The sequence below is a fragment of the Streptomyces sp. NPDC001222 genome (genome assembly GCF_042896945.1).
GTDB lineage: Bacteria > Actinomycetota > Actinomycetes > Streptomycetales > Streptomycetaceae > Streptomyces > Streptomyces gibsoniae.
The window spans coordinates 500106-554785 of sequence record NZ_JBIAXT010000001.1 but is presented as its reverse complement, the minus strand read 5'-3'; the positions used below and the strand labels follow the sequence as shown (position 1 = coordinate 554785).

Annotated in this window: 57 protein-coding genes and 1 pseudogene (2 of these 58 cut by a window edge); 20 read left to right on the top strand and 38 right to left on the bottom strand. The window is 69.3% G+C overall.

Annotated elements, in window-relative coordinates:
- Window positions 1–1293, top strand: partial view of an endonuclease/exonuclease/phosphatase family protein gene (locus ACFY2Z_RS02540; protein ID WP_390742312.1) — the 3' portion only. The gene continues 534 nt to the left of window position 1, outside the view; only the last 1293 of its 1827 coding nucleotides appear in the window; its start codon lies beyond the left edge, outside the window; its stop codon occupies window positions 1291–1293.
- A 25-nt stretch (window positions 1294–1318) separates the two neighbouring features.
- Here ACFY2Z_RS02540 and ACFY2Z_RS02535 read toward each other — a convergent pair whose 3' ends face one another.
- The 4 genes from ACFY2Z_RS02535 to ACFY2Z_RS02520 form a co-directional block, all read right to left on the bottom strand.
- Window positions 1319–2053 carry an SRPBCC domain-containing protein gene (locus tag ACFY2Z_RS02535; RefSeq protein WP_390742311.1) on the bottom strand — a complete coding sequence of 245 codons (735 nt, stop codon included), beginning with the start codon at window positions 2051–2053 and terminating at the stop codon, window positions 1319–1321.
- A gap of 26 nt (window positions 2054–2079) precedes the next feature.
- Window positions 2080–2733: an ArsR/SmtB family transcription factor gene (locus tag ACFY2Z_RS02530; protein ID WP_390742310.1), complete on the bottom strand. Its 654-nt coding sequence runs from the start codon at window positions 2731–2733 to the stop codon at window positions 2080–2082.
- Between the two features lie 127 nt (window positions 2734–2860).
- A complete protein-coding gene (locus ACFY2Z_RS02525; protein ID WP_390742309.1) occupies window positions 2861–3286 on the bottom strand; it encodes a MarR family winged helix-turn-helix transcriptional regulator in 426 nt (141 codons plus the stop codon).
- Between the two features lie 175 nt (window positions 3287–3461).
- Window positions 3462–4343, bottom strand: a complete 882-nt coding sequence (locus tag ACFY2Z_RS02520; protein WP_390742308.1) for an NmrA/HSCARG family protein — start codon at window positions 4341–4343, stop codon at window positions 3462–3464.
- 99 nt (window positions 4344–4442) lie between these two features.
- On the opposite strand from ACFY2Z_RS02520, the gene ACFY2Z_RS02515 reads away from it, so the two are divergent.
- Window positions 4443–4922: a MarR family winged helix-turn-helix transcriptional regulator gene (locus tag ACFY2Z_RS02515; RefSeq protein ID WP_390742307.1), complete on the top strand. Its 480-nt coding sequence runs from the start codon at window positions 4443–4445 to the stop codon at window positions 4920–4922.
- Between the two features lie 47 nt (window positions 4923–4969).
- On the opposite strand, the gene ACFY2Z_RS02510 is transcribed toward ACFY2Z_RS02515, so the two are convergent.
- The gene (locus ACFY2Z_RS02510; RefSeq protein WP_390742306.1) at window positions 4970–5629 is read right to left on the bottom strand and encodes a hypothetical protein; all 660 of its coding nucleotides are present in this window, start codon (window positions 5627–5629) and stop codon (window positions 4970–4972) included.
- Entirely contained in the window at window positions 5626–5775 is a 150-nt protein-coding gene (locus tag ACFY2Z_RS02505; protein ID WP_390742305.1) for a hypothetical protein, read from the bottom strand. Before ACFY2Z_RS02505 ends, ACFY2Z_RS02510 begins: the two co-directional genes overlap by 4 nt.
- Before the next feature lie 207 nt (window positions 5776–5982).
- Between ACFY2Z_RS02505 and dapA the strand changes: the two genes are divergently transcribed.
- Window positions 5983–6885, top strand: a complete 903-nt coding sequence (gene dapA / locus ACFY2Z_RS02500) for a 4-hydroxy-tetrahydrodipicolinate synthase (protein WP_390742304.1) — start codon at window positions 5983–5985, stop codon at window positions 6883–6885.
- 63 nt (window positions 6886–6948) lie between these two features.
- Window positions 6949–7452 carry a hypothetical protein gene (locus tag ACFY2Z_RS02495; RefSeq protein ID WP_390742303.1) on the top strand — a complete coding sequence of 168 codons (504 nt, stop codon included), beginning with the start codon at window positions 6949–6951 and terminating at the stop codon, window positions 7450–7452.
- Window positions 7453–7559: 107 nt separating this feature from the next.
- Here the strand turns inward: ACFY2Z_RS02495 and ACFY2Z_RS02490 are convergent, their stop codons facing one another.
- The 12 genes from ACFY2Z_RS02490 to ACFY2Z_RS02435 form a co-directional block, all read right to left on the bottom strand.
- The gene (locus ACFY2Z_RS02490; RefSeq protein ID WP_390742302.1) at window positions 7560–8801 is read right to left on the bottom strand and encodes a tyrosine-type recombinase/integrase; all 1242 of its coding nucleotides are present in this window, start codon (window positions 8799–8801) and stop codon (window positions 7560–7562) included.
- Window positions 8801–9001: a helix-turn-helix transcriptional regulator gene (locus ACFY2Z_RS02485; RefSeq protein WP_390742301.1), complete on the bottom strand. Its 201-nt coding sequence runs from the start codon at window positions 8999–9001 to the stop codon at window positions 8801–8803. The genes ACFY2Z_RS02490 and ACFY2Z_RS02485 overlap by 1 nt, the downstream gene beginning before the upstream one ends.
- 2 nt (window positions 9002–9003) lie before the next feature.
- Window positions 9004–10377 carry a replication initiator protein RepSA gene (gene repSA / locus ACFY2Z_RS02480; RefSeq protein ID WP_390742300.1) on the bottom strand — a complete coding sequence of 458 codons (1374 nt, stop codon included), beginning with the start codon at window positions 10375–10377 and terminating at the stop codon, window positions 9004–9006.
- Complete coding sequence (locus ACFY2Z_RS02475) at window positions 10370–10555, bottom strand: hypothetical protein (RefSeq protein ID WP_388973052.1); 186 nt, start codon at window positions 10553–10555, stop codon at window positions 10370–10372. The genes repSA and ACFY2Z_RS02475 overlap by 8 nt, the downstream gene beginning before the upstream one ends.
- Before the next feature lie 89 nt (window positions 10556–10644).
- On the bottom strand, window positions 10645–10956 hold the full coding sequence (locus ACFY2Z_RS02470) for a SpdD-like protein (RefSeq protein WP_390742299.1): 312 nt from the start codon (window positions 10954–10956) through the stop codon (window positions 10645–10647).
- A gap of 23 nt (window positions 10957–10979) precedes the next feature.
- Window positions 10980–11135, bottom strand: coding sequence for a hypothetical protein (locus ACFY2Z_RS02465; RefSeq protein WP_311698311.1), 156 nt, complete (start codon window positions 11133–11135; stop codon window positions 10980–10982).
- Window positions 11136–11148: 13 nt separating this feature from the next.
- The gene (locus tag ACFY2Z_RS02460) at window positions 11149–11340 is read right to left on the bottom strand and encodes a mobile element transfer protein (protein ID WP_355903453.1); all 192 of its coding nucleotides are present in this window, start codon (window positions 11338–11340) and stop codon (window positions 11149–11151) included.
- 1 nt (window position 11341) lies between these two features.
- Window positions 11342–11536 carry a hypothetical protein gene (locus ACFY2Z_RS02455; RefSeq protein WP_390742298.1) on the bottom strand — a complete coding sequence of 65 codons (195 nt, stop codon included), beginning with the start codon at window positions 11534–11536 and terminating at the stop codon, window positions 11342–11344.
- A 20-nt stretch (window positions 11537–11556) separates the two neighbouring features.
- Window positions 11557–12234 carry a DUF2637 domain-containing protein gene (locus ACFY2Z_RS02450; protein ID WP_390742430.1) on the bottom strand — a complete coding sequence of 226 codons (678 nt, stop codon included), beginning with the start codon at window positions 12232–12234 and terminating at the stop codon, window positions 11557–11559.
- Window positions 12231–12437, bottom strand: coding sequence for a hypothetical protein (locus ACFY2Z_RS02445; protein WP_390742297.1), 207 nt, complete (start codon window positions 12435–12437; stop codon window positions 12231–12233). The genes ACFY2Z_RS02450 and ACFY2Z_RS02445 overlap by 4 nt, the downstream gene beginning before the upstream one ends.
- An 81-nt stretch (window positions 12438–12518) precedes the next feature.
- Entirely contained in the window at window positions 12519–13874 is a 1356-nt protein-coding gene (locus tag ACFY2Z_RS02440) for an FtsK/SpoIIIE domain-containing protein (RefSeq protein ID WP_390742296.1), read from the bottom strand.
- A gap of 2 nt (window positions 13875–13876) precedes the next feature.
- On the bottom strand, window positions 13877–14233 hold the full coding sequence (locus ACFY2Z_RS02435; RefSeq protein ID WP_390742295.1) for a hypothetical protein: 357 nt from the start codon (window positions 14231–14233) through the stop codon (window positions 13877–13879).
- Window positions 14234–14568: 335 nt separating this feature from the next.
- Between ACFY2Z_RS02435 and ACFY2Z_RS02430 the strand changes: the two genes are divergently transcribed.
- Window positions 14569–15702 carry an XRE family transcriptional regulator gene (locus ACFY2Z_RS02430; protein ID WP_390742294.1) on the top strand — a complete coding sequence of 378 codons (1134 nt, stop codon included), beginning with the start codon at window positions 14569–14571 and terminating at the stop codon, window positions 15700–15702.
- Here ACFY2Z_RS02430 and ACFY2Z_RS02425 read toward each other — a convergent pair.
- Together ACFY2Z_RS02425 and ACFY2Z_RS02420 are read right to left on the bottom strand one after the other, a co-directional pair.
- A complete protein-coding gene (locus ACFY2Z_RS02425; RefSeq protein ID WP_390742293.1) occupies window positions 15686–16480 on the bottom strand; it encodes an NUDIX domain-containing protein in 795 nt (264 codons plus the stop codon). The two genes, ACFY2Z_RS02430 and ACFY2Z_RS02425, sit on opposite strands and share 17 nt — an antisense overlap.
- Window positions 16481–17105: 625 nt before the next feature.
- Window positions 17106–17264: pseudogene (locus tag ACFY2Z_RS02420) on the bottom strand (site-specific integrase); the annotation flags it as partial.
- 142 nt (window positions 17265–17406) lie between these two features.
- Here ACFY2Z_RS02420 and ACFY2Z_RS02415 point away from each other — a divergent pair.
- Window positions 17407–18366: a helix-turn-helix domain-containing protein gene (locus ACFY2Z_RS02415; protein ID WP_390742292.1), complete on the top strand. Its 960-nt coding sequence runs from the start codon at window positions 17407–17409 to the stop codon at window positions 18364–18366.
- A gap of 181 nt (window positions 18367–18547) precedes the next feature.
- On the opposite strand, the gene ACFY2Z_RS02410 is transcribed toward ACFY2Z_RS02415, so the two are convergent.
- From ACFY2Z_RS02410 to ACFY2Z_RS02400, 3 genes are all read right to left on the bottom strand, one after another.
- The gene (locus ACFY2Z_RS02410; protein WP_390742429.1) at window positions 18548–18688 is read right to left on the bottom strand and encodes a transposase domain-containing protein; all 141 of its coding nucleotides are present in this window, start codon (window positions 18686–18688) and stop codon (window positions 18548–18550) included.
- Between the two features lie 356 nt (window positions 18689–19044).
- On the bottom strand, window positions 19045–23232 hold the full coding sequence (locus ACFY2Z_RS02405; protein ID WP_390742291.1) for a S8 family serine peptidase: 4188 nt from the start codon (window positions 23230–23232) through the stop codon (window positions 19045–19047).
- A 1214-nt stretch (window positions 23233–24446) separates the two neighbouring features.
- Window positions 24447–25325 (bottom strand): LysR family transcriptional regulator, encoded by an 879-nt coding sequence (locus ACFY2Z_RS02400; protein WP_390742290.1) that lies wholly within the window; start codon window positions 25323–25325, stop codon window positions 24447–24449.
- Between the two features lie 161 nt (window positions 25326–25486).
- Here ACFY2Z_RS02400 and ACFY2Z_RS02395 point away from each other — a divergent pair, with 161 nt between their 5' ends.
- The 5 genes from ACFY2Z_RS02395 to ACFY2Z_RS02375 all read left to right on the top strand — a co-directional run bounded on the left by ACFY2Z_RS02395 (window position 25487) and on the right by ACFY2Z_RS02375 (window position 30797).
- Complete coding sequence (locus ACFY2Z_RS02395; protein WP_390742289.1) at window positions 25487–26149, top strand: hydrolase; 663 nt, start codon at window positions 25487–25489, stop codon at window positions 26147–26149.
- A gap of 107 nt (window positions 26150–26256) precedes the next feature.
- The gene (locus tag ACFY2Z_RS02390) at window positions 26257–26952 is read left to right on the top strand and encodes a YoaK family protein (RefSeq protein WP_390742288.1); all 696 of its coding nucleotides are present in this window, start codon (window positions 26257–26259) and stop codon (window positions 26950–26952) included.
- 162 nt (window positions 26953–27114) lie between these two features.
- Complete coding sequence (locus ACFY2Z_RS02385) at window positions 27115–28998, top strand: amidohydrolase (protein ID WP_390742428.1); 1884 nt, start codon at window positions 27115–27117, stop codon at window positions 28996–28998.
- 52 nt (window positions 28999–29050) lie between these two features.
- Window positions 29051–29542, top strand: a complete 492-nt coding sequence (locus ACFY2Z_RS02380; RefSeq protein WP_390742287.1) for a DoxX family protein — start codon at window positions 29051–29053, stop codon at window positions 29540–29542.
- 424 nt (window positions 29543–29966) lie between these two features.
- The gene (locus ACFY2Z_RS02375) at window positions 29967–30797 is read left to right on the top strand and encodes an oxidoreductase (RefSeq protein WP_390742286.1); all 831 of its coding nucleotides are present in this window, start codon (window positions 29967–29969) and stop codon (window positions 30795–30797) included.
- Window positions 30798–31467: 670 nt separating this feature from the next.
- Here the strand turns inward: ACFY2Z_RS02375 and ACFY2Z_RS02370 are convergent.
- A complete protein-coding gene (locus ACFY2Z_RS02370; protein WP_390742285.1) occupies window positions 31468–31752 on the bottom strand; it encodes a hypothetical protein in 285 nt (94 codons plus the stop codon).
- A 274-nt stretch (window positions 31753–32026) separates the two neighbouring features.
- Here ACFY2Z_RS02370 and ACFY2Z_RS02365 point away from each other — a divergent pair, with 274 nt between their 5' ends.
- A complete protein-coding gene (locus tag ACFY2Z_RS02365; protein ID WP_390742284.1) occupies window positions 32027–33613 on the top strand; it encodes an IS1182 family transposase in 1587 nt (528 codons plus the stop codon).
- A 651-nt stretch (window positions 33614–34264) separates the two neighbouring features.
- Here the strand turns inward: ACFY2Z_RS02365 and dapD are convergent.
- The 3 genes from dapD to ACFY2Z_RS02350 form a co-directional block, all read right to left on the bottom strand.
- Window positions 34265–35254: a 2,3,4,5-tetrahydropyridine-2,6-dicarboxylate N-succinyltransferase gene (dapD, locus tag ACFY2Z_RS02360; RefSeq protein WP_311699450.1), complete on the bottom strand. Its 990-nt coding sequence runs from the start codon at window positions 35252–35254 to the stop codon at window positions 34265–34267.
- 97 nt (window positions 35255–35351) lie between these two features.
- Window positions 35352–35891 carry a TetR/AcrR family transcriptional regulator gene (locus ACFY2Z_RS02355; RefSeq protein WP_390742283.1) on the bottom strand — a complete coding sequence of 180 codons (540 nt, stop codon included), beginning with the start codon at window positions 35889–35891 and terminating at the stop codon, window positions 35352–35354.
- The gene (locus ACFY2Z_RS02350) at window positions 35891–36211 is read right to left on the bottom strand and encodes a DMT family transporter (protein ID WP_390742282.1); all 321 of its coding nucleotides are present in this window, start codon (window positions 36209–36211) and stop codon (window positions 35891–35893) included. Before ACFY2Z_RS02350 ends, ACFY2Z_RS02355 begins: the two co-directional genes overlap by 1 nt.
- A 426-nt stretch (window positions 36212–36637) precedes the next feature.
- On the opposite strand from ACFY2Z_RS02350, the gene ACFY2Z_RS02345 reads away from it, so the two are divergent.
- Window positions 36638–37501 carry an AbfB domain-containing protein gene (locus tag ACFY2Z_RS02345; RefSeq protein WP_390742281.1) on the top strand — a complete coding sequence of 288 codons (864 nt, stop codon included), beginning with the start codon at window positions 36638–36640 and terminating at the stop codon, window positions 37499–37501.
- 105 nt (window positions 37502–37606) lie between these two features.
- Here the strand turns inward: ACFY2Z_RS02345 and ACFY2Z_RS02340 are convergent, their stop codons facing one another.
- The 8 genes from ACFY2Z_RS02340 to ACFY2Z_RS02305 all read right to left on the bottom strand — a co-directional run bounded on the left by ACFY2Z_RS02340 (window position 37607) and on the right by ACFY2Z_RS02305 (window position 44291).
- Window positions 37607–37942 carry a metal-sulfur cluster assembly factor gene (locus ACFY2Z_RS02340; protein ID WP_355903490.1) on the bottom strand — a complete coding sequence of 112 codons (336 nt, stop codon included), beginning with the start codon at window positions 37940–37942 and terminating at the stop codon, window positions 37607–37609.
- Window positions 37939–38406 carry a Fe-S cluster assembly sulfur transfer protein SufU gene (gene sufU / locus ACFY2Z_RS02335; RefSeq protein WP_390742280.1) on the bottom strand — a complete coding sequence of 156 codons (468 nt, stop codon included), beginning with the start codon at window positions 38404–38406 and terminating at the stop codon, window positions 37939–37941. Before sufU ends, ACFY2Z_RS02340 begins: the two co-directional genes overlap by 4 nt.
- A gap of 99 nt (window positions 38407–38505) precedes the next feature.
- Window positions 38506–39762, bottom strand: a complete 1257-nt coding sequence (locus tag ACFY2Z_RS02330; RefSeq protein ID WP_390742279.1) for a cysteine desulfurase — start codon at window positions 39760–39762, stop codon at window positions 38506–38508.
- Window positions 39759–40523, bottom strand: a complete 765-nt coding sequence (gene sufC / locus ACFY2Z_RS02325) for a Fe-S cluster assembly ATPase SufC (RefSeq protein WP_390742278.1) — start codon at window positions 40521–40523, stop codon at window positions 39759–39761. The genes ACFY2Z_RS02330 and sufC overlap by 4 nt, the downstream gene beginning before the upstream one ends.
- Window positions 40524–40530: 7 nt before the next feature.
- Window positions 40531–40860 carry a non-heme iron oxygenase ferredoxin subunit gene (locus tag ACFY2Z_RS02320; RefSeq protein ID WP_390742277.1) on the bottom strand — a complete coding sequence of 110 codons (330 nt, stop codon included), beginning with the start codon at window positions 40858–40860 and terminating at the stop codon, window positions 40531–40533.
- The gene (gene sufD / locus ACFY2Z_RS02315) at window positions 40857–42041 is read right to left on the bottom strand and encodes a Fe-S cluster assembly protein SufD (RefSeq protein WP_390742276.1); all 1185 of its coding nucleotides are present in this window, start codon (window positions 42039–42041) and stop codon (window positions 40857–40859) included. The genes ACFY2Z_RS02320 and sufD overlap by 4 nt, the downstream gene beginning before the upstream one ends.
- Window positions 42042–42102: 61 nt before the next feature.
- The gene (gene sufB, locus ACFY2Z_RS02310; protein ID WP_311699440.1) at window positions 42103–43524 is read right to left on the bottom strand and encodes a Fe-S cluster assembly protein SufB; all 1422 of its coding nucleotides are present in this window, start codon (window positions 43522–43524) and stop codon (window positions 42103–42105) included.
- Complete coding sequence (locus ACFY2Z_RS02305; RefSeq protein ID WP_390742275.1) at window positions 43521–44291, bottom strand: helix-turn-helix transcriptional regulator; 771 nt, start codon at window positions 44289–44291, stop codon at window positions 43521–43523. Before ACFY2Z_RS02305 ends, sufB begins: the two co-directional genes overlap by 4 nt.
- Before the next feature lie 161 nt (window positions 44292–44452).
- Here ACFY2Z_RS02305 and ACFY2Z_RS02300 point away from each other — a divergent pair, with 161 nt between their 5' ends.
- From ACFY2Z_RS02300 to ACFY2Z_RS02285, 4 genes are read left to right on the top strand one after another with little or no spacing between them, the layout of a single operon-like run.
- Complete coding sequence (locus ACFY2Z_RS02300) at window positions 44453–45244, top strand: aminoglycoside N(3)-acetyltransferase (RefSeq protein WP_390742274.1); 792 nt, start codon at window positions 44453–44455, stop codon at window positions 45242–45244.
- Window positions 45245–45294: 50 nt separating this feature from the next.
- Window positions 45295–46218 carry an ABC transporter ATP-binding protein gene (locus ACFY2Z_RS02295; protein ID WP_390742273.1) on the top strand — a complete coding sequence of 308 codons (924 nt, stop codon included), beginning with the start codon at window positions 45295–45297 and terminating at the stop codon, window positions 46216–46218.
- The gene (locus tag ACFY2Z_RS02290) at window positions 46215–46985 is read left to right on the top strand and encodes an ABC transporter permease (protein WP_390742272.1); all 771 of its coding nucleotides are present in this window, start codon (window positions 46215–46217) and stop codon (window positions 46983–46985) included. Before ACFY2Z_RS02295 ends, ACFY2Z_RS02290 begins: the two co-directional genes overlap by 4 nt.
- Window positions 46986–47039: 54 nt before the next feature.
- Window positions 47040–48047 (top strand): heme A synthase, encoded by a 1008-nt coding sequence (locus ACFY2Z_RS02285; protein WP_390742271.1) that lies wholly within the window; start codon window positions 47040–47042, stop codon window positions 48045–48047.
- Window positions 48048–48098: 51 nt separating this feature from the next.
- On the opposite strand, the gene ACFY2Z_RS02280 is transcribed toward ACFY2Z_RS02285, so the two are convergent.
- The 3 genes from ACFY2Z_RS02280 to ACFY2Z_RS02270 all read right to left on the bottom strand — a co-directional run bounded on the left by ACFY2Z_RS02280 (window position 48099) and on the right by ACFY2Z_RS02270 (window position 50714).
- On the bottom strand, window positions 48099–49205 hold the full coding sequence (locus ACFY2Z_RS02280) for an amidohydrolase family protein (protein WP_390742270.1): 1107 nt from the start codon (window positions 49203–49205) through the stop codon (window positions 48099–48101).
- Between the two features lie 68 nt (window positions 49206–49273).
- The gene (locus ACFY2Z_RS02275; protein ID WP_390742269.1) at window positions 49274–49630 is read right to left on the bottom strand and encodes a hypothetical protein; all 357 of its coding nucleotides are present in this window, start codon (window positions 49628–49630) and stop codon (window positions 49274–49276) included.
- Between the two features lie 130 nt (window positions 49631–49760).
- On the bottom strand, window positions 49761–50714 hold the full coding sequence (locus tag ACFY2Z_RS02270) for a heme o synthase (RefSeq protein ID WP_390742427.1): 954 nt from the start codon (window positions 50712–50714) through the stop codon (window positions 49761–49763).
- A gap of 412 nt (window positions 50715–51126) precedes the next feature.
- Between ACFY2Z_RS02270 and tkt the strand changes: the two genes are divergently transcribed.
- The 3 genes in view from tkt to zwf are tightly spaced (at most 34 nt apart) and all read left to right on the top strand, a layout consistent with a single transcriptional unit that may run on beyond the window.
- Window positions 51127–53229 carry a transketolase gene (gene tkt / locus ACFY2Z_RS02265; protein ID WP_390742268.1) on the top strand — a complete coding sequence of 701 codons (2103 nt, stop codon included), beginning with the start codon at window positions 51127–51129 and terminating at the stop codon, window positions 53227–53229.
- A gap of 34 nt (window positions 53230–53263) precedes the next feature.
- Window positions 53264–54382, top strand: coding sequence for a transaldolase (gene tal, locus ACFY2Z_RS02260; RefSeq protein WP_390742267.1), 1119 nt, complete (start codon window positions 53264–53266; stop codon window positions 54380–54382).
- A gap of 4 nt (window positions 54383–54386) precedes the next feature.
- On the top strand, window positions 54387–54680 hold the 5' portion of the coding sequence (zwf, locus tag ACFY2Z_RS02255) for a glucose-6-phosphate dehydrogenase (protein ID WP_390742266.1). 1239 nt of this gene lie beyond the right edge of the window; the window shows 294 of its 1533 coding nt (coding positions 1–294); it begins with the start codon at window positions 54387–54389; the stop codon falls past the right edge of the window.

The following is a 54680-nucleotide window of genomic DNA, read 5'->3' as shown; positions in this document are numbered from 1 at the left end:
TCGAAGTACGCCCTGGACTACTACGAGTCCCTGGAGGACATGAACGTCCAGGTCGCCGACGCCCGTGTGGTCACCGCCACCGACCGCTACACCGAGCTGTGGGTCACGGTGAAGCCGCATGAGCACGCCGACCGCCGCGGCGGCACGGTCTACGGCTCCTACACGTCCCAGAACTCGGGCCGGCTGCAGATCCAGTCGCTCGGCTCGACCGCCGACTTCCCGGCCGCCGACGTCGGTGACACGCTCACCGGCGCGACCACGGGTCCGCTGGACTACAACCAGTTCGGCGGCTACACGCTGGTCGCGAGCAAGCTCGGCACCCTCCAGAGCGGGGGCCTCGAGCGCGAGACCACCCGCAGGCAGGCGCGCGGCGAGCTGGCCGTGGCGACGTACAACGTGGAGAACCTGGACCCGTCCGACGCCACCTTCGAGGCCCACGCCGCCGCGATCGTGAACAACCTGCAGTCGCCGGACATCGTGTCCCTGGAGGAGATCCAGGACAACAACGGTGCCAAGGACGACGGCACGGTCGACGCGAGCCAGACGGTGAACAAGCTGATCGACGCGATCGTCGCGGCGGGCGGCCCGAAGTACGAGTGGCGCTCGATCGACCCGGTCAACGACCAGGACGGCGGCGAGCCCGGCGGCAACATCCGTCAGGTCTTCCTCTTCAACCCCGAGCGGGTCTCGTTCACCGACCGCCCGGGCGGCGACTCCACGACCGCCGTGGGTGTCACCAAGGTGCACGGCAAGGCGCAGCTGACGGCCTCCCCCGGCCGGATCGACCCGGGAAGCGACGCCTGGAAGGCCAGCCGCAAGCCGCTGGTCGGCGAGTTCGTCTTCCGCGGCAAGACGGTCTTCGTGATCGCCAACCACCTCACCTCCAAGGGCGGCGACCAGGGGCTGACGGCGCAGTACCAGCCGCCGACGCGCAGCTCCGAGACCCAGCGCCACCTTCAGGCGACCGAGGTGCACACCTTCGTCAAGGACATCCTCGACACCCAGAAGAACGCCGAGGTCATCGCGCTCGGCGACATGAACGACTTCCAGTTCTCCGACACCACGAAGATCCTCGAGGGTGACGGCGAGCTGTGGTCGGCGATCAAGTCGCTGCCGAAGAGCGAGCGGTACACGTACGACTACCAGGGCAACAGCCAGGTCCTCGACCAGATCCTGGTGAGCCCGTCCATCCGCCGTGGCTGCGACCTCGACTACGACAGCGTGCACATCAACTCGGAGTTCCACGACCAGATCAGCGACCACGACCCGCAGGTGCTGCGGTTCCGCCCGTAGCACCCGCGGGGTGTGCTGGACGGGGTCAGGCGTAGGCCTCGTCCAGCCACTGCTGCCAGGCGAGTTCGTTCGCCTTCGCGTCGGCGTCCGGGGCGAAGTCATGGACGCTGACGCCCACCGGGGCACCCCAGTGATTGCGGCCGAAGAAGCGGATCAGGGCGTCCTCGGTGCGCAGCCCGATGAAATACGGGTTGCGGAAGTCCAGCACGGCGTCCAGGGACTGTCCGCCGGGTCCCCGGACGCTGACCGGGGCCCCCTCGGCGGCGTCCTCGGGCAGGCCGAGGGCCCCCGCGACGACGGTGAAGGCGTCGGCACCGGTGGACGCCTCCGGGCCGTTCAGGGTCGCGAAGGTCACCGGGCGCGGCGCGAAGTGGGTCAGATACTCGCGCAGGGTGTGCAGATAGAAGTCGGTGTGCTTGCTCGCCCCGTCGTACTGGTTGTCCCAGTCGTCGACGAAGATCCCGCTGTGCACGTACCGCACCCAGGCGTGACGGCCCTCGTCGCGCGGCTCGATGGTGTGGTCGAGCTGGTTGAGGGTCTGCTGGGAGATGCCTTCGACGTTCGCGACCCGGTTGACGTAGCGGTGGGGCGGGTCCCAGGCGACGACCTCGGAGCCGAAGGGTCCGGCGCCGCCCACCCGGGGCTCCGGGGGCTCCATCGGCCAGAGATAGCCGCCGGTGCCACGGGTGATCGCCTCCCACACCTCCTCGGGCGTGGCGTCGACCTCGAACTCTCGGGCGATCTCGAATTCCTTGGACATGATGGCTCCTGCGCGAAGTGGGTGGGTCAGTCGGTGAGTTCGCGGGCCGGGGGCGCGGCGGGCCCGGGCTCGGGCTCGGGTGCGGGCTCGGCGGACCCGGGCTTGAGGGTGGGGTGGACGGCGACCACGATCCGGTGGTCACGGCCGCTCTCGGCGTCCGGGGCGTCGTACTTGCGGATCAGGGCGCTGACGCCCGCCGTCAGCTCCTGGATGAACGCGGCACGGTCGGCGGCCGACGCGAACCGCACCTCGCCGTCCAGCGCATAGGTCGCGAGCCGCTTGCGGGCCTTCGCGGCGCCGGTGATCAGCGAGCCGACGTCCCGCACCAGGCGGGCGCCGAGGGCGAGCAGCCAGCGGGCGGAGAGCTGGTCGCGGAACCGGTCCGGGTCCGGCTGCACGGAGGCGAGTGCCAGCGGGCTGATCACATACGAGGCGGCGGTGGCCTGCATCAGCCGCTCGGTGACATTGCCCTTGCGACGCTCCCCGGCCAGTTCGACGAGGCCGTGCCGCTCCAGGGCCTTGAGATGGTAGTTCACCTTCTGCCGAGGCAGTCCGACCCGGCCGGCCAGCATGGCGGCCGACGCGGGCCCGGCCGCCAGTTCGGCGAGCAACCGGGCCCGCACGGGGTCCAGCGACACGGCTGCGGCTTCGGCGTCCTCGATCACGGTCACGTCCAGCATGGAGTCCACCCTCCCACCGAAAACTTTTTTTGTCCAGACGGGTGAAATGTTCGGTGGGTGCCGTGGGCGTGAGGGCGGGACGGAGTGCGACGGAACCTGCTGCGGACGGCCTACGACGCCGCGGCCGTCAGGACCGGGAAGCCGCGCTCATCCCCGTCTCGACGTTGTGAGTCATGCGTTCCAGAACAAGGACGGCCGCACGGAACTCGTCCGGGGTGATACCGGTCATGGCCATGGCGCGGAACGCGTCGACGCGCTGCGCGACAGCGGCGAGACGCTCGCGGCCACCGTCGCTGAGGGCGAGCCGGCCCGGCGCGGGACGCACCGCCCAGCCGTCGGCGAGCACGGTGTCGACGGCGGTGGTGAGCGTGTGCGCGTCGGCGTTGGCGGAGAGCGCCTCCAGGACTTCGGCGTCGGCGGAATCGGGGGTTTCCCGAAGGGTGTTGAGGACCTGCCAGGCGATCCGGGTGAGACCGAACTCCTCCAGCGTGGCGTCCATGGAGCGGGTGAGTGCTCGGTCGGTGCGATTGAGCCAGTAGCCGATCGGCTTCATGGAGGTGCGGTGCCTTTCTGCGTGTGTCGGCGTGGTTGCCCTGCGGACTCTCTGCATAGATGCCGCGCGGACCCTCCGCGCGGTTGCCACGCGCGGAGGGTCCGCGTGATTGCCCCGCGCAGACCCGCGGCCGGGGCGGGGTGACGCCGGGGGCGGTTCGTTCCCCGCGCGGGCGTCACCGGTGCGCGGGCACGGAGGCGAGATGTGCGGTCCAGTCCTGGCCGACGGCCCAGTCGGTGAAGCCGTGCCAGCCGACCTCGGGGTAGTCGCGGCGCAGCCCGGCCACATCGATGTCCAGGCCGGAGGCGGTGATGTACTCGAACATCGCGGCCAGGTCGGTGGACCGGGTCCGCACATCGGTCAGGGACACCTCCCGGTGGACGATCGGGCGGCCGACAGCCGCGGCGAGAGTCTCCGCGATCTGGCTCGGGTTGCGTACGTCGGAGGCGATGTCGATGCGCTGTCCGGCGAACTCGTCGCGGCGCTGGAGGGTCAGCGCGGCGAACGCCCCGATGTCCTCGGCGGGGATGAGCGTGAACGGCCGGCCCGAGGGCATGGGCCAGGCGAAGACGCCTTCGCGCAGGGTGTCGAGCGTCCAACCGCCGGAGTAGTTCTCCATGAACGCCGCCGGAGCGATCACGGTCCAGGGCACGCCGGCCGTACGCAGATGCCTCTCGACCAGGTGCTTGCTCTCGTAGTGCGGGACACCGGTGCCGCGGTCAGCGTGCGCGGCGGAGGTCAGCACGATGTGCCCGAGACGGGCGGCCGCCGCGGCGTCGACGAGGGCCTTGCCCTGTCGGGTCTCGACGGCGGTGTCGGTGCCGAACGGGGTGGTGACGGCGAAGAGCGAGTCCGCTCCGGCGAGGGCCGCGTCGAGGGACGCGCGGTCGTCGAAGTCGGCGCGGCGCACCTCGGCGCCGAGGGCGCGCAGGGTGTCGGCGGCGGGCGAGTCGGGAGCGCGGGTGAGTGCGCGCACCCGGTGGCCCGCAAGGAGAAGGGCGCGGACGGTGGCCCCGCCCTGGACTCCGGTGGCTCCGCTGACGGCAACGGTGAGCATGGTTCTCCCCCAGAATAGAATGACTGCGAGACGCATTAACTGCGTCACGCGGCAGAATACAGAAACGCTGCGTCACACAGCAAAGGGGATGTGAGCCGGATGGCGGAGTCGCGTCGGGAGCGGCTGTACGAGGAGCTGTCATTGGAGTCCCGCCGCTATCTCGCGGCATATGTGCTGTTCAACCAGGCCGTCGCCGATCACCTCGGTCTGCATCCGACGGATGTGCAGTGCCTGAGCCTGCTGACGGCCGAGCCCGGGCCGCTGACCGTGCGGGAGATCGCCGATATGACGGGCCTGACCACGGGGTCGGCCACGCGACTGGTGGACCGGCTCGAACGAGGGGGCTATGTGGCCCGCACCCCCGACCGGCAGGATCGCCGGCGGGTGCTGGTCACCCCGGTCCCCGAGCGCATCGCCCGGGTCACCGCGGTGTGGGACGACCTCGGCCGGGCCTGGGGGACCCTGCTCGACGGCCACACCGAGGACGAGCTGGAGGTGATCACCCGCCATATGCGGCAGGCCTACGACCTCAGCCACGCGCAGATGCGGCACCTGCGCTCCCTGCCCAAGCCGGACTGATCACCGAGCCCCGGCCTGGGAACACGGCGCGGCGACCCTACCTACCCCTACGGCCCCCGCTCCTGCAGGCGGGCCAGCTGGGTCTGGAACCAGTCGAGCCGCGCCTGGAGCAGCACCGCCTCGGCGGCCAGCTCGGACACATCGAGGCCGGTGGCAGGGTGGCCCCCGCCTCCCCGGCCGGGCCGCACCCGCAGCCCGTCACCCGCGAGCCGCGCGAACACCGCGGGCGACAGTGAGGTACGCCCGCGTACGCACCCCGCGCACGCCGGCCGGAGCGCGCGCCAACCCGGGCGCCCCCAGCCCGCGTCGGCCAGGGCCACCGCCGCTCCGCCGCACACACACGGGCCGACCGTCATGGTCCGCACCCGCTGGCGGGCGTACCGAAAGCCCTGTTCGAAGCGGATGTACGCGCCGAGCACGGTGACCTCCAGCAGCACGGCCCCCCGGTGCTCCTCGGTGCACTGCAACGCCTCGGCGTCCGTGCGGTCGTGCACACAGTGGAAGCCGCAGTCGCAGCGGCGGTGCGGTGCGCGGTGCCGACGCCCGTACACACACCGGGCGTCGTCGAGGACTCCGTAGGGCAGTGCACCGCCCAGGGACACACCGGTGAACCCGGCCCGGCCGCCGTCCTGGGACAGCACCGGGTGGGCGATCTTGTATCCGGTCGGCGGCTCCGTCGGGCGTTCCTCGGGGAGCCGCAGCCTCATCGGGCGGCGGGGACCTCTTCGAGGGCGGGCGCCGCTGGCTCCTCGACGACGTCGGTGACGTCCGCCGCGGGAAGACCCGTCTCCTCCTCGGGAACCTCCGGACGCTCCTCCGCGACCCCGGTGGCGAGTGCCTTGCCCAGCTTCATGACGCCTCCCACGGTTGGTGACCGTCCCGGCCATGGTGACCCACCCCGCCCGATTCGGCACCACCGCATACCGCTTCGCGCCCCAGAACGCGCCCCGAGTGCTTCCACCTCTCTGCGCCCGATCTCCCCCACACCCCAGAATCCCTAACCAATACCATGTAGAAGAATTAAGTGGAGCTTCACGATCGACCTGTCGACACTTCTCCCATGACGACGACTGCATCCACTCCCCCACCCTTCGGCCGCTCCCTCTGCGCCATGGTCACGCCCTTCACCGAGGAGGGCGCGCTGGACCTCGGCGGGGCCCAGCGGCTCGCCGGCCGGCTGGTGTCCGAGGGATGCGACGGACTGGTGCTGAACGGAACGACGGGCGAGTCCCCGACCACGACGGACGCCGAGAAGTCGGCCCTCATCGGAGCCGTACGGGAGGCGGTCGGCGACCGGCCGTCGCTGGTGGCGGGCGTGGGCACGTTCGACACCCGGCACACCGTCGAGCTGGCCCTGGCGGCCGAGAAGGCGGGTGCAAACGGCCTGCTGGTGGTCAGCCCGTACTACAGCAAGCCCCCGCAGGACGCCCTCGCACGGCACTTCCGGGAGGTCGCGGACGCGTCGGGGCTGCCGCTCGCGCTGTACGACATTCCCGGCCGCACCGGCACCCGCATCGAGCCCGACACGATGCTCCGTCTCGCCGAACACCCCAGGATCGTGGCGGTCAAGGACTGCTCCTACGACTTCCTCGGCATCCAGAAGGTGCTCTCCCGGACGGACCTGGCCTACTACGCGGGCTGCGACGAGCACAACCTCGCCCTGTACGCGGTGGGCGGCGCGGGTTACGTCAGCACGGTGGCGAACGTCGCCCCGAGCCGGATGCGGGCCGTGCTGGACGCCTTCGACGCGGGCGACACCGCGGAGGCCGCCCGGCTGCAGCACCGGGCCCTGCCCCTGATCGAGGCGATGACGGCGGCGGGCCTGCCCGGCGCGGTCACGGCCAAGGCGCTGCTCGGCGCTCTCGGCCTGCCCGCGGGCCCGGTCCGCGCACCGCTGCGGCCCGCGGACCGCGAGGCGACCGAGGGACTGCTGACGGCGTACGAACAACTGACGGCCGGTTGATCAGCGCCGGGAGGGCAAGAAAAGCACCCGGGCCGCGCGCCGCCGTTGCCGTACGGTGGCCGCGTGGACCGGCCCCTGCTCTTCCTCGACGTCGACGGCCCCCTCAACCCCTGGGCGGCCCAGCCGGAGCGGCGCCCGGAGGGCTATACGACGATCAGGGTCGCCCTGCACCCGGGGCGGGCGCTGCGCGTGTGGCTGCACCCCGGACACGGCCCGGCGCTGCTGGCGCTCGGGTACGACCTGTGCTGGGCGTCCACGTGGATGGACGCCGCGAACCGCTGGATCGGCCCGGTCATCGGCTTGCCGGAGCTTCCCTACGTCGACTTCGGCGCGGGACTGTTCGCCCTGCGCCCGGACGGCGTGCACTGGAAGACCGAGGCGATCGTGGCGTACGCCCGGGGCCGCCCCTTCGCCTGGGTGGACGACGAACAGACCCCCGCGGACCAGGCATACGTCACCGCCCACCACACGGCACCGGCCCTGCTCCACCAGGTGGACCCACGAATCGGGCTGCGCCGGGAGGACTTCGCGACGCTGACGGAGTTCGCGGCCTCGGTGACGACATGAACGAGCGCCCCGCCGGGCCGGCGGGGCGCTCTTGAGACGGGGCACCCGTCGAGCGGGCGTTCAGGCCGTCAGTTGTGGCTGTTCTGATTGCGATGCAGGTCAGGGGCTCAACTCGTCCCATGGGCCGTATCGGGGCCGTCATCGGCGTCACCCGGGTCCCGGAAGACCCGATCCACGGCGGCCCGGGTGCGCGCCTCACTGTTCGGCATCAGGTGCGTGTAAGTGCGCAGGGTGAAACTCGGGTCGTGGTGACCTAGGTACTCGCTCAGGGCCTTGATGCTCTCCCCCGCGTCCAAGAGCACGGAGGCGTAGAAGTGGCGAAGGGCGTGCATGCCGTTCTCGCGTCCGAGCGGGATGCCGGCGGAAGTGAGGGCAGGACGCCAGAACGACCTGTTGAAGCGGAACCGGTGCAGCGGTTGACTCCGAGTGTTGACGAACAGCAGCGAGGCCGTGACGGGCGGGCCGTCCGGGGTCTTCCAAGGCAAGGTGACCTCTACCGGCTCGTGCTTCGTGATGTGCGCTGCAAGTGCGAACGAGACCGTCTCGGGCAACGGCACCTGACGTTCCTTGCCGCCTTTGGGCGGGCCGAACACCAGGTGGACGCCTCGTATGACCTTGATCTGCCGGACGACGTGAACCGTGCCGCCGAGGAAGTCGACATCCTCTACCGCCAGACCGAAAATCTCGCCTTGACGGAGGCCGCAGCCCGCCCCCAGGGACACCATCTCCTGGTAGGCATCTGGCAACGCCTCGTGCACGGCCATGACGCGCTCGATGGACCATGGCTTGACCTTGCGGGCATCGAGGGAAGGCGCTCGCACTGAACGTGCCCGGCAGGGGTTTTCGGCGATGATCCGGTCTTCCACGGCCGCCGTGAACACCGCCGACACATTGGCGAAGATCGACCGCCGGTAGGACGCCGCGCGTCCCGTCGCCTCCAGCTCTCGCATCCACGCACGAAGGTGCGACGGCCGGAATGACGCCATCGGCCGGTCACCGAGGTACGGAAGGGCGTGGACCCTCAACCGGATCTCGACGCTCTCGCGGGTCACCGGATCGATGGTGAGCGCCGCCATCCATTCCTTGGCGTACTGGCCGAAGGTGATCGAGCCCGCGGCCGGGTCGATGTATCGCCCCTGCGACATGTCCGCTTCGATGTTGGACAGCCAGGCTTCGGCCTTGCGCTTCTGTTTGTCCGGGAAGCTCTTGGACTTCTCGGAGCCGTCTGGCGCGATGTACCGGGCACGGTAGCGGTGGCCGACGCCGTGGCGATCAGTCCTGACCCTGACCGTCTTGCCGTCCGCTCCGGGAACGCTCTTGTACCACCGGTCTTGGATGTGTCCGGCCATCAGGCAGCGGCTCCTTCCATGCGGGACTGGACCCAGGCGCGGACGTCATCGGGGTCGTAGCGGAGATGCCGGCCGACACGGAATCCGCGGGGCCCGATGCGCTTTCTCCGCCACTGGTAGAGCGTCTCGACGCTGGGGAGTTCGAACAGCTCGACCAGGTCCTCCGGCGTCAGGTACCGGTCTGGCAGGCGTATCGCCATGGTCACCACTCCCCTTCGTCCAGCAGATCCGCGAGTGCTTCGCGGGCGGTTTCGCGGTTCAGCTGGAGGTCGCGGGCGATGGTGGCGGCGAGGGCGGACTCGCCGGGGGTGTGGCCGTGTCCGGCGTACTGCCAGTCGGCCAGGACGAGCACGGTGTCCGGCTCGGAGTCGTCGAGGCCGAGGGCCTCGCGTTCTTGGGCGGCGCGGTAGTCGGCGCGTTCTTGGCGGAGGGCGCCGAGGGTGGTGGAGTAGCGACGGGACTTGGAGGAGAAGTGGCCGCGGAAGCCGAGCATGTGCGCCCAGGCCCACAGACGCCGGTCCGGGTAGAGCGGGTCGAGTTCCTTGCAGGTCTGGATGAGACGACGAGTGTGGTCGGGCACCTGGTACCGGTCGAGCTCGGCGAGTTCCCCGATGCGGCGATCGAGGGTGCCGGTCGTCTCGGCTGCCTTGGTGGCGTACTTGGCGACGTAGGAGGCGACGGCCTGTTCGGTGATGTCGGAGCCGTCCCCGAAGGCCTTGACCGGCCGCACGTCGAGCTGGGTGCCCCAGCGGAAGGTACGGGCGGGCTGGCCCTCGGCGGCGGGCACCGAGACGGAGGTGTAGGAGTGAGCGGTTGCGGCCCGGATGGCGTCGGCGAGGAGGGCGACTGTCGCCCAGGCCGGGGGTGGGGTGTGCGGTCCGTCCGCTCCGTCGATCCGGATCACGGCATGGAAGTGCAGGGCCCCACGCTTCTGGAACTCGGCAACCTTGCCGTAGGACAGCCGAGCGCATTCCTTCAGCTCCCTCTGGGAAAGGCCGGCGCGGGCGGCGATCTCGCGGCGCAGCCGGTTGGTGAAGCGCTGCCAGAGCTGCCCGGCGTGATTGTTGAACAGCACGGCGCCCGCGTAGTCGTACGTGGCCGGGTTCAGGGCGGCACCGAGGGCGGGATCGTCGGCGCCGTGGCGGGTGCCGCAGCGGCAGGTGCCGTGGTCGGGGCGGTTGTGGACGGGGCCGAAGGAGGGGGCGGTGAGGGTGGCGAAGACGCGCGGGTGATCGCGGACGGTGGCGGGCACGTCGCGGCGGTCGTCTCCGGCGAGTCCGGCGCGGATGAGGTGGTAGGTGTCGCCCGCGTAGGTCCAGGCGCAGGAGGGGCAGCGGGAGGCGCGGCGGTTGCCGCAGGCGACGCGGAGTCGGCCGCCGGGCTCGTTCTCGGTGGTGTAGTGGCGCAGGGTCTCGCCGGTGGTCTTGTCCTTGTGGAGGGTCCAGCCGCGCAGGTGGATGGGGTCGGCGCAGCCGCCGGTGCGGCGGATCTGGTCTTCCCAGCGGGTGTAGTCGGGGGCCGAGGCCACCCTCAGCAGGTCGCTGAGGGTGGTCGGGTCGAGCAGCGTGTCAGGCACGGGCGCCCTCCCGGACGGCCGGGCGGTGAACGGTGCCGGTGCCGTGGCAGGCGGGGCAGTGTGCGGTGATGGTGCGCAGGTGGCCGCGGGCGTCGCGGCCGCCGAGGGTGATGGCGACGGAGGCGAAGCCGTCGCAGTTGCCGCAGATGCGGGGCCGGGGCGTGGTGCGGTGGGTCATGCTGGACGTTCCTTCCGGTTCACGTGATCGGGTAGGGACGGCGCCCGGGCGGCGGATGCTTGGCGGTATCGAGGCCGCCCGGGGGCCGGTCAGCGTCGCTTGGCTTCGGCGGCGATCAGGGAGCGGATCACCAGCGCGCAGACGGCGACGGACGCGCCGGTGATGGCGACCGCGAGGAGCATCGAGACGAGGACGGCTCCGACGACCAGGACCACGGCCGTGCCACCGCCGACCAGGGCGACGACGGCGCCGGGGGTGAGCTGGACCGTCGGACGGGGCGTTGTGGGCTCGGCCGGAGCAGGGGCCAGGCGGTGCTGGACCACGGCGGTGGGCTCGACGACGGCGGGCGGGGTCACTCGCCCGGTCGGGGTGGGCATGGTCGGGATCTTGGGGCGGAGCATGGTGGATCTCCTTTCGGGGCTGGCTACTTGACGGCTGCGTTGATGGCGGGGGCGAGGAGGCTGTCGGCGAGGAGGTAGCCGCCCAGGAGCAGGACGGCGATGAGCCACCAGGGCGGGCGGATGAGCTTGATGCCGAGGTAGCCGACGACGAGGAGGGCGAACCAGAGAGGGACCTGCATGGCGGGTGGTCTCCTAGCGGACGCGGCAGCGGTGGGTGCGGGCGGCGAGCTGGGCGGCGGAGGCGCTGGAGTAGTCGGCGGACCAGCCGCAGCGGTCGGCGGTGCACACGGCGGCGTGTTTGGTCTGGCCGTTGCGGTCGCGGTGGGTGCCGATCTGCACCGGACCGATGCTCATCACGGAGTGGAAGTGGTCGCGGGCGGGCATGTCAGTCGGTCTCCTCTCGGGCCGTTGTCGGGTCGGGGAAGCTGGCGCGGATACCGGCGGCGGTGGCGGGGTCGGCGGTGAGGCGGGCGGCTTCCTCGGCGAGCAGGTGGGCGAGGAAGGGCCGGTTGGCGGCGGTCATCTCGCGGGCGCCGTCGAGGTAGTCGGAGGCGGTCAGGTCGGCCGGGTCATGGGTCATCGGTCTTCCTCTCTTGCTGGTCAGGCGAGGTGGGCGGCGATGGCGTCGGCGAGATGGGGCGGGACGCCGAGGCGGGCGCGAAGCGTGTCGGTGTCGATCGGGGAGCCGGTGCGGGTGCGGTACTCGTCTGCGACCTTGCGGGCGTGGTCGACCAGCACCGCCGGAACCGCAGGCGCCGGAGCGGATACGGGCAGAGCTGGGGCGGCGTCCCGGGTGGGTGTCGGAGTGGGTTCGTGCTGGGGCTCCGGAGTCTGGGTGGTGGATTGCTCGGGTTCGGGATCGGGATCGGGTGTTGGGGTGGGGGCGGGTGCCGGCGGGACCGGCATCCGGTGTTCGGCTGAGTGCGCCAGGAGGGTGCCGCCGAGGAAGGCGAGGGCGGGCCATCCGGCGATGCCGAGGCGGAGTGGAGCGGGCGGGTTGGCCAGGTTGAGGAATCCGGCGGTGGCGATGTTGGCGCCGAGTGAGGCGAACAGGGCGACGATGAACCAGCACCAGGCGAGCCGGGACGGTCCCTGGGAGCGGAGGCGTCGCCAGGCGGCGACCAGGAGCAGGTCGACGCTGACCGGGTAGGCCCAGGCTTTCCACCCGTCCTGCCCGGCCGCGGCGGCAAGGTCGTGGAGGTGGGCGAAGGAGAGGGCTCCGGCGATGACGGCCTGGACCAGGACCGCGTCAACACGCAGGCCGGGCCGGGCCATCAGGAGTCCTCGCCGGGATAGGCGGGGCCGTCCTTGGGGTCGTAGCCAGGCGGGAAGAGGCCCGGCGGCGGTTCGGGCAGCGAGACGGCCAGGGAGGGGCTGACGGCTTCGACGAAGTCGAGGTCTGCGCCGGTCATGTCGGCGTAGAGGGCGAGTTGGCCCAGGAGGAGCACGGTGCGGGCGAAGTCCTCGCAGTTGGGGCACATGCCGGGGGCTCCCTTCATCAGGCATGGCGGGGGTAGGGACCTGGCGCAAAGGCGGTCGCGCCGACCGTGGAGCGGGGAAGGTCAGGTGGTGGCCGGGATGGACTCCACGGCCGGGGCCTCGGCCGGAGCCGGGACGCCAAGGGCGGGCCGGAAGGGGGCCAGTTCAGGCAGGTCCGGAGTGTGGTCGGCGTGCCGGTTGCAGGTGTTGACGGCCTGGCGCAGGGAGGTGTGCGGGGCGCGGATGCGGTGCCAGCCGCCGGAGGAGTCGCCCGCGATGGCGACCCCGCGCATTGCGGCGGGGATCTGGATGGCGGCGAGGACGGCGTCCGGGGAGATGTCGCCGAAGGCCATGTTCGCGCTAGTTTCGTCGTTGACGCGGTGGGCGGTTCGCCCGGTGAGCTGGGCGCGGAGCATGGTGATGCCCTTGCCGAGTTCGGAGCCGAAGCGCTGCCCGCAGATCTCCAGATAGATGCCGGCGGCGCGACCGAGCTGGGCGAGCCGGACCAGGGCGGTGATGATGCGGTCCCGGCGCTTCTCCTCCTCCTTGGTGGCGAAGAGAGCAAGTTCGGCGACCTCGTCGACCAGGACCACGACCGGCGTGGGGCGCAGGTGATCGGGCAGGTCCCAGATATCGGCGGCGATCTCGGCGTCGGGGACGTCTGCGGTGATGCGCTGCTCGGTGCGGATGAGCTGGTAGACGCCTTCCATCCGGGCCACGAGGGCTTCGAGGAGTTCGGCGGCGGTGTCAGGGTTGTCGGCGAGCGCGGAGAACCGGCGGCCCAGCGGGAACAGTTCCACCCCCTGTTTGCAGTCGATGCCCACCAGGGCGACGTCCATCGGAGCCAGCCCGGTGACCAGGTTGCGCTGGTAGACCGACTTCCCGGACTCGGTGGCGCCCAGGGTCAGCGCGTGGGGTATCGCCCGGTAGTCGCGGTAGTGGACCGCGCCGTCCTCCCGCAGGGCGACGGGGACCCGCATCGGGCGCGGGTCGGTCTGGGCGGGCATCTGCACCCGCTTGAGGACGTCGTAGCCGGTCATCCGGACCTCGACCACACCCGAGCGCACCTCACGCGAGGTGACGCCGTACATCGCGAAGGAGTGGCGCAGCCGGTCGGAGGCGGCGGCGACGTCGAAGGCGTCCTGCCCGGGCCGCAGCTTGAGCCGCAGGACCAGGCCAGTCCTTGTCGGGCGCAGGCGCAGGATGCGCGGCGGGCGGGATTCGGGCACGGGTCGGTTGGTGGCCCGGGCTAACGCCAGGCGCCAGCGTGAGGGCGGCATGGTCAGCCCGCAGGCATCCATGACGGAGCCGTAGCGGAACAAGACCCGCAGCGTGGCGAGGGTGACCCCGAAGGTCAGCCAGTACCAGGCGGGGCGCCGCCACCGCAGGAGACCCGCAGCGGCGACGACCAGCACGAGCGTGACCATGATGGCGGTCATGATCAGGCCGCCTCGGGCTTCGACGCAGCAGCGGCGAGCGAGGTGACCGCGACCGCGCGGAAGGCGATCCCGTGCCGCTTCTGGCCGTTGAAGTCGTTCTCCCACGGCCGGGCGATCAAGCCCGTGAGCGCGACCGGCGTGCCCATCGCCAGCTCACCGGAGATACCGGGCTCGGGGACGGTGACGGACAGGATCTCGACCTCGTCGTTCGCCGCGAACATCACATCGACCGTCATCAGCTTCGCTCCGGTCTCGACGTCCGTGGCGATCTCGCCCGTACGGCGGTCCTTGACCTTCGGCTGCGGGGTCTTGGCGACCATCACGGTCGCGGCGGAGGTGTCGACGGGAATCTGACGCATGCTGGAACTCCCTTGAAGAGGGGCGGGAGCGGCGTACTTGCTTGGCGGTGGGTCGCCGCTTCCGTGCGTTGGCCGATGACCGCAGCAAAGCTGCGGGGATTTGCGCTTCCAACTGGTGCGCACCAGTAGGTTGCATCTGGTGCGCACCAGATGTCAAGCAGTGTCGCCGCGATGGCTTCTCAACTCGCCTTACTGCGACAGTTCTAGGGAAGCGCCTCCGCCAACACCCCGGTAGCCAACAGGGGTTAACACCTGACGCGTTAACCCCTGCCGACCTGCGCTGATGTGAGGCATGCTGCAATGAGGTCCCTGTAACCCAGGCTGGGCGGCATGACGTGACGAACGGACTCAAGGCAGCAAGGAGCGCACGGGAGTGGTCGCAAGAGCGGCTGGTCCGAGAGATCGAGCGCTATGCGCGACAGCACATGCTCGACGTCGCATCCACCGCCAGCCTGCGCGTGTACGTCTCGGAGTGGGAGAACGGCCGACGCGCCATCTCGGCACGCTACGCGAAGATACTGCGAGCCTTGCTCGGCATCACTGACGACGAACTCAGCGGCAGGGCCGAGCTGCTGACGCCGATGACCATGACGGACGGATACGACGACCTCATGGGCCGGATAGACGCGGCTCGCAGTATCAGCCTGACCATGGTGAACACATTCATGGACCAGACCGAGCTGCTCAGGACCATGGACCGGCAGATGGGTGCCGCGAGCCTCGTCGATCAGATGACGGCCCACCTGGCGACCCTTGAGGACGCCCTCACCTTCGCCGTGCTGCCAGAAACCCGGCGTCCAGTTGCCCGAGCACTGGCCGGAGCGGCGACGCTGGCGGCCTGGCAGGCACTCGACGTCGGAGCCGTTGAACGCGCCTGGCGCCACTACGAGTTAGGCAAACGAGCTGCCCAAGAAGCCGAAGAGCCGATGTACCTGGCGCACGCCACCGCCGAGCAGGCATACGTGCTCTGTGACGCGGGCCGGGCGCCCATGGCAGTGCAGCTGATACACGACGCGCAGCGACTCGGCGGCAAGACCATGTCCCCACGCCTCACCGCCTGGCTGTACGCAGCCGAAGCCGAAATCTGCGCCCGGGCAGGCCTTCCCGACGACTGCCAGCGCGCGCTGGAGAAAGCAGCGCGATCTCTCCCGCCAGGCGATGAAGCCCGCGATCCGGACATGCTGAGCATCTTCCTGAACGAAGGGCACCTCACCAGGTGGCGCGGCAACGCGCTCGCCCTGATCGGCAACGACGAGGCGGTAGGCAGCCTCTACACGGCCCTCGACAACGCCGACTCCACGTTCATACGGGCGTCCGCCGGACTCCGCTGCGATCTCGCCCAGGCACACATGGCCCGCGGCGAGTACGACCAGGCGCACGAGCACCTCCGCCAGGCCCGCTTGATAGCGAACCGCACGGGATCAGTCCGTCAGCGGCGGAGGATCGAGCAGCTCACGCAGCAGTTGTAGGCGAAGTGCCGGCGCCGCGCGAGGACAGAACATGCAGGAGAGCGACGAGCGTTCCCGAACCCATGAGCTCACCGCGCGCCATGAGCCCAGGGATGTCCGAGAGAGGCACCCATGCAATGTGCCCCGCCTCTTCAAGGTCTGTCGGCTCCCCAACGAGCTTGGCACCTTGGCCCACGAAGATCTCGTGCGGCGAGTCGACCATCCCGACCATGGGCTGATAGGTGACCACGTGCTCCAGAGAGTTCGGCCGCCAGCCGGTCTCTTCCTCAACCTCCCGCATTGCCGTCTGCAGGGGGTCTTCACCCTCGTCAACGATCCCGCCGGGCAGTTCCCAGCCGAAGGACTCGGGGACGAAGCGGTAGCGCCAGAGCATCAGGACGCGGTCCTGGTTGTCGATGACGGCAGCGATGGCCACGTGGTGCAAGCGGACGACATGATGTTCGAAGCGGTCGACGCCGGGCGGTTCGACGTCGACCATAGTGAGCTTCACCCAACGGCTGTCGTACAGCGTCCGCTCACCATGGATCTGCCACGGCTCGATGTCCGTCGGAGCCTCAGTCGTGACGGAGCGGTCAGGGACGCGGTAGGAACTGCGGCCATGCACCTCGATCGTACCTTCGGCAACCAGTTTCGCCAGGACCTGGCGCAGTGCTGTACGGCCGATCTCCAAGTCTTCGGACAAGGTCCGCTCGGACGGGAGCTTGGCCCCGGGTTGGTACTTGCCTGCCGTGATCCACTCGCGAACCGTGCGGTAGACCCGCTCAGACTTCGGTCCCATCCCCTAAGCACGCTCCTCCATAACCCATGGCGTACGCCATAGCCTACGGGTTGCATACGACGCCCGTCAGGGACGATCAGCCAGAGCGCGGTAGAACTTTCCCTACGTCCATCAAGGCCCGCGCACGGCGCGGGCGCGCGCCGCCTCTGCGGCGCGGCCTGCCTCCTGTCTCCGCCCCGGCTGGCCGCGCCCGGCGGCGCGCCACGTGCAGCGGGCAAGACGAGAACGCCCGCACAGCCCGGAAGGTCAGCACGGCGGCATCGCCGGGCGGTCTACGTGGCACGAGCGCGGCCGTCTGCGGCCATGGCCATAGTGCTGTCAAGCCAGGCTGGCTGCGGAGGGGTGGCGTCCGGGCCGGGCGACGTCGCCGGAGCCGAAAGGCCGGCGGGGGACGAGCGCCGTACCGCCGCCGTCACGGATGCGACAGCGTGAGCGGACCACCGCCGAGAGATGGGCTGAGGGGGAGCCGCCTGCTGCCGCGCTGTGGCTGAGCCCGTCGTGGGCGCTCCGCTGGGTACGCCGCCGTGGAGGCTGCAGGATCGTCGCGGCGACGAACCACTGTTCCCGGCCACTGTCGTCGGGGTCGATTGGTGTGGTCGAAAGAGCGCGCTGCTGGATGCCGCTGCGGTACAGGCCGCACATCCTCGCTCGGCCGGTTCTTGAGCCCGCGATCACCATGGGTCTCCCCCGAGTCAGTCCACTGCTTGCCAACCGACGGACGAGTCCGGTGAAGCAGTGCAGACCCCCAGCCCGTCTCGGGGAGAACAAGATCAGTCTCCGTCAGGCTAGTGGGCTTGCCAAAGGATCTGTGACGCAACCTCGCCAAAAGACGGATAGTTGCCAGTTGGCGAAGGTCTGCCAGACTGAGTGGCGGCGATCCACGCCTGCGGGCACTTGAACCTCGACGACCAGGGTTGGTAGACAGCTTGTTTGAAGCTCTTGGGCTCTCGCCCGCCGACAGCACCGTGTACGTGGCGGTGGTCAACCACCCCAAAGCTGACATTGATCAACTGGCTGAGGTGACCGGACTGTCACAAAGCCAGACCAGGAGAGCCCTTGCGAACCTCTCCGGGGAGGGGATGGTCAGCAGGCTCCCTGGGCGCCCGATAAAATTTCTCGCCGCTCCCCCCGATGCTGCAGTCTGCAGCCGGATCGCAGCCATCGAATCGGATCTCTGGAAAGCACGAGAAGCCGCACAAAATCTTATGGAGGCCCACAGGGCTGCCTCCCGCTACATTCTCCCCGACCAGTCCCTCGAAGTTCTTTTGGGTCAAGACAGCGTAACTCAACGAGTCATGCAGATCCAGAACAACTCTCGGCATCAGGTTCGAGTATTCGACAAACCACCGTACGCCATTCCTCCCGGTCACAACCTGGAAAGCGAGCGTCGGCGCCTTCGCGAAGGAATCCGCTATCGAGTCATCTACACAAGAGAGGCCATTTCCTGGCCGGGGCGACTGCAGTCCGACGTGCTCCAATCGGTGCGCCAAGGCGAATTGGCCCGAGTGAGGCCGCACTTGCCCGTGAAAATGTTCCTCGCCGACGAACGTTTGGCGGTCATATCTATCAGTTCCAGCAAACATGTTATTGATGCCGCATATATCGTTCATCCCTCATCTTTGCTTGATGCACTAATTACACTCTTTGAGGATGAGTGGGAGCGCGGAACGCCGGTCTGTTCCAATGAGTCTGAGGAATCGCATCATGACGAAGTTAGGGCATTGCTCGCACTTCTCAACTCCGGACTCACCGACGAAGGGATTGCACGTTCGCTCGGCTGGTCCGCTCGAACCACGCAACGCCGCATTCGCGCATTGATGGAAGAACTGGGGGTCAACACTCGGTTCCAGTTGGGTCGCAGCGCCCAGGCCCGCGGTTGGCTCTAGGTACTCCAGTAGCGGTTCGCTATTTTCGCTGGTCAGACGCATGATTGTGCGTGTAGTCACCTGACGGTCCCTCGGATGGGCATTCGCGCGGACCGCCGGCCGATCGAGCAGTTTGCCCTGTGCGCCTCTGAGGGCTTTGGCAGGCTTCAGCCCCGCCCACGAGTCTCGCCGTTAGCTTGTGTCAGACCAGCAGGCAGCCGACCTCCGGGAACAGACACATCGCGATCACGAAGTAGACCTCGGCCCATGAAGGCGGGGCCCGCGGCCAGCGCTGCACACTCCTCGTCTCTTCCGGGACCGCGTCGACCAGATCGAACGCCAGGACCTAGGCAGCTCGCCCAGATGGCCGGGAGCGAAACGGCCCCTGGCCACCGTGAAGTCGCGGGAGACGGTCGTCAGACCAGACGGCAGGGCACAATGGCGTGCAGACCACGGAACTCCGTAGGTGGCAGACAGTCGTGGCGCACTTCCTGCTCCTCGGGCTCCGTTGCTCGTGTTCCGGATTCTCGCCAACTTGCTTGCCACCGCAGCGAATGCGTCAACGTTTCGGGCGTGTGTCAACACCCCTGATCGCGACAAGAGGAAGAACGTGAGCGCGGTTCACCGTGAAGTGCGGCCGGGGGCGAGGAACGGACGACCGTTCCTCGCCCCCGTCACCTGACGGTGGTCATCTCATCATCAGTAGGAGAACTGCTGGATCTCCTGGCGGTTCACGCCGATCGTGTATCCCGTGCGGGTGGCGGGGTCCAGCTGAATGGACTGTCCGTCCTGGGGGATTATCGCCTGGGGGGCCTGGATGGTCATCAGCGGGCTGCCGTCGCCGTACGCGTAGTTACCGTTGATCGTCTCCACATGCTTGCCGGTGCTGAGGTCCACGACGTCCATCTGCCCCATCGCGTTGTTGTCGAAGATCAGCGTCGGAAACCCGAAGAGGTGAGTGCCATCAGGCCCGCCGAACTTCTCGAAGGCGAGGTCGCGCCCACCGTCAACGGTGAGTTCAGAACCCTTGTCCGGGCGGACCAAGATTGGATCGGACGAGTCACTGGGATCGATCTTGGTGATCACACTGGGAGCGGGCAGCTTGGTGCTCCATCCCGTATTCGACGCGTTGTAGGCGTTGCCCGCATCGTCGATCGCGACGCCGTGGCTGCACCGGGACGTGGTCCCGGCCAGCGTGGTGGTGGCGGTATCGAGGTCGACGCGAGGGGCGGACACGCTGCCCGAACAGACCACGATACCCGTGGGCAGCACGACGACCGTGCCGTCCTTGGGGTCGACGGCCATCTGCGACCACTGGACGTGGGCGGCGCCCGGATCGGTGACTCCCGCGCCGGAGACCGGGAGTGGAATCACCGGGGAGAGGGCGCCTGTCGTCAGACTGATCGGCAGCAGGACGTCGACATCGTCGGACACCCGGTGGAGCAGAACGACGCCTCGGTTCCGGGCGGAATCCAACCGACCGTTCACGAAGGTGTACTCCGATGCGGACACCGTCTGCTGTGCGACCATCGTCCGGCTTGCCGTGTCCCAGATCTGCAGGTCGACATCGCCGTTCGGATCGGCCCGGTGGGCCACAAGGGCCCGGTGTGTGGTGGCTGTCGCCCCGATCACCGCGTAGGTCGCCCCGTAGGTGCGGTCCGCGGTCAGGGCGGGGCCGTAGGTGCCTGTCGCCGGGTCGTACGGCTTCACCACGGCCGCACCGTCCCGGCTCATCAGGGAGACCAGCGAGTCCTTGCCGGCGAAGGCGAAGTCGACCACCGAAGCGCCGTCCGGAGCCAGGCCGTCGTCGACCTCCAACTCCGCGGTCGGCGATGCCTGTCCGATGACGTGGTGGTGGCTGTCCAGGGCGAGCACGCGCACGTTGTACAGCTCGGACGTGGGCAGACCCAGCTTGACGAGGTCGAGGCTGGCCGTGCCGGAGGTTCCGGGCAGCGTCCGGTGGAGGGTGGACGGCGTGTTGATGCCGTCATGGTCCACTTGCGACCCGTTGGGGTTGTCAAACGTGTTGTACCGGTTGGTGGTTGGCGCCGGACCGGGCGCGGAGAACTCGACCTCGGCGGCGGCCGCATCGTGGACGGCGCGGACGTCGTACCTGAGGCCGAGGATCGGGTTGGCGCGGTCGACGGCGGCGTTGTGGCCGGGGATCCCGCTCGCGTCGGTGATCAGCGGCGCCGCCGGGCGGGCGGTGTCGGTGCCGATGCGGATCGGAGTGAACTCCGCGTAAACGTTGTTCGCGACGGTCGCGGACTTCTGGATGATGCCGATGCCGTAGAGTCCGGCACCGCCGTGGAACGCGCTTGCCGGAATGGTGAGGCTGCCGGAAGTGGCCGTCAGCGACTTCGTCCAGGCCGGGTAGAAGATCGGCCCGAGAGCGGGATTCCAGTGGCCGATACCGGACACGGCGATGGCGGGGTCGGACACACCGTAGACGCCCCTGAGGTCGTAGTGCACGGTCACCGGGCGTCCGAGCGGGGCGACTGCCGGCGCCGTCGGTGCCTGGGCCTCTCCGTAAGTGCCGTCGCTGGCTCCGATGGCAACCGTACGGGACGCGCTCGCCACCACGTGCCCCTTGATCAGGACGTCGTAGCGGAGCTTGACGCTGCGGTCACTCGTGGACACCACCGGCAGACCGGCCGCGGTGAGCAGCTGACGCGGTGTCACGCGGATGGCCGGGGTGCTGGACCGCCACACCGTGGAGCCTTCGGTGAGCCTGTACTGGGCGGCCGCCTTGCTGGGCAGGCCCGTCACGTCGCCGGCGAAGGTGACCGAACCCACCAGGCCCTCGCCGTTGCCGCCGGAGGCGGGGTTGCCGAGGTCGATACGCTGCGGATCGGTCGTCTCAGTGAACATCCCGCCGAGGCTGCCACGGGTCACCCGGTGCGCGACCGACAGCCGCACCACGGCGGGCTTGGCCTTGAGCTTGTCACCGAGAGCTGCCTGGGTGGCTGCCGTGACGTCGATCTGCGGTCCCACGTGCAGGGTCCGGTCGATCTGATGCGGGCTGGAGACCGATCGCCCGGTGCGCTCCAGCAGGGCGCGGACATCGGCAGGGGTCAGATGGTGTCCGGCCAGGCGGGACGCCTGCAGCACCACGGCCGCCGCTGCGGCGATCTCCGGAGCGGACGCGGACGTACCGCCGTTGAGGACCACATTCACGTCCGAGGGCCCGCCGGCAGGAGCGAACATCGTCCTGACGGGGTGGAGGAACGCGGGAATGTTGTCACTGGGCGCGGAGAGGTTGACGCGGCTGCCGAAGCCGGACGAGAACGTGCCGAAGCCGCTGATACGGGTCTCCGCCACGGTCGGGCTGCCCGCCGGACCGGCGAGTGTGTCGTCCAGGGTGGTGCCGCCGGCGGCGATGGCGCCGGTGTCCGGGTCCCGTGAAGACACCGACGAGAACGCGACGTCGTCCATGTTCGTGGCCGCTGCGTCGTCGGAAGCCAGGTCGGTCGGTGTGCTGCCACCGTCCGGGCCCACCGCCGCCGTGGTGAACAGGCGGGTGCCGTCGTTGCTGGAGATGACCACCACGATGCCGAGTTGCTTGACGATGTGCTCGACGACGGCGCGGACGACCGGGTCGTCCTCCAGGTAACGCCCCGCGAAGCCCAGGGTGTCAGTACCGAAACCGAGGCTGGCGGTGATCACATTGGGGCGGGGTGACTGGTTGGCCGCCGCCATGAGGGCGGAGGCTATCTGGTCGGTCGTCGGGGTCTGCGGTACCACGAGACGGTACTTGGCGCCGGGCGCGATGCCGAGCAGGTCGGTGTAGCCGCTCCCGACCCGGTCGGACCGCTGCAGATCGTGCGGCAGCGGGCTCATGACGCTGAAGTCCAGCAAAGCCTCGCCCAGCCCGGGGTCCTCACCCTGGACCGCGGCGGAGCCGCTGAGGCCGCCCTGCCCATCGGACACATAGGTCGGGATGAGCGGCATCGACGGCAGGTCGAGGTAGCGCTGGCCATCCTTGAGGATGGTGGTGGCCCCGCTGTTGACAGCTTTCGCGTTGCTGCCGTCCAGCATCGACTGGTCCACCAGGTCTCCGATGGACACGTTGGTGATGACCTCGCCGGCCCCCGGCTCTTGCCCGAACTTGCCCTTCAGCGTCGCGAAGGCGCCCGTGGCGTTGACCCCTCCGGCGTTGAGCAGGGCTTGAGCGGAATCGGCCAGTGCGTAGTTGGTCGGAATCCCGCTGGAGTCAGAGCTGGTCCGTGTCGCATCCGACGGCGTCGCGTGAGCCTGCGTTGCCGCCGCCCGTGCGGCAGCCTTGACCACAGACGCGGGCAGCGGCTGGCTCGGGGTGTCGAGCGTATTGACATAGCGGTCCGGCTCCGCGTACGCGACGCCGCGCGTCGCGCGCAGCTCTTTGGCCACCGAGACGGAGTCGCGGTCTGTCGTCTGGAGCACATAGGTGCGCGACAGAGCGGAGCTGCCAGCAGGTTGGGAGGCCGCGTTGTTGCGGAGCACAGTTCCAGACAGTGCGGGGACGGCAGCGCGCATCGTCTTGGCTTCGACCGAACGAAGGACGGCGTTCACCGCCGCGTTGTCCGTCTGAGGAGTCCATGCAGACAACCGGTGATCGGTCAGCGGCTTCCCAGTAACCGAGGTACCCGCGGCCAGGGTCACCACGACCTGGCCGGGCACGACGCCCGTGCTCTGCCGAGGCTGCTGAGCAGAAAGGCCCTTGCCCAGTGGTGTCTTGGCGGCAGGCGCCACAGGCGGGGAATCCCCGTTCGAGACCGAAGTCGGAGAAGGGGAGGCAGAAGCCGCAGAGGCCGCCTCCGACATCGAAGGGAGCATGGCAGCACTTGTGACCGTGACTGCGAGAAGGACGGCACTGAGCCGCCTACTTGATCTATAGGTCAGATCCATGAATCAACTTCCTGTAGGTCGAGTCGACGCACCACGCAGCAAAGGCGGGCCGCCCGGGATATCTGGAGCGAACGGTTTCGGATGACGAGGGCAGGCCACAAGATTCCTGGGTGGCCAATTCGCGTCACGTGGCAGTGGTCTGCCACGCGTGTCGACGGGCGTGCGAGCTGGATCGGGGCTGTCGACGGTCCTTGTCGGATGCGTGTCGAAGCAAGTCAGGCGAGGCACGATGACGGCGGCGTCTGCGCAGGTCAGACTGCTAGGGAGGCGTGAGTATCGAAGCGCCTTCTAAAACGCTCGGCCGCTGGCGGCGCAGAGGAGGCCACCTTGGAGCTCGCGGCCTATTCGTGGACAGATGCATCCCCGCCCGGCCGGGCGACTCTGATCAGCAAGGTGCGGGGACCACAATGGGGCCGCGGAGCGCTGTGCACCTGGCGGTAGGTTGCCCCGGTGAACGCATCCGAGACTGGCCGTTGTCCCGCTTGTGGCCAGCGCTTGCAGAACCGCGGGCTGGTGCTCTGCGAGCGCGGGGACGACGGCCTTCGAATTTGCAGGGCTATCTACCGCTGCAAGGACCGGCGGCACACTTGGTGGCGGTAGGCAGACCGGCCTGCGGAACCGCTTGAGCCGGCACCCATGCTGAAGGGCGTCTGACGGCAGGGCTGACGGCAACGAGGCTGGACCGGTGCGGACCTGGGCAGCGGTTGGTGAGCAACGGTCTGCGCCAAGGGCCAGCTCGTAGGGTGGTGCCCATACCTTCTAAGCGCTTGGCTGCATGCCGCGATCTCTGGGCCGTCACGGGGCCGTGCGAGGGTGCCCGAGGTCCACCAACAATGACAGAAGCCCACGGCATCTGAACTGGTCAGAGCCGTGGACCTGTTCTGCCTTGCTGGTCAGCCGGTCGGCTGATCAGTACCTGCACTTTTAGGGCACCAGCAGGTCAGCCACCTACCCGAGGGTCTGGGCCGTCCGGGCCGTCGCCGGTAACGGCCTCGTGCTCCCGCACGAGGTCGAGGCGTTGTACACCGTGCTGCACCAGAACTGGTCGCGTCGCGCCCAGGCGGTCCGGCCCGCCGGCCGGGTCGCCTGGGCGCCATCGCCGACACCGCCGCGCGGAGCTTGCGGTCGTGGTGTCGCCCGTCGGAAAACCGCGCGCCGGCCACCCCGCACGGCCGTGGCTGGGGGTGGCGGAGTTGGGCGCGGCACGGACCAGGTCAGGTGACGAACTCGCACGCCATCGCGATCATGGCACGTGCCGCAGCACTGGGCGTGCGCTCGGACGGAACGGCCAGGGACATCGGCCAGTCCAGGTCGGCGTCGTCGACGGTCAGCGTGGCGACGTTCTCCGCGTCGCCGAGGGCGAACCGTGGCAGCAGCGCCACGCCCAGGCCGTTGCGGACGTAGGCCACGCCGGTGGCGAGTTCGGTGATCTCGACGGCGATGCGACGGGCCACGGAGGCGGCGGCGAAGGCCCGGTCGGCAACGGTCCGGTTGCCGTAGCCCACGGGGCAGTCGACGAAGTCCAGGCCGGCCAGTTCGGTGATCGGCACGGTGCGGTGTTTCGCGAGCGGATGGTCGGTCGGCACGACGAGGTCGAGCACCGAGGTGGTGAGGTTGGTCAGCGTGATGCCGGTCGGGCTCGGTCCGGGCAGGGAGACGAAGGCGAGGTCGAGCCGCCGTTCGAGGAGGGCGTCGATCAGGCCCTGGGAGCCGGAGGGGGCGGCGCTGGTCTGCAGGAGCACGCAGGGATGACGCCGGTGGAACTCGCCGAGGAGCGCGGGAAGGTCGAGGAGCCCGACCGAGATCATCGTGCCCAGCCGCAGTGTGCCGCGCAGTCCGCCGCGGACCTCGGCCACCGCGTCCGCGGCTTCCCGGGCGGCGTCGAGGGTGGCATGGGCGCGCGGGAGCAGGGCGGCACCGGCGTCGGTGAGCAGCACGCGTTTGGAGTTGCGGTCCAGCAGTGGCGTGCCGAGTTCTCGCTCGAGGCTCTTGATGGTGGCGGAGACCGTGGACTGGACGACGTGCAGCCGTGCGGCGGCACGGGTGAAGTTCGCTTCCTCGGCGACGGCGACGAAGTACTCGAGCTGGCGCATTTCCACCCTCCAAGTATCGCTCAGAGCGATGGTTGCGGTCTTCAATCTTCGTTGGACGCGACTGTCACAGCCAGCGATTCTGTTAAGCGTTCAAGCAATTGCTCGTACTTGGATCGGAGCATCAGTTGGCTCCGCCGCCGCAAATGTGAAGGCGCACGATCATGTTCAACTTCCACAGTGTCAAGGCCGCCCCGAGCCCGGACCTGCTGACTCCCGACAACGCCGTGATGCTGTTCGTCGACCACCAGCCGCAGATGTTCTTCGGGACCGGCAGCGGCGACCGCACGGCGATCATCAACGCCACCGTGGGCCTGGCGAAGTCGGCCAGGGCGTTCGACGTCCCGGTGGTGCTGACCACGGTGGCCGCCGAGTCGTTCTCCGGCCCGATCCTGCCTCAGCTGGCCGAGGTCTTCCCCGGCCAGGAGATCATCGACCGGACCACGATGAACGCCTGGGAGGACAGCGCGGTTGTCGAGGCCATCAAGGCCACCGGCCGCAAGAAGATCATCCTCTCCGGCCTGTGGACCGAGGTCTGCCTGGTCCTGCCGGCTCTCTCCGCGCTCGGACAGGGTTATGAGGTGTACGTGGTGGCCGACGCCTCCGGTGGTATCAGCCTGCAGGCCCACGAGCACGCCCTCCAGCGGATGATCAACGCCGGTGCGGTGCCGGTGACCTGGATCCAGGTCCTGCTGGAGCTGCAGCGCGACTGGGCCCGTACCGAGACCTACCTGCCCGTCATGGACATCGTCAAGGAGCACGGCGGCGCCTACGGCCTCGGCGTCGTCTACGCCCAGTCCGTCATCGGCGCCCACGCCGCCGGCTGAGCTATTCACCAGCCCGCCCTACAGGGCGCATCGCTACCGGGCCGGGACACCACCCGAGGGGACGCGGGAGATGGCGTCCCGGCCCGGTATGGCTCCATGGAGACACCGTGCATCCCAGCAACACCGCAAGCGCCCGGTCGGCGGACGGCTCGGACCGTCGTGAACCACTGCTGCCGGCCCTGATGACGGTGACGGCGGTGAGCGGTCTCATCGACGCGGTCAGCTATCTGGGCCTGGGGCATGTCTTCACCGCGAACATGACCGGCAATGTGGTCATCATCGGTTTCGCCGCCGCCGGCGTACCCGGCTTCTCGGTGCTCGGCTCGCTGGCGTCGCTGGCCGCCTTCCTGGCCGGTGCGGTGCTCGCCGGCCGCCTGGAAGGCGTGATGCGCCGCCGCACTGCGCCGCACCGGCTGCGCCGGATCCTGGTGCTCGAAACGGTGCTGCTGGCCACGGCCACCACCGTCGCCTTCGCCGCGCCTCATGCGGTCTATGCGCCGATCGCCCTGATCGCACTGGCCATGGGACTGCGCAACGCCACGGTCCGCAAACTCGCCGTGCCGGACGTGACCACGACGGTCCTCACCCTCACCCTGACCGGCCTGGCATCCGACTCGAGCCTGGCAGGCGGCAGCAATCCGCGGGCCGCCCGCCGAGTGGCCTCGGTGCTGGCGATGCTGGCCGGGGCACTGGCAGGAGCCGTGCTCGTGCAGCACGTCGGGCTCGGCTGGCCCCTGCTGGCCAGCACGATCGGCACCGCCGGCGCCGTCTGGGCCGTGCCCCGCAGCTCATCCGCCGGCTGACGCAACGCCCCGGCCCCTGCCCACCTCACCGGGACCCAGCGGCAGCCGCTCCACCCCCACACAGCTTCTGAGAACCCCCCACTGGAGATGATTTCCATGGCCACTATGCCTGTGGCTGGCCTTTCCCCCGCCACCGCCGAGAACGCCGAGAACGCCGAGGCCATGGTGCGCAACGTGCACCTGGGCATCGCCTACCCCGCGGCCCACATCGCGGACGTAGTGGTGCGCAACGCCAAGATCCACACCGGCGACCCGGTACACCCGCAGGCCAGCGCCGTCGCGATCAAGGACGGCAAGGTCACGATGGTCGGCGACGACGCCGACATCCTGCACCTGATCGGAGCTCAGACCCGGGTGGTGGACGCGCTGGGCCGCCGGGTCATCCCCGGCCTGAACGACTCCCACCTGCACGTCATCCGCGGCGGCTTGAACTACGTCCTGGAACTGCGCTGGGACGGTGTCCCCACCCTGCGCCAAGCCCTGGCCATGCTCCGCGAGCAGGCCAGGCGCACCCCCAAGGGGCAGTGGGTGCGCGTGGTGGGCGGCTTCTCCGCCGACCAGTTCGCCGAGAAGCGCCTGCCGACCATCTCCGAACTCAACGCCGCAGCCCCCGACACCCCCGTGTTCGTGCTGAACCTCTACCAATCGGCGATCATGAACCGGGCCGCGGTGAAGGCGGCCGGCTTCACCAAGGACACCCCCGACCCCCGCGGCGGGCAGATCGTCCGCGGCCCCGGCGGTGAGCCCACCGGCATGCTGCTGGCCGCCCCCGGCGCCCTGATCCTGTACTCCACCCTGGCCAAGGCACCCACCCTTATGGGCGAGGACCTCAAGACCTCCACCCGGCACTACCTGCGCGAACTCAACCGGTTCGGTCTGACCTCCGCCATCGACGCCGCCGGCGGCTTTCAGAACTTCCCCGACAACTACGGCACCGTCATCGACCTGGCCAAGGCCGGACAGCTCTCCCTGCGCATCGCCTACCACCTCTTCCCGCAGACCGGCGGTCAGGAGATCGCCGACCTCAAACGCTGGATCGGCATGGTCCGCCCCGGCGACGGCGACGAATGGCTGCGCCTGAACGGAGCGGGCGAGAACCTGACCTGGGCCGCCGCCGACTTCGAGAACTTCACCCAGCCCCGCCCGGAACTGGGCCCCTACGAAGCCGAATTCGAACAGGCCGTGCGCCTGCTGATGGAGAACGGCTGGGGTTTTCGCCTGCACGCCACCTACGACGAGACCATCCGCCGCGACCTCGCCGTCTTCGAGAAACTCGCCGCCGAAGGCCTCTTCCCCGCCGGCAACCGCTGGCTGTTCGACCACGCCGAAACCGTCTCCCGCGACAGTCTGGACCGCATCGCCGCCCTCGGCGGCGCCCTCTCCGTCCAGAACCGGATGTCCTTCCAGGGCGAGGCGTTCGTGCGCCGCTACGGCGCCGGCGCGGCCGCCGAGGCCCCGCCGATCCGCGCCATGCTGGAGCGCGGCCTGACCGTCGGCGCCGGCACCGACGCCACCCGGGTCTCCTCCTACAACCCCTGGGTCGCGCTGCACTGGCTGGTGGCCGGCCGCACCGTCGGCGACCTGACCCTCTACCCGCCGGACAACCGCGTCTCCCGCGAGAAGGCGCTTCAGATGTACACCCAGGCCGGCGCCCAGCTCACCGGCGAACAGGACGTCAAGGGCATCCTCGCCCCCGGCTACTACGGCGACCTGGCCATCCTGTCCGACGACTACTTCACCGTCCCCGAACCCGACATCCCGCACATCGAGTCCCTCCTGACCGTCACCGGCGGCCGCATCGTCTACGCCGCCGCCGAGTACGAGGGCCTGGACGAGCAGCTCCCGCACATCAGCCCGGCCTGGAGCCCGGTGGCGCACTTCGGCGGCTACCAGGCCACCGTCAAGCCCGGCATCTCCGGCGCCCGCCAGGCCGAACTCCTCGGCCAGGTGGTCGCCGAATCCGAACAGCACCGCCAGTGGCGCGCCGCCCGCGGCTTCACCCCCGAAACCGCCCCCGAGATCTTCGACGCCTGCTTCGTCCTGTGACGCACCCAAACCCACCGCTACCCAACCCCCTACCTGCGCACGAGGAAGTGTCATGAACACCGGACTGCTCATCCTGAGACTGGCCGTCGGCCTGCTGCTGGCCGGGCACGGGATCCAGAAGGTCAGCCACCGCCTCGGCGGCCACGGGATCCAGGGCGGAGCGGCAGAATTCCGGGCAGACGGGTTCCGCGGTGGCCGACTCACCGCCGCCGCCGCGGGCGGCGGACAGATCACTGCGGGCCTGCTGCTGGCCGCTGGAGCGCTCACCCCCCTGGCCGCCACCATCGCAGCCGGAGTCATGACCGTCGCCATCACCGTGAAATGGCGCAACGGGCTCTGGGTGCAAAACAACGGCTACGAATACCCGCTCGTCCTCATGATCCTGCCGGCCGCACTCACGCTCACCGGACCCGGCCGCTGGTCCATCGACCAAGCCCTCGGGCTCAACCCCTGGCACCCGGCGTGGACCGCCGCAGCCGTCCTGGTGGGCGTCGGCAGCGCGCTGCTGACCCGACGCATCCTCGGATCGCCGTCAGGCCGCTGACCGGACCTCGCACGGGTGCGCGCCGTACCTCGTCAGGTGCCGTGCCGGTTCCCTCGCCGGACGGTGGGGCCCCAGGGTCGTCTCCCACGCCTCGACCGCGAGGCAGCTCGGACGTCTTCGGGCGCCAGGGGAAGCGGTTCCTGCAGGTGCCAGGCCGGGTCTTTGCCGTGGTCGTCGTCGGATACATCGCGGCAGCCGCTGCTCCCGGTCACTGCTGTCGGGACCGATCGTCGTCGCGGAGAACGTGGACGGTTTTCGGGACTTTTCAAAATCTTACAGAGAAACAGGTTCCCTAGAAGGTTAATTGTCTGAATGTCCTGCCCGAGGACGGACCACCCGCCGCGGCGCAACACGCAAGGAGGCCGCGATGCCGGCACCCAAGAACCGCCGGCCATGGTGCCGGAGAGCATTGAAGGAGTAATCGATGAGTGTGTGGTTTGTGACAGGTTCGTCCCGTGGCCTCGGCGCGGAGATCACCCGCGCGGCACTGGCCGCAGGCCACCACGTCGTGGCGACCGCCCGCAGCGCGGAAAGTGTCAGCAGGCAGTTCCCCGACGCCGGCGATGCCCTGCTGGCGGTACCGCTGGACGTAACCGATCAGAGCCAGATCGAGGCCGCCGTGAGAGCCGCCGTTCAGCGCTTCGGCCGCATCGACGTGCTGGTCAACAACGCTGGCAGTGGTCTGCTGGCCGCAGTGGAGGAGGCCGACGCCGACGCGGTCCGCGCGGTCTACGAGACGAACGTCTTCGGGGTGCTTGCCGTGCAGCGCGCCGTCCTGCCCGTCCTGCGCCGCCAGCGATCCGGCCACGTGATCAACATCGGCGCCATCGCCGGCTTCGTCAGTTTCGCAGGATGGGGTGTATACGCGTCGACGAAGTTCGCCGTGGAGGGTTTCACCGAGGCGCTCCATGACGAACTCGCCCCGCTGGGCGTGCATGTGACGATTGTGGAGCCGGGCTTCTTCCGCACCGACTTCCTCGACCCGAGCAGCCTGACCACAGGCGTCCACGTCATCGACGACTACGCGGCCACGTCCGGCGCGATGCGCGATGCCGTCCCCGGGATCAATCACGCCCAGCCCGGCGACCCGGTCAAGGGCGCCAAGGCCATTGTCGAGATGGCTGCGGCCGCCGAACCCCCGCTGCGCCTCCAACTGGGCAGCGACACCGTCCAGGCCTTCGAGGCCAAGCTGGCCGGCGTCAAGAAGGAAATGGACGCCTGGCGGCACGTCGCCGTCACCACCGACCACGACTGACCCGCACGGACACGCCGGGCGGCAGACCATGTCCCGCCCGGCCGCCCCACCACCGGGGCGGCACATCGCCAGCTTCCTCCCCGCCGGACCGGCGGCGAACCGGAAGCCGGGCCGCTCGCACAGCGGCCGTGATCTACTCTCGCCCAGCGCCAGCGGTGCTCGGCGATGTGAACCGCCCCGGGTCAGACGGAGGCTGGTGCTTTGCGGCTCCTGACGGCAGAAGATGACGGCAACAGAGCCGTACGCATGGGGACCTTGGCGGTAACAGGTGGACTGCCTTGAGCCCCTGGAGTAGGGACGCGGCAGCGCGCACGCGCGAGGGGATGAACTCCTAAAGCGGTGCTCACCCGAGTCGTCAGCGTTGCAGAAGTCGTCGAACAGCACGTTGACCACGTAGCCCAGATCCTCGAGTTCCTCCGGCTGAAGCCACACGTCGCGTTGCCATGAGGGACTCGTCAGAGCGAGAACCGCCGGCACAACATGCGGACGAAAAGCGAGGAACTCGATGCCGTGATCAGTTACCCAGCCAGCCTACTGCGCTGGTGAGGGGCGTTGGCGTTGTCCGATCACGGGACTGCGGACAGAGACAAAACGGCTCTGGTCGGAGTTTTGTGAATGGCCAGGTCAGCAGCACGGGGATACTGGGGATCCAGCCCCACTGCGGAGGTTGCTACCCAACAGCCACGACGTGACCGGCCGTGACCTGAGGAGGGTTGGGAAGCAACGACGCGAGGTTGTCCCGTACGAAGTCCGTCGCCCGCTTGACTGACTCGTCGGCCCCGGCTTGGTCTTCATAGACGCTGGTAGAGACCATCACTCCATTCCCGGCGTCAACCCAGTAGTAGGCCACGAAGCCGGGGACTTGGCGGAGGAGGGGGACGAATCCCTCGTCCACTCGGCGTCCCGCCTCGGCAGGATCCGTCACCCCTTCGTACCGCCGAACCACTGCGTACATAGCTATCTCCTCATCGATCCCAGGGCCGCCTTGCTCGAAACGACATACCCCTCAGCGCGCGTCCCCCGCTCGTGGGACGTCCGGAAGGCACTCGGATAGGCGCATGGGCCATCCGAACTGGGCATCTGTTGTGTGCGGGGCGAAACGGGGCTTCACGGAACTCTGGTCAGAGCCGTTCTAGGTGACTGGTGTTAATCGTGTGAGCTCGCATTGGGTCTTCAGCATGTGCCAGGGTGCCGGGTGTTGGTCGCTGGGTGTGGGGAGAGGTTGAGCGATGGCAGTGGGCCGGACTCCGATGCAGCCGGGGTTGCTCTCCTCCACGGCGGGTTTCTGCGAGGGTCGGCTGGCGCCGAACTCGATCTACGTGGTGCTGCACCGCGAGTGCCGGGCGTTGTTCCCCGATGAGATGTTCGCCGATATGTTCGCCGAGGACGGCCGCAGGTCGGTGCCGCCGATGATCGTGGCGGTCGTGATGGTCCTGCAGCGTCTGGAGGGCTTGTCCGATCGGGAGGCGGTCGAGCGGTTCGCCTTCGATGTGCGCTGGAAGTACGCCGCCGGCGGGCTGGACTTCGACCATCCGGGGTTCGTGCACACCGTCTTGGTGGACATGCGGGCGCGGCTGGCCGCTTCTGACTGCCCGAACCGGATCTTCCAGCGGACGGTGGAGGTCGCCGCTCGGGCGGGGCTGGTCGGCCGCCGCCGGGTGCTGGACTCGGCTCCGATCTATGACGCGGTGGCCACGCAGGACACCGTCACGCTGATCCGCTCGGCGATCCGCGGTCTGCTGCGGGCGGCCGATCACGTGCTGCGGGCCCAGCTGCGGGCGGTACTCTCCAGCGGCGACGCCTACACCGACATGGCCAAGCCGGTCATCGACTGGACGGACGCGGCCGAGCGGGAGGCCCTGGTGGATTCGCGGGCCCGGGACGGATACGCGCTGCTGGCTGTGCTGGACGGCCGGGTCCTGCAGGAGGACGTGACTCAAGCCGCGCACTTGCTGGCCACCGTGCTCGGCCAAGACCTGGAGCGGGACGGGGACGCCTTCCGCATCGCCCGCAAGGTGGCCGCGGACCGGGTGATCTCCACGGTCGATCCCGAGGCCCGGCACGGGCACAAGACCGTCCGCCGGTCCTTCGACGGCTACGAGGGTCACGTGGCCGAGGACCCCGACAGCGAGGTCATCACCGCGACCGCGATCACGGCGGGCAACGCCGGCGACGCCGAACCCGCCACCGAGCTGCTGGCCGACATCCTCCACGCGCCCGCCCCGGACGCGCAGGCCGCAGGCGAGCGGGCCGAGGTCTACGGCGACGCCGCCTACGGGACCGGACCGCTGCTGGCCGAGCTGGACCAGGCCGGCGTCGAGGTGATGGTCAAGGTGCATGCGGCCAACGCGCCTGGCGGACGGTACTCCAAGGACGTTTTCACCATCGACCTGGAGGCGGGGCAGGTCACCTGCCCGAACCAGGTGACCGCTCCGATCCGCCCGAAGCCTGACGGCGGTGGGGCGGCCTGTTTCGGGACCGCCTGCGCCGCCTGCCCGCTAGCGGCCCAGTGCACTACCGCCAGGAACGGACGCGTCATCACCATCGGCCCGCACGAGGTGCACCTGGCCAGGGGCCGGGCACGCGGCACCGACCCCGCCTGGCTGGCCGCCTACCGGGCCACCCGCCCCAAAGTCGAACGCAAGATCGCCCACCTGATGCGACGACGGCACGGTGGACGCCGTGCCCGGGTGCGTGGCCGCGCCAAGGTCGCCGCGGACTTCTCCCTGCTGGCCGCTGCCACGAACATCGCGCGGCTCGGCGTGCTCGCAGTCATGTCCACAGCCGGTGGAAACTGGGCGGTCACCACCGGCTGACCGCCCGAAGAGGCCCAGGACCACGCCAACGACCCGCACGCGGCCGCGCCAAGACCCTCAACAGTCCCCGAGACGGCCACGAGCCGCCCACAGGCCACCCGAGCACCAGCCGGCAACACGATCCTGACGCCCTCAACGGCGACACCGCACGCCCAGGAAGGCCCGCTTAACACCAGTCACCTAGAGCCCCATCAGCCCCCGCAGCAACAGACTGCGGCGCCAGACAGACTTGGGCGCCTGTCGAATCCGTGTCGAAATCCGGCTTGTTGGGCGTCCAGCTGAGGGATAGACACAGGTCAACGCGAGGATGAGCCTCAACCCGCCAAGCGCCTTCTAAGCGCCTGGTCTCACAGCGCGTGCCACAGCCGTGCCAGATAGAGCGGTCAACCACGGTCAACAGCGGCTCGCATCGGCTGAGATGCGCCGGTGGCCTGCGAGCTCTTCAGGGCGGGGGTGACCTGCGCACCGGGGTCCTCCCTCATCCCCGCCCTTACAAGGCGGCCGTCTCCCACAACGCACAAGCGCCCTCCCGGGCCGTCCTAGGGCCGTGGAAGGGCGCTCGATGGTGACCAACGTCGACAACTGCCGACAGCTCAGCAGCAGGTCAGAGCGGTGATCGATTAGGCGGCCGCAGGTCACGGCCGCCGAAGATCAGTTGTGGCTGTGCAGGATCTCGTTCAGGCCGCCCCAGACCGCGTTGTTCGGGCGGGCCTCGACCGCGCCCGTGACCGAGTTGCGGCGGAAGAGGATGTTGGAGGCGCCGGAGAGTTCACGGGCCTTGACGATCTGGCCGTCGGGCATGGTCACCCGGGTGCCGGCGGTGACGTACAGGCCGGCCTCGACGACGCACTCGTCGCCGAGGGCGATGCCGACGCCCGCCTCCGCGCCGATCAGGCAGCGCTCTCCGATGGAGATGATCACATTGCCGCCGCCGGAGAGCGTGCCCATGGTGGACGCGCCGCCGCCGATGTCCGAACCGTCGCCGACCACGACACCCGCGGAGATACGGCCCTCGACCATGGAGGTGCCGAGCGTGCCGGCGTTGAAGTTCACAAAGCCCTCGTGCATGACGGTCGTGCCCTCGGCCAGGTGGGCACCGAGGCGCACCCGGTCGGCGTCGGCGATCCGGACGCCCTTCGGGAGGACGTAGTCCGTCATGCGCGGGAACTTGTCGACGGACGTCACCTGGAGGTGCAGGCCCTCGGCGCGGGCGGTGAGGCGCACCTTTTCGACGTCGTCGACGGCGACCGGGCCGAGCGAGGTCCAGGCGACGTTGGCGAGGAAGCCGAACATGCCGTCCAGGCTCAGGCCGTGCGGCTTGACCAGGCGGTGCGAGAGCAGGTGCAGGCGCAGATAGACGTCGTGCGCGTCGATCGGCTTGTCGTCGACGGAGGCGATGACCGTGCGGACCGCGATCACCTCGACGCCCCGGCGGGCATCCGGGCCGATCGCCCGCGCGGCGCCTTCGCCGAGCAGTTCCACGGCGTGCTCGGGAGACAGCCGCTCGGTGCCGGACGGGCCGGGCTCGGCGGCCAGCTCGGGCGCGGGGAACCAGGTGTCGAGAACGGTGCCGTCGGTGGCGATGGTGGCGAGGCCGGCGGCCACGGCACCGGTGGTGCGGGGAGCAGTCGTGTCGGTCATGAGGGAAACCTAACGTGGCGGGGGGCGCGCGGGCGAACCGGCGAACGAGCCGTCTCACGAGCCGGGCCCGGCACCGCGCACCGGCTGTCCAGGGGGGTCAGCCCTCCAGTACCCGTCGGAGCATCTCGCGCGCGTACTCCTCGTCGTACTCCGCCCCCGTCAGCAGCACCTGGAGACAGATCCCGTCCATCAGCGCGAGCAGCGCCCGCGCGGTGACCGGGTCGGTGCGGTGGGACAGCCGCTCGGCCGTCTCCTCCGTCCACTCCGCGGCGACCGGGCGCAGGGCGGGCCGGCGCAGGGCCGCGAGGTACAGCTCGTACTCCAGCTCCACGCCCGTGCGGTCGCCGCCCAGCCACGTCCCCAGGGCATGGGCGAGGTCCGCCGCGAGGTCGCTCTCCGTGGACTGCGGCAGACCGTTCTCGGCGAGGGCCTTGGCGAAGCCCTCGTTCGTCTGCCGCAGTGCGGCGACCATCAGCTCGTCGAGGGTCTTGAAGTGGTACGTCGTGGAGCCGAGCGGCACGTCGGCCTCGGCGGCGACGGAGCGGTGGCTCAGTCCGGCCAGGCCCTTCTTCCCCACCACCCGGATCGCCGCGTCCACGATCCGCTGCCGCCGCTCGGGGTCGTAGCGCCGGGGCATCAGTGAGCACCTCCGAGGTTCAGGACCACCACCCCGCCGACGATCAGCACGATGCCGGCGATCTTCGCGAGACCCAGGCCCTCCCCGAAGAGCACCAGTCCGAGGGCGGCCACGGCCGCGGTGCCGACCCCCGCCCAGATCGCGTAGGCCGTGCCGATCGACAGGGTCTTCAGGCACTGGGCGAGCAGCGCGAAGGACACGATGTACCCGAGGAGGGTCACCAGGGACGGCCCCGGCTTGCTGAAGCCCTCGCTGTACTTCATGGCGGTGGTGGCGGCGACTTCGGCAGCTATCGCCCCGGCGAGGAACGCGTATCCCATGTGTACGAGTGTACGCACGATATGTACGACCGTACACATCCCGCTCGAACCCCAGCTCGCCTCCCCGCCCAGGACCCTTCCGCCTCGGGATGACGCGCAGCCCGCCTCGGGCCGGCGCGCAACCCGTCGGCGCGTGACCAGAGCGGTCGGCACGGCCTCGCGCGGGGGCTGTCTGATTCGGCGTCAACAGCCGTTCGCCCACTGCCCGGACGCACAGATCACAGCATGGAGAAACCGCTCTCTAAGAGGGTGCTACCGACCGGTCATGTCCACTACTGTTTCACCGGTTGCCCACCCGGTATCCACGGCCGCCCCCTTCCGTGCGCCCGTGACCGGGTCGCCTCTGCCTTTCCCCTGCTCCCCTGCTGGGTCACACCCACTCGACGATTCCGCGTACGCCGTCAGGCGACGCCGAGGGAACCGCGCATGCCAGAACAGAACCCCCCACTCACCCCCGACCGCCCCGCCCACTCCCCCGTCTGGGAGACAGGTGTGACCCCCGGCGAGCCCCGCACGCCCGGGAGCCGCCGACTCTGGGCGGCCGGCCTGACAGCCGTGGCCGTCCTCTCCTCCAGCGCGCTGGCGATCTCCTTGCTGGCCAGGAACACTGACGGCCCGTCACCCGGCAGCTCCGGGGACACCGCGGTCGCGCTGAGCGGCCCGGACGGACTCGGCTTCTCGCTGCCCGCCGCCCCCGTGGCGGCCCCCAGCGGAAAGAGCGGCATGACCTCCGTCCGGTCGTCGGCCTCGGCGGACGGATCGGCCTCCGCCTCGCCCGCCTCGCCCACGGCCGGATCGGGGTCCGCCACCCATCCGCCGAAGGGCGGCGCGCCGGCCTCCTCCGGCAAGCCCAGCACGTCCACGTCGTCCGCCACCTGGCGCTCGGTCCGGTCGGTCAACTACCCGGACCGCTACTGGCAGGTGAGCGGCGACATCGTGCGGCTGGACCCGGCCGGTTCCGCCTCCGCCCAGCGTGCCGCGACCTTCAAACTGGTGAAGGGGCTGGCCGATGACTCGTGTTACTCCTTCACCACGGCCGACGGCACCTATCTGCGGCACCGCGACTTCCTGCTGCGGGCCGAGCCGGACGACCGCTCCGCGCTCTTCGCGCAGGACGCCACCTTCTGTCCCCGTGTCTCGTCCTACCCCGGCGCGGTCATGCTGGAGTCGGTGAACTATCCGGGGCGCTTCCTGCGCCACCAGAACTTCCGGCTCAAGCTGGATCCGAACCAGAACAGCGACCTCTACCGGGCGGACTCCGCGTTCCGGCTGGTGGACGGCCTGAGCTGAACAACAGGAAACGGCGACGCCCGTCGGGCGTCGCCGTTCTCCGCGGCCGGGAAGGCCGAAAGGGACCTCAGGGGCCGGGGCGACCTCGGAGGAGGTCAGGGCAGCTCAGACGTTGAAGCCGAGCGCCCGAAGCTGCTCACGGCCATCGTCCGTGATCTTGTCGGGACCCCACGGCGGCATCCAGACCCAGTTGATCCGCAGCTCGCTCACCAGACCGTCCGTGGCGGACTTGGCCTGGTCCTCGATGACGTCCGTCAGCGGACAGGCCGCCGAGGTCAGGGTCATGTCGACGGTGGCGATGTTGGCCGACTCGTCGATGTGGATGCCGTAGATCAGCCCGAGGTTGACGACGTCGATGCCCAGCTCGGGGTCGACGACGTCCATCAGGGCCTCGCGGAGCTCATCCTCCGAGACCGGCTTCATCTCCACGGTGTCGCTCATGCCGTCTTCCTTTCGGCGTCGGCCCCGCCCAGGGCCTGGGCCGTCGCGTCCTTCCACGCCATCCAGCTCAGGAGGGCGCACTTGACCCGTGCCGGGTACTTGGAGACACCCGCGAACGCGACCGCGTCCTCCAGGACGTCCTCCATCGCTTCGTCGGGCTCGATCCTGCCCTTGGACTGCATCAGCTCCAGGAAGGTCTCCTGGACCTTCTGTGCCTCCGTCACGTCCTTGCCGACGAGGAGTTCGTTCAGCACGGAGGCCGAGGCCTGGCTGATCGAGCAGCCCTGGCCCTCGTACGAAACGTCCTTGATCGTCGTGCCGTCGTACTTCACACGCAGCGTGATCTCGTCGCCGCAGGTCGGATTGACATGGTGCACCTCGGCGTCGCCGTCCCGGAGACCACGCCCGTGCGGGTGCTTGTAGTGGTCCAGGATGACTTCCTGGTACATCGAATCCAGTTTCACAGCGACCAACCTCGCGTCCTGTCGTCCGTTGCGTGGTCATTCGGCCGGGGGGCCGGGGGTTGCCCCCCGGGATAACTCAGCACGGTCTCAGCACGCCCTTCAGCCGAAGAAGTTCCGTACGTGCTCCAGCCCCTCGACCAGTGCGTCGATCTCGGCCGGCGTGGAGTACAGATAGAACGACGCTCGCGTGGTCGCAGGAATTCCGTACCGCAGGCAGACGGGACGGGCGCAGTGGTGGCCGACCCGGACCGCGATGCCCTGCTCGTCCAGGACCTGGCCCACGTCGTGAGGGTGGATGTCACCCAGCGTGAAGGAGATCGCCGCGCCCCGGTCCTCGGCCGTGGTGGGGCCGATGATCTTCAGGTCGGGGACCTCGCCCAGCCGCTTCACCGCGTACTCGGTGAGCGCGTGCTCATGGGCGAGGATCTTGTCCATGCCGATCGAGGTCAGATAGTCGATCGCCGCGCCCAGACCGACCGCCTGCGCGATCGGCGGGGTACCGGCCTCGAACTTGTGCGGCGCGGGGGCGTACGTCGACGAGTGCATCGACACCGTCTCGATCATCTCTCCGCCGCCCAGGAACGGAGGAAGGTCCTCCAGCAGCTCCTGGCGGCCCCAGAGAACGCCGATACCCGTCGGACCGCACATCTTGTGGCCGGTGAAGGCCACGAAGTCGGCCTGCAGCGCCTGCACGTCCAGCGGCATGTGCGGCGCGGCCTGGGAGGCGTCGACGCACACCAGCGCACCGACCTCCTGGGCGCGGCGGACTATCGCCTCGACCGGGTTGACCGTGCCCAGGATGTTGGACACCAGCACAAAGGAGACGATCTTCGTCTTCTCGGTGATGATCTCGTCGATGTTCGACAGGTCCAGCCGGCCGTCGTCCGTGAGACCGAACCACTTCAGCTTCGCGCCGGTGCGCTGCGAGAGCAGCTGCCACGGGACGATGTTGGAGTGGTGCTCCATCTCCGTGATGACGATCTCGGTGTCGTGGTCCACGCGGTAGGGCTCGTCGGCCCAGCCCAGCATGTTCGCCACGAGGTTGAGCGACTCGGAGGCGTTCTTGGTGAAGATGACCTCGTCGCGACTCGGCGCGTTGATGAACTCGGCGACCTTGTCACGCGCGCCCTCGTACAGCGCCGTGGCCTCCTCGGCGAGCACATGCACACCGCGGTGGACGTTGGCGTTGTAGCGCTCGTAGTACTCGCTGAGGACGTCGAGCACCTGGCGCGGCTTCTGCGAGGTCGCCGCGTTGTCCAGGTACACGAGCTTCTTACCGTCGTGGACCAGTCGGTCCAGGACGGGGAAGTCCTTGCGGATCGCCTCGGTGTCGAGGAGGCCCGGCAGCTGTGTCACGCGGATACGCCACCCTTCGTGTATGCCTCGTAGCCCTCGTCCTCCAGCTTGTCGGCGAGCTCGGCACCGCCGGACTCGACGATCCGCCCGCCGGAGAAGACGTGGACGAAGTCGGGCTTGATGTAGCGCAGGATGCGCGTGTAGTGCGTGATCAGCAGGGTGCCGACCTCGCCGGTCTCACGGATGCGGTTGACGCCCTCGGAGACGATGCGGAGCGCGTCGACGTCCAGACCCGAGTCGGTCTCGTCGAGGATCGCGACCTTCGGCTTGAGCAGTTCGAGCTGGAGGATCTCGTGGCGCTTCTTCTCACCGCCGGAGAAGCCCTCGTTCACGTTGCGCTCGGCGAAGGACGGGTCCATGTGGAGACGCTCCATGGCCTCCTTGACCTCCTTCACCCAGGTGCGCAGCTTCGGCGCCTCGCCGCGGACGGCCGTGGCGGAGGTGCGCAGGAAGTTGGAGACCGAGACGCCGGGGACCTCGACCGGGTACTGCATCGCCAGGAACAGGCCCGCGCGGGCGCGCTCGTCGACGGACATCTCCAGGACGTCCTCGCCGTCGAGCAGCACGGTGCCGCTGGTGACCGTGTACTTGGGGTGCCCCGCGAGCGAGTAGGCGAGGGTCGACTTGCCCGAGCCGTTGGGGCCCATGATGGCGTGCGTCTCGCCCTGCTTCACGGTGAGGTCGACGCCCTTGAGGATCTCCTTCGTGGCGTTGTCGGCCTCGACGGTGACGTGCAGGTCTCGGATTTCAAGCGTTGCCATGGGTGCCTCAGGACTCCTGGGTGAGGGAGACGAGCACGTCGTCCCCTTCGATCTTTACGGGGTATACGGGGACGGGGCGCGTCGCGGGAAGAGCGTCGGGCTTGCCGGACCGAAGGTCGAAGCGCGAGCCGTGCAGCCAGCACTCGATGTGGCAGTCGTCGACCTCGCCCTCGGACAGCGAGACGTTCGCGTGCGAGCAGATGTCGTTGATGGCGAACACCTCGCCCTCCGTGCGCACGACGGAGATCGGCGTGCCGTCGAGTTCCACCCGCTTCGGGGTGTCCTCCTCCAGCTCGCTGAGCCCACAGACGCGTACGAACTTCGACGAGTCAGTCATGCGACCGAGGCCTCCAGCTCCTCTTCGATCTTGGCGAGCAGCCGCTCCTCGATGTCCGCGACACCGATCTGCTGGACCAGCTCGGCGAAGAAGCCGCGCACCACCAGACGGCGGGCCTCGTGCTCCGGGATGCCGCGGGCCATCAGGTAGAAGAGCTGCTCGTCGTCGAAGCGGCCGGTGGCGCTGGCGTGGCCGGCGCCGACGATCTCGCCGGTCTCGATCTCCAGGTTGGGGACCGAGTCGACGCGGGCGCCGTCGGTCAGCACGAGGTTGCGGTTCATCTCGTACGTGTCCGTGCCTTCGGCCTTGGCCTCGATGAGCACGTCGCCGATCCACACGGCGTGCGCGTCGTCGCCCTGGAGCGCGCCCTTGTAGACGACGTTCGACTTGCAGTGCGGGGTGTTGTGGTCGACGAAGAGCCGGTGCTCCTGGTGCTGGCCCCTGTCGGTGAAGTAGAGCCCGAACAGCTCGGCCTCGCCGCCGGTGCCCGCGTAGGTCACACGCGGGCTGAGGCGGACCACGTCGCCGCCGAAGGTCACGACGACCGACTTGAAGGAGGCGTCCCGGCCGACCAGCGCGTTGTGCTGGGCCGCGTGCACCGCCTTGTCGTCCCAGTCCTGGACGGAGACGACGGTCAGCTTGGCGCCGTCGCCCAGCAGGTAGTCGACGTTGGCGGAGAGCACCGCGTCACCGGTGTGGTCGATGACCACGACGGCCTCGGCGAAGGCGCCGAGCTCGATCACCTGGTGGCCGAAGGCGGTGCCGCCCTGGCCGTGCACGGCGATACGGATCGGCTCGGTGAGGACGGTCTCCTTCGGGACGGTCACGACCGAGGCCTTCTCGAAGACGGAGTACGCCTGGGCGGCGACGCGGTCCACCGGGGTGCCCGCCTTGCCGAGCCGGGCGTCGTCACGGCCGACGGTCTCGACGGTGACGCCCTCGGGTGCCTCGACGGTCACCTTCACGCCGTCGCCGTTCGCGACGGCGGTGCCGTCGTGCAGACCACGCAGGCGCTCCAGCGGCGTGAACCGCCATTCCTCCTCGCGGCCGTGCGGCACCGGGAAGTCCGCCACGTCGAAGGACGGCGGCGCACTCATGCGCGTGGCGACGGTCGACTCGGCGGCGACCGCGATCTGGCCCGCGGTGGTGGAGCCCACGGGGATGTTCTGAGCCTCAGCCATGGCTGTCGGTCTGCTCTCTTCCTACGTCAGAAATCTGCGTGCTGCTGTCGAGGGGCGGGTCTTAACCGACCGCGCCTTCCATCTGCAGCTCGATCAGCCGGTTGAGTTCGAGCGCGTACTCCATGGGCAGTTCCTTGGCGATCGGCTCGACGAAGCCGCGCACGATCATCGCCATCGCCTCGAACTCGGAGAGGCCGCGGCTCATCAGGTAGAAGAGCTGGTCCTCGGAGACCTTGGAGACGGTCGCCTCGTGGCCCATGGACACGTCGTCCTCGCGGACGTCGACGTACGGGTACGTGTCGGAGCGGGAGATGGTGTCGACGAGCAGCGCGTCGCACAGCACGTTCGACTTGGAGCCGTGCGCGCCCTCGCCGATCTCGACCAGACCTCGGTAGGAGGTACGGCCGCCGCCGCGCGCCACGGACTTCGACACGATGTTGGACGAGGTGTTCGGCGCCATGTGGACCATCTTGGAGCCGGCGTCCTGGTGCTGGCCCTCGCCGGCGAAGGCGATGGAGAGCGTCTCGCCCTTGGCGTGCTCGCCCATCAGGTAGACGGCGGGGTACTTCATCGTCACCTTGGAGCCGATGTTGCCGTCGATCCACTCCATGGTCGCGCCCTCGTAGGCCACGGCGCGCTTGGTGACCAGGTTGTAGACGTTGTTCGACCAGTTCTGGATGGTCGTGTAGCGGCAGCGGGCGTTCTTCTTGACGATGATCTCGACGACCGCGGAGTGCAGCGAGTCCGACTTGTAGATCGGGGCCGTGCAGCCCTCGACGTAGTGCACGTAGGCACCCTCGTCGACGATGATCAGGGTCCGCTCGAACTGGCCCATGTTCTCCGTGTTGATACGGAAGTAGGCCTGGAGCGGGATCTCCACGTGCACGCCCGGCGGCACGTAGATGAAGGAGCCGCCGGACCACACGGCGGTGTTCAGCGCGGCGAACTTGTTGTCACCCGCCGGGATGACCGTGCCGAAGTACTCCTTGAACAGCTCGGGGTGCTCCTTGAGCGCCGTGTCGGTGTCCAGGAAGATGACGCCCTGCTCCTCCAGGTCCTCGCGGATCTGGTGGTAGACGACCTCCGACTCGTACTGGGCCGCGACACCGGCCACGAGGCGCTGCTTCTCCGCCTCGGGGATGCCGAGCTTGTCGTACGTGTTCTTGATGTCCTCGGGCAGGTCCTCCCAGGACTCCGCCTGCTTCTCCGTGGAGCGCACGAAGTACTTGATGTTGTCGAAGTCGATGCCCGACAGGTCCGAGCCCCAGTTCGGCATGGGCTTCTTCTCGAAGAGCTTCAGACCCTTGAGGCGCAGCTTGGTCATCCACTCCGGCTCGGACTTCTTGCCGGAGATGTCACGGACGACGTCCTCGTTCAGACCGCGCTTCGCCGCGGCACCGGCCTCGTCGGAGTCGGCCCAGCCGTATTCGTACTTGCCCAGGCCCTCGAGTTCGGGGTGGGCAGTCTCCGTGGGGAGAGTCATGCGGGGTTCCTCCCGGCCGTGCTGGCAGATGCGTTGTGGGTGGTCTCGGAAATCTTTGAGGTTTTGGTCGCCGGGGGCGTCTTGGGGATGAACGTCGTGCAGACGCCGTCACCGTGCGCGATCGTCGCCAGTCGCTGGACATGCGTGCCGAGCAGCTCGGAGAAGATCTCCGTCTCGGCCTCGCACAGCTGGGGGAACTGTTCCGCAGCGTGGGCGACCGGGCAGTGGTGCTGGCAGAGCTGTTCGCCGACCGGCGCGCTGCGCGCCGTGGCAGCGTACCCGTCCGCGCTCAGCGCCTTGGCCAGGGCTTCGGTCCGTCGTTCGGGGTCGGCGGCCTCGATGGCCCGGCGGTAGGCGGTGGCCTGCTCGGCGATCCTCGCGCGCGCGAAGGCGACGACGGCCTCGTCCCCGCCGAACCGCTCCTGGATCCAGCGCAGCGCGTCCACGGCCAGTTTGTCGTACGACTGGTCGAAGGCGTCCCGGCCGCAGTCGGTGAGCGCGAAGACCTTGGCGGGACGGCCGCGCGTCCGCGCCCCGTACACCCGCTGCTCGCGGGCCTGGACCACGGTGTCCGCGACCAGGGCGTCCAGATGCCGGCGTACGGCCGCCTGGGTGAGTCCCAGCCGTCCGGCCAGCTCGGCGACGGTCGACGGGCCGTGGTCCAGGATGGAGCGCGCGACCCGGTTGCGCGTGGAGCGCTCCCCGGTCCCGAGTTCCTCCTGAGGGGCCCCCGTAGGTGCCTCCTGGGCCTCGCCGACGTTTTTCACAACGCCATTGTTGCGTAATTCCTCGAAGACTGACAAGCGCCGTCGGAGCGGCCCGCCGGTGCGGTACATCACTTAGGCATACCTAAACCGACCTGCGCAAACGATCTCCGATCGATCAAACGGGTGGCGGTCCGCGGTGGTCTGCGCGAGACTCCCGGACCATGCCCACACCCCCTCCGACCGGCCCTCTTGTGACCCGGGACACGGTCTTCGCGGAGCTGCGCACGCTCGGCGTCCAGCCCGGCGAGACGCTCCTCGTGCACTCCTCGCTCAGCGCGCTCGGCTGGGTCTGCGGAGGCGCCGTCGCGGTCGTGCAGGGATTGCTCGACGCGCTCGGGCCGGACGGCACCCTGGTGGTCCCCGCCCAGACCGGGCACCTCTCGGACCCGGCGGTGTGGTCCCGTCCCCCGGTGCCCCAGGAGTGGTGGGACACGATCCGCGCCACGATGCCCGCGTACGACCCGCTCGTCACCCCCTCGCTCGGGGTCGGGGTGATACCGGAGACCGTCCGACGATGGCCGGGGGCCCGGCGCAGCGCGCACCCGCAGACCTCCTTCGCGGCTGTCGGAGCCCGGGCGGCGGAGGTGGTCGCGGGGCACGCGACCGACTGCCGGCTGGGCGAGCGCAGCCCGCTGGCGCGGCTGGAGGCGATGGGCGCCCGGGTGCTCCTGCTGGGCACGGGCTACGACACCTGTACGAGCTTCCATCTCGCCGAGTACCGGATCCCCTCCCCCCTGGTCCGGGTGGGACGGCCCGGACCGGAGGGCTGGGAGGTGGTGACCGAGGTCTCGATCACCTCCGACCGGTTCGACGAGCTGGGCCATGACTTCGAGCGGGACCGTCCGGTGGTCCGCGGAACCGTGGGCGCGGCCCGCGCACGGCTCTTCCCGGTGGCGGACGCGGTGGCCTACGCGGAGCGGTGGCTGGGCGTGCACCGGCCACGCGACGAGTAGTTTCGGACCCCCTGGTCCGGCGCCCGGCGCGCCTACCTAGACTCTGGCCCATGCGAAGTGAGCCGGTCATCCAGGTGCAGTCCCTGGTGCAGCGGTACGGCACGAAGACCGCTGTGGACCGCCTCGACCTGGTGGCCGAAGCGGGTGTCACCGCCGTACTCGGCCCCAACGGGGCGGGCAAGACGACCACCGTCGAGACCTGCGAGGGATACCGGAAGCCGGACTCCGGCACGGTGCGCGTCCTCGGCCTCGACCCGGTCCGCGACGCCGCCGCGCTGCGCCCCCGGATCGGCGTGATGCTCCAGTCCGGCGGTGTGTACGCGAGCGCCCGCGCCGAGGAGATGCTCCGGCACGTGGCGAAGCTGCACGCCCACCCGCTGGACGTGGACACGCTCATGGAGCGGCTCGGGCTCGGCAGCTGCGGGCGGACGCCCTACCGGCGGCTGTCCGGCGGCCAGCAGCAGCGGCTGGCGCTCGCGATGGCCATCGTCGGCCGCCCGGAACTGGTCTTCCTCGACGAGCCCACTGCCGGCCTGGACCCGCAGGCCCGCCGCGCGACCTGGGACCTGGTGCGCGATCTGCGTGCCGACGGCGTCTCCGTGATCCTGACGACCCACTTCATGGACGAGGCCGAGCAGCTCGCCGACGACGTCGCGATCATCGACGCGGGCCGGGTCATCGTCCAGGGCTCCCCCGAGGAGCTGTGCCGCGGCGGCGCCGAGAACACGCTGCGCTTCACGGGCCGACCGGGCCTCGACGTGGGGTCCCTGCTCAAGGCCCTGCCGGCGGACTGCACGGCGGCGGAGCTGACACCCGGCGCGTACCGTGTCGTCGGCAAGGTCGACCCTCAGCTGCTCGCCACGGTCACCTCCTGGTGCGCCCAGCACGGGGTGATGCCGGACCGGATCTCCGTCGAACGGCACACCCTCGAAGACGTCTTCCTGGAAATGACCGGCAAGGAGCTGCGCTCATGACCACCGCCGGTACCTACACCCCCGAGCCCGGCGCCGCGCCACTGCCGCGGATGATCGCGGCGCAGGCCGTGCTCGAGACGAAGATGCTGCTGCGCAACGGCGAGCAGTTGCTGCTGACGGTCGTCATCCCGACGCTGCTGCTGGTCCTCTTCAGCTCCGTCGACATCGTGGACACCGGCGCGGGCAAGGCCGTCGACTTCCTCACCCCGGGCATCCTCGCGCTCGCCGTGATGTCGACCGCGTTCACCGGGCAGGCCATCGCGACGGGCTTCGAGCGCCGCTACGGCGTGCTGAAGCGGCTCGCGTCCTCGCCGCTGCCCCGCTGGGCCCTGATGGCCGCGAAGACGGCCTCCGTCCTGGTCACCGAGGTCCTCCAGGTGATCCTGCTCACGGTCATCGCCTTCGCGCTGGGCTGGTCGCCGCACGGCAACCCGTTCGCCGTGCTGCTCCTGCTGGTCCTGGGTACGGCGGCGTTCTCCGGGCTCGGTCTGCTGATGGCGGGCACGCTGAAGGCGGAGGCCACCCTGGCCGCGGCGAACCTGGTCTTTCTGCTGCTGCTCGTCGGCGGCGGTGTGATCGTGCCGCTGGACAAGTTCCCCGCCGGCGCGCAGGACGTCCTCGGCCTCCTGCCGATCTCCGCACTCTCGGACGGCCTCCGGAGCGTCCTCCAGCACGGCGCCGGCATGCCCGTCGGCGACCTGGGGATCCTCACGGTGTGGGCGGTCGTGGGACTGGCCGTGGCCGGCCGGTTCTTCCGCTGGGAGTGAGCGGCCGGGCCATCGCCCGACCCAAGTGAATTCATGCACAAGCGGCCCCCTACGATGAGGGGCGTGCCAAACGTGACCCGCGCCGATGCCGTAGCGGCCGTGCGCAACCCGCTCGCCTTCATCGCCGCACGCTGGACCCCGGAACCCCGGACGGTGCAGCGGGCGGCGTTCGCCGCGCTCGCCATGTCGGTGGTCCTCGTGGTCACCGGTGGCGCCGTACGCCTGACCGGTTCGGGGCTCGGCTGCCCGACCTGGCCGGAGTGCACGAACGACTCGCTGACCACGACCAGCGCGATGGGCCTGCACGGCGCCATCGAGTTCGGCAACCGCATGCTGACGTACGTGCTGTGCGCGGCGGTCGGCTGGGCGATCATCGCCGCGCGCTCGGAGAAGCCGCGGCGGCGCAGCCTCACCCGGCTCGGCTGGGCGCAGTTCTGGATCGTGATGAGCAACGCGGTCCTCGGCGGCATCGTCGTCCTCGTCGGCCTCAACCCGTACACCGTCGCCGCCCACTTCCTGCTCACCACCGCGCTCATCACGGTGGCCGCGGTCATGTGGCAGCGCACCCGCGAGGGCGACGCGGCACCGCGCCCGCTGGTCGGCAAGGCCGTGCAGCAGCTGGTGTGGTTCCTGGTCGTCGCCTCGGCGCTGCTGATCACGGTCGGCACGGTGGTCACGGGTGCCGGACCGCACGCCGGTGACTCCAGCGACGTCAAGCGCATTCCGATCGACTGGGAGACGGTCAGCAAGCTGCACGCCGTGTTCGCCTGGATCGTGGTGACGCTGACCTTCGCGCTGTGGTTCGTCCTCAAGGCCGTCGACGCGCCCACGGGACCGCTGCACCGCACCCGCGATCTGTTCGTGGTGCTGCTGGCCCAGGGAGTGGTGGGCTATGTGCAGTACTTCACGCACCTCCCCGAGGTACTGGTCGGCGTCCACATGTTCGGCTCCTGCCTGGTGTGGATCGGAACGCTGCGCGTGCTGCTGTCGCTGCGTGAGCGCCCCTCGGTGACGGTGGATCTTCCGGGTCCCTCGGCGGAGTCGGCGCTCACCACCGCGTGACCGCGGGCCCCGTCCGGCACCGCTGATCCGGGTCGCACGGCGGACGTACGGTCACGTCAGTCCGTACACCCGTCGTGCGTTCCCCGCGGCGATCATCCCCGCCACCCGCTGCGCGTCCTCCAGCGACCAGGCCCCCTCGGCGACCCAGCCGCCCAGCACCCGGGAGAGCGCCTCCCGGAACAGACCGGCGCCGATCACATGCAGCTCGGGCAGGCCGTGGGCGCCGCTGGAGAAGAGGAGTTTGCCGAAGGGGGCCAGTTCCAGCAGTTCGGCCAGGACGGCGGCGGCCCGGGCGCCGGTGCGGGCGAGCACCGCGCCCAGGTCCGCGTAGACATGCGGGAACACCCCCGCCAGATGCGCCGCGTGCCGGTGGTACGGATAGCCGTGCAGCAGCACCAGGTCCGTGCCGAGCCCGGCCGTGGCGCGCACGAAGTCGGTGAGCAGCACCGGATCGGTGCGGTCGATGCGCAGACCCGGTTCGCCGAGGCCCGCGTGGAGCTGGAGGGGGCGGCCCGAGGTCACCGCGCTCCACAGCAGATGGCGGAGCAGGACCGGATCCGACAGGGCGCCGCCCACCCGGCGACCGGCGAGCCAGCGGCCCGCGGCACCCCGCACCTCCCCCGGCCCCGGCGGCTCCGGCGCGAGCGCCAGACCGTGCCGTACGCCCGCCAGGGACGTGAACGCCACGGCGTGGGCCGCCGCCCCGTGGATCGACTCGGCCAGATTGGCGAGGAACGCCTCCACCGTGCCGGAGGTGTCGGCCACCTGCTCGGCGAGCAACTCCAGGCGGACGATCTCGTGGGCCTCGGCGTCGCCCGCGGAGGCCATCTCGGACGGCCCGGTCAGGTCGCCGGGCAGCCCGGTGTCGACGAGATAGGTGGTGATGCCGCTGCCCCGCAGCAGTCTGCGGTCCGCCTCCAGGACGCCGAGTTCGCGGCGCCGGGCGAGATAGCGGGCGGGTGGGCAGTGCGGCTCCAGGCCGAGCAGCGGCGGACACCAGCGGCGTACGGCGAAACCGGTCTGGGTGTCGAAGAGGGTGGTGCCCGCGGCCGGCGGGCCCTCGGTGCGGGCCAGGTGGGCCTCGAAGGTGCCGAGGCCCAGCTCGGTACGGAGCACGCCGTGGCAGTACTGGTCCACCAGGGACGGCGTTTCGATCATCCGGACTCCCCGCGACTGGACCGTGTCTCCAAAGGTCCTAACGGGTGAACCGGCGGGAGGTGTTGCTCTCAGGCGGTGCGCTTGCCGCCGAGCTGGATCCCGGCCATGCGCGTCCACTCGTACGGACCGGTCCTGACCTTGGCCGCGAACTCGCCGTCGAAGGCCTCGTGGACGGTGATTCCCGCCTTCTGTACCGCCTTCTCGGCGATGTCGTACGTAGGTGCGACGAGGTCACCCCAGCCGCCGTCCTCGCCGACGAGCACGATCCGGGCGCCGCGCTCCCCGATGTACGACACCTGGCCCTCGGCGCCGCCGTGCGCCTTGGCGAAGGCGTCGATCTCCTTGGCGAGCCGGGCCGCCCGGCGCTCGGCCTTGGCGGCCTGCTTGGCGTCGGTGCCCTCGTCAACCTGCTGCGTGTCTGCCATGGCCAGGATGCTACCGACGAGTAGAACAAACGGCGACGGGAGGGGTGCGTGGCCTTGACCACGCTCCCCCGCGCTCTCGACTTCGCTCGAGCAGGGGGACCCCACTCCCGTTCAGGTCTCCGTAAGGCCGTTACCGCAGGAACGGGTCCACGGCCACCGCGACGAACAGCAGCGAGACATAGGTGATGCTCCAGTGGAAGAGGCGCATCTCCTTCAGCTTCACGCCGGTCGCCTCCGCCTTCGCGCGGTTCTGCAGCGCGTGCGCCTCCCACAGCCACCAGCCGCCGGCCGCGAGGGCGACCGACGTGTAGAACCATCCCGTGTAGCCGAGCGGCGTGAGCAGCAGCGAGACCGCGACCATCACCCAGCTGTAGATCACGATCTGCCGGGCGACCACCTTGTTGGAGGCGATGACCGGCAGCATCGGCACGCCCACGCGCGCGTAGTCCTCCTTGACCTTCATGGACAGCGGCCAGTAGTGCGGCGGCGTCCAGAAGAACATGACGAGGAAGAGGATGACCGGCGCCCACGACAGGGAGTCGGTGACGGAGGACCAGCCGATGAGGACCGGGAGGCAGCCGGCGATGCCGCCCCACACGATGTTCTGCGACGTACGTCGTTTGAGGATCATCGTGTAGACGACGACGTAGAAGAGCAGCGCTCCGAGCGACAGCCAGGCGGACAGCCAGTTGACGGTAAATCCGAACAGCAGCGTCGAGACGACCGCCAGCGTGATGCCGAAGGCGAGGCACTCACGGGGACTGACCATGCCGGTGACCAGCGGACGCTGCGACGTGCGCTCCATGAGCGCGTCGATGTCACGGTCGATGTACATGTTCAGCGCGTTGGCGCCGCCCGCGGAGAGGTAGCCACCGATACAGGTGAGCACCACGAGTCTGAGGCTCGGCACGCCCTGCTGGGCGAGGAACATCACCGGAACGGTGGTGATCAGCAGCAGTTCGATGATCCGCGGCTTGGTCAGCGCCACGAACGCCTTGACACGGGCCCCAAACGGCCGCTGGCCCCGGCTGCTGCTCGTCCCGAGCACTCCCGGCGGACGGGATTCGACGGCCGTCACGTACACCCCTGACAGAGACATCCCAGCGAGCCCGGGCTGTGAACTTGCGGTAAAGGCTCGCGCGTACCCACGCAACTTTAGACGTTGCCCCCAGCCCGCCCTTCGCGGGGGTCGGTCGTGTTGGGAGCGCCGCCCGGTGCGCGGGTGAGCAGCGGCACCCCTCCATTGAGCGGACGGAATGACGACGGAAAGGCGGAAATGCACGAGCCGCGAACCGCTCGATTGAGCAGACGGATGAGCGGCTCCGTATTCATGTGTCGCATGCCGTTCCGGCCGGTCGGGAGGCGGATCGGAGCGACTCCCGGCAGTCTGGAATGACTCGAAAAGACGCACGTACACACAGGGGTAGGCTCAGCAGCGGCCGGTGGGCGCTTCAGTGCACCGGCATTCGACATGTGGAGAGGAGCCCTGACTCAGGGTGAGCACCAAGCCGACCACCACAGACCTCGAGTGGACCGAGTTGGACCAGCGGGCCGTGGACACCGCCCGCGTCCTGGCCGCCGATGCCGTACAGAAGGTCGGCAACGGCCATCCGGGTACGGCGATGAGCCTGGCTCCGGCCGCCTACACCCTCTTCCAGAAGGTGATGCGCCATGACCCGGCGGACGCCGACTGGGTGGGGCGCGACCGCTTCGTACTGTCCGCCGGTCACTCGTCCCTGACCCTCTACACCCAGCTCTACCTGGCCGGTTTCGGCCTGCAGCTGGACGATCTGAAGGCGTTCCGCACCTGGGGCTCGAAGACCCCCGGCCACCCGGAGTACGGGCACACCACGGGCGTGGAGACGACGACCGGCCCGCTGGGCCAGGGTGTCGCGAACGCGGTGGGCATGGCGATGGCCTCCCGGTACGAGCGCGGCCTGTTCGACCCGGACGCCGCGCAGGGCGCCTCGCCCTTCGACCACTTCATCTACTGCATCGCCGGTGACGGCTGTCTGCAGGAGGGCATCTCCGCGGAGGCGTCCTCGCTGGCCGGTCACCAGAAGCTCGGCAACCTGATCCTGCTGTGGGACGACAACCACATCTCGATCGAGGGCGACACCGAGACCGCGATCTCCGAGGACACGGTCAAGCGTTACGAGGCCTACGGCTGGCATGTGCAGCGCGTGGCGCCGAAGCCGGACGGCGACCTGGACCCTCACGCGCTCTACGACGCGATCGAGGCGGCCAAGAAGGTCACCGACCGGCCGTCCTTCATCGCGATGCGCTCGATCATCGCCTGGCCCGCCCCGCACGCCCAGAACACCGAGGCCGCGCACGGCTCGGCGCTCGGCGAGGAGGAGGTCGCGGCCACCAAGCGCGTCCTCGGCTTCGACCCCGAGAAGTCCTTCGAGGTCACCGACGAGGTCCTGGCGCACACCCGCAAGGCGCTGGAGCGCGGGCGTGAGGCCAAGGCCGAATGGGAGAAGACCTTCGAGGAGTGGCGGACCGGCAACCCGGAGCGCGCCGCCGAGTTCGACCGCATCAGCAAGGGCGAGCTCCCCCTCGGCTGGGAGGACGTGCTGCCGGTCTTCGAGGAGGGCAAGGCGGTGGCCACCCGTGCCGCCTCCGGCAAGGTGCTGCAGGCGCTCGGCGCGGTCCTGCCCGAGCTGTGGGGCGGCTCGGCCGACCTGGCCGGCTCGAACAACACCACCATCGACAAGAACAGCTCGTTCCTCCCCAAGGGCAACCCGCTGCCGGAGGCGAACCCGTACGGGCGCACGATCCACTTCGGTATCCGCGAGCACTCCATGGCCGCGGAGATGAACGGCATCACGCTGCACGGCAACACCCGCGTCTACGGCGGCACCTTCCTCGTCTTCTCCGACTACATGCGCAACGCCGTGCGTCTGTCGGCCCTGATGCACGTGCCGGTGACCTACGTGTGGACGCACGACTCCATCGGCCTGGGCGAGGACGGCCCGACCCACCAGCCCGTCGAGCACCTGGCCAGCCTGCGCGCCATCCCGGGCCTGAACATCGTCCGTCCGGCCGACGCCAACGAGACCGCCATCGCCTGGCGCGAGATCCAGCGCCGCTGGACCAAGGAGTTCGGCAAGGGCGCTCCGCACGGTCTGGCGCTGACCCGTCAGGGCGTGCCGACGTACGCGCCCAACGAGGACACCGTCCGCGGCGGTTATGTGATGTTCGAGGCGGAAGGGCCCGAAGGGCAGAACGCAGAGCCGCAGGTGATCCTGATCGCCACCGGCTCCGAGGTGCACCTCGCCGTCGAGGCCCGTGAGCAGCTCCAGGCCGAGGGCGTCCCGACCCGGGTCGTGTCGATGCCGTCGGTGGAGTGGTTCGAGGAGCAGGACCAGGGGTACCGGGACAGCGTCCTGCCGCCGTCGGTGAAGGCCCGGGTCGCGGTGGAGGCCGGGATCGGCCTCACCTGGCACCGGTTCGTCGGGGATGCGGGCCGCATCGTTTCCCTGGAGCACTTCGGTGCTTCGGCCGACGGCAAGGTGCTCTTCCGCGAGTTCGGCTTCACTGCCGAGAACGTCGCATCCGCCGCCCGGGAATCGATCGCCGCAGCCCAGCGCTGACGCTGATACACGACACGTAGGAGATGCATTTTCCATGACAGACGCACTCAAGCGCCTCTCCGAGGAGGGCGTCGCGATCTGGCTGGACGACCTGTCGCGCAAGCGGATCACGTCCGGCAACCTCGCCGAACTGATCGACCAGCAGCACGTCGTGGGCGTCACCACCAACCCGACGATCTTCCAGAAGGCGATCTCGTCGGGCGACGGCTACGAGCAGCAGCTCGCCGATCTCGCCGCCCGCAAGGTCACCGTCGAAGAGGCGATCCGTATGATCACCACGGCGGACGTCCGTGACGCCGCCGACATCCTGCGTCCGGTGTTCGACGCCACGCAGGGCCAGGACGGCCGCGTGTCGATCGAGGTCGACCCGCGCCTGGCGCACAACACCCGGGCCACCGTCGCCGAGGCCAGGCAGCTGGCCTGGCTGGTCGACCGGCCGAACACGTTCATCAAGATCCCGGCCACCGAGGCGGGTCTCCCGGCGATCACCGAGACGATCGCCAACGGCATCAGCGTCAACGTCACGCTGATCTTCTCACTGGACCGCTACCGCAAGGTCATGGACGCCTACCTGACCGGCCTGGAGAGGGCCAAGGAGCGCGGCCTGGACCTGTCCAAGATCCACTCGGTGGCGTCCTTCTTCGTGTCCCGTGTGGACACCGAGATCGACAAGCGGATCGACGCGCTCGGCACCCCCGAGGCCAAGGCGCTGCGCGGCAAGGCGGCCATCGCCAACGCCCGCCTCGCCTACCAGGCCTACGAGGAGGTGTTCAGCAGCGACCGTTGGCTCGCCCTGGACAGGGCGCAGGCCAACAAGCAGCGTCCGCTGTGGGCGTCCACGGGCGTCAAGGACCCGGCCTACAAGGACACCATGTACGTCGAGGAACTGGTGGCGCCGAACACGGTGAACACCATGCCGGAGGCCACCCTGGTGGCCACCGAGGACCACGGCACGATCACCGGCAACACCATCGCCGGCACCTATGAGCAGGCGCGCGCCGACCTGGACGCGGTCGAGAAGCTCGGGATCCGGTACGACGACGTGGTCCAGCTCCTGGAGGACGAGGGCGTCGAGAAGTTCGAGGCGTCCTGGAACGACCTCCTGAAGTCGACCGAGGCGGAACTCGAGCGCCTCGCCCCCTCGGAGGACTGACACCTTGACATCCGTACACGGAGCGAATCCGCTTCGTGACGCCGCGGACCGGCGGCTCCCGCGTATCGCGGGGCCGTCGGGCCTGGTCATCTTCGGCGTTACGGGCGATTTGTCACGTAAAAAGCTGATGCCTGCCGTTTACGACCTGGCCAACCGTGGCCTGCTGCCGCCGGGCTTCTCGCTCGTCGGCTTCGCCCGTCGCGAATGGCAGGACGAGGACTTCGCCAAGGAGGTCCACGACGCCGTCAAGGAGCATGCCCGCACCCCCTTCCGCGAGGAGGTCTGGCAGCAGCTCATC

Excerpts from the sequence above, each read along its gene's own strand:
- ACFY2Z_RS02535 (WP_390742311.1), bottom strand. The coding sequence starts at position 2,053 with ATGTCCAAGGAATTCGAGATCGCCCGAGAGTTCGAGGTCGACGCCACG.
- ACFY2Z_RS02530 (WP_390742310.1), bottom strand. The coding sequence starts at position 2,733 with ATGCTGGACGTGACCGTGATCGAGGACGCCGAAGCCGCAGCCGTGTCG.
- ACFY2Z_RS02525 (WP_390742309.1), bottom strand. The coding sequence starts at position 3,286 with ATGAAGCCGATCGGCTACTGGCTCAATCGCACCGACCGAGCACTCACC.
- ACFY2Z_RS02520 (WP_390742308.1), bottom strand. The coding sequence starts at position 4,343 with ATGCTCACCGTTGCCGTCAGCGGAGCCACCGGAGTCCAGGGCGGGGCC.
- ACFY2Z_RS02515 (WP_390742307.1), top strand. The coding sequence starts at position 4,443 with ATGGCGGAGTCGCGTCGGGAGCGGCTGTACGAGGAGCTGTCATTGGAG.
- ACFY2Z_RS02510 (WP_390742306.1), bottom strand. The coding sequence starts at position 5,629 with ATGAGGCTGCGGCTCCCCGAGGAACGCCCGACGGAGCCGCCGACCGGA.
- ACFY2Z_RS02505 (WP_390742305.1), bottom strand. The coding sequence starts at position 5,775 with ATGAAGCTGGGCAAGGCACTCGCCACCGGGGTCGCGGAGGAGCGTCCG.
- dapA (WP_390742304.1), top strand. The coding sequence starts at position 5,983 with ATGACGACGACTGCATCCACTCCCCCACCCTTCGGCCGCTCCCTCTGC.
- ACFY2Z_RS02490 (WP_390742302.1), bottom strand. The coding sequence starts at position 8,801 with ATGGCCGGACACATCCAAGACCGGTGGTACAAGAGCGTTCCCGGAGCG.
- ACFY2Z_RS02485 (WP_390742301.1), bottom strand. The coding sequence starts at position 9,001 with ATGGCGATACGCCTGCCAGACCGGTACCTGACGCCGGAGGACCTGGTC.
- ACFY2Z_RS02475 (WP_388973052.1), bottom strand. The coding sequence starts at position 10,555 with ATGACCCACCGCACCACGCCCCGGCCCCGCATCTGCGGCAACTGCGAC.
- ACFY2Z_RS02470 (WP_390742299.1), bottom strand. The coding sequence starts at position 10,956 with ATGCTCCGCCCCAAGATCCCGACCATGCCCACCCCGACCGGGCGAGTG.
- ACFY2Z_RS02465 (WP_311698311.1), bottom strand. The coding sequence starts at position 11,135 with ATGCAGGTCCCTCTCTGGTTCGCCCTCCTCGTCGTCGGCTACCTCGGC.
- ACFY2Z_RS02460 (WP_355903453.1), bottom strand. The coding sequence starts at position 11,340 with ATGCCCGCCCGCGACCACTTCCACTCCGTGATGAGCATCGGTCCGGTG.
- ACFY2Z_RS02455 (WP_390742298.1), bottom strand. The coding sequence starts at position 11,536 with ATGACCCATGACCCGGCCGACCTGACCGCCTCCGACTACCTCGACGGC.
- ACFY2Z_RS02445 (WP_390742297.1), bottom strand. The coding sequence starts at position 12,437 with ATGTGCCCCAACTGCGAGGACTTCGCCCGCACCGTGCTCCTCCTGGGC.
- ACFY2Z_RS02440 (WP_390742296.1), bottom strand. The coding sequence starts at position 13,874 with ATGACCGCCATCATGGTCACGCTCGTGCTGGTCGTCGCCGCTGCGGGT.
- ACFY2Z_RS02435 (WP_390742295.1), bottom strand. The coding sequence starts at position 14,233 with ATGCGTCAGATTCCCGTCGACACCTCCGCCGCGACCGTGATGGTCGCC.
- ACFY2Z_RS02425 (WP_390742293.1), bottom strand. The coding sequence starts at position 16,480 with ATGGGACCGAAGTCTGAGCGGGTCTACCGCACGGTTCGCGAGTGGATC.
- ACFY2Z_RS02405 (WP_390742291.1), bottom strand. The coding sequence starts at position 23,232 with ATGGATCTGACCTATAGATCAAGTAGGCGGCTCAGTGCCGTCCTTCTC.
- ACFY2Z_RS02400 (WP_390742290.1), bottom strand. The coding sequence starts at position 25,325 with ATGCGCCAGCTCGAGTACTTCGTCGCCGTCGCCGAGGAAGCGAACTTC.
- ACFY2Z_RS02395 (WP_390742289.1), top strand. The coding sequence starts at position 25,487 with ATGTTCAACTTCCACAGTGTCAAGGCCGCCCCGAGCCCGGACCTGCTG.
- ACFY2Z_RS02385 (WP_390742428.1), top strand. The coding sequence starts at position 27,115 with ATGGTGCGCAACGTGCACCTGGGCATCGCCTACCCCGCGGCCCACATC.
- ACFY2Z_RS02380 (WP_390742287.1), top strand. The coding sequence starts at position 29,051 with ATGAACACCGGACTGCTCATCCTGAGACTGGCCGTCGGCCTGCTGCTG.
- ACFY2Z_RS02375 (WP_390742286.1), top strand. The coding sequence starts at position 29,967 with ATGAGTGTGTGGTTTGTGACAGGTTCGTCCCGTGGCCTCGGCGCGGAG.
- ACFY2Z_RS02370 (WP_390742285.1), bottom strand. The coding sequence starts at position 31,752 with ATGTACGCAGTGGTTCGGCGGTACGAAGGGGTGACGGATCCTGCCGAG.
- ACFY2Z_RS02365 (WP_390742284.1), top strand. The coding sequence starts at position 32,027 with ATGGCAGTGGGCCGGACTCCGATGCAGCCGGGGTTGCTCTCCTCCACG.
- dapD (WP_311699450.1), bottom strand. The coding sequence starts at position 35,254 with ATGACCGACACGACTGCTCCCCGCACCACCGGTGCCGTGGCCGCCGGC.
- ACFY2Z_RS02355 (WP_390742283.1), bottom strand. The coding sequence starts at position 35,891 with ATGCCCCGGCGCTACGACCCCGAGCGGCGGCAGCGGATCGTGGACGCG.
- ACFY2Z_RS02350 (WP_390742282.1), bottom strand. The coding sequence starts at position 36,211 with ATGGGATACGCGTTCCTCGCCGGGGCGATAGCTGCCGAAGTCGCCGCC.
- ACFY2Z_RS02345 (WP_390742281.1), top strand. The coding sequence starts at position 36,638 with ATGCCAGAACAGAACCCCCCACTCACCCCCGACCGCCCCGCCCACTCC.
- ACFY2Z_RS02340 (WP_355903490.1), bottom strand. The coding sequence starts at position 37,942 with ATGAGCGACACCGTGGAGATGAAGCCGGTCTCGGAGGATGAGCTCCGC.
- sufC (WP_390742278.1), bottom strand. The coding sequence starts at position 40,523 with ATGGCAACGCTTGAAATCCGAGACCTGCACGTCACCGTCGAGGCCGAC.
- ACFY2Z_RS02320 (WP_390742277.1), bottom strand. The coding sequence starts at position 40,860 with ATGACTGACTCGTCGAAGTTCGTACGCGTCTGTGGGCTCAGCGAGCTG.
- sufD (WP_390742276.1), bottom strand. The coding sequence starts at position 42,041 with ATGGCTGAGGCTCAGAACATCCCCGTGGGCTCCACCACCGCGGGCCAG.
- sufB (WP_311699440.1), bottom strand. The coding sequence starts at position 43,524 with ATGACTCTCCCCACGGAGACTGCCCACCCCGAACTCGAGGGCCTGGGC.
- ACFY2Z_RS02300 (WP_390742274.1), top strand. The coding sequence starts at position 44,453 with ATGCCCACACCCCCTCCGACCGGCCCTCTTGTGACCCGGGACACGGTC.
- ACFY2Z_RS02295 (WP_390742273.1), top strand. The coding sequence starts at position 45,295 with ATGCGAAGTGAGCCGGTCATCCAGGTGCAGTCCCTGGTGCAGCGGTAC.
- ACFY2Z_RS02290 (WP_390742272.1), top strand. The coding sequence starts at position 46,215 with ATGACCACCGCCGGTACCTACACCCCCGAGCCCGGCGCCGCGCCACTG.
- ACFY2Z_RS02285 (WP_390742271.1), top strand. The coding sequence starts at position 47,040 with ATGAGGGGCGTGCCAAACGTGACCCGCGCCGATGCCGTAGCGGCCGTG.
- ACFY2Z_RS02280 (WP_390742270.1), bottom strand. The coding sequence starts at position 49,205 with ATGATCGAAACGCCGTCCCTGGTGGACCAGTACTGCCACGGCGTGCTC.
- ACFY2Z_RS02275 (WP_390742269.1), bottom strand. The coding sequence starts at position 49,630 with ATGGCAGACACGCAGCAGGTTGACGAGGGCACCGACGCCAAGCAGGCC.
- tal (WP_390742267.1), top strand. The coding sequence starts at position 53,264 with ATGACAGACGCACTCAAGCGCCTCTCCGAGGAGGGCGTCGCGATCTGG.